Raw genomic sequence first — 57,671 nt, forward strand, 5'->3', positions numbered from 1 at the left:
CATCCGGTGGGCCAGCGCGACGGTCTTCGGAACGTCGGCGTCGCGCACCGGCCGGGTGGGGAGCATCCCGCGCACGAAGCACAGCTCGTTCACGTACTCGTTGCCGAGACCCGCGAGGTTGCGCTGGTCGAGCAGCGCGACGGCGATCGGCACGTCCGGATGCCGCGACACCCTGCGCACCGCCTCCCGTTCGTCCCAGTCGGGGCCGAGCAGATCGGGACCGAGATACCCGACGGCATCCGCCTCGCGCGCGGTCGGCAGCACCTCGAGGAGCCCGAGCTCGAAGCCCACGGCCTGCGCTGTCTCCGTGGCGAGCACGGCACGGGCCTGGAACGCCGGCCGGCGCCACGGCTCGCCCGGCGAGTACAGGCGCCACGTTCCCTCCATCTTGAGATGACTGTGGATGGTCTGCGTCCCGACCCTCATCAGAAGGTGCTTTCCCCTGCTCACCACGCTGTGCACCAGCTGCCCCGTGAGGTCGACCGTGGCGAAGGCAGGTACGCGCAGCTCGCAGCGGGTCAGCACACTCCCGGCGAGTGCCCGGTCGAGCATGAGCCCCTGCCGGTAGACGGTGTCGCCCTCAGGCATCCGCCGCCCCCGCCGCCGGCGCCGCCCCGGGCGCCGCCATCTCGCGAAAACAGGCGGAAAACCGCTCGACTCGCGAGAACAGGCAGGATTGGCCTGTTCTCGAGAGGTCTGCCTGTACTAGGAACGGGTGGGGCCGCATGCGTGGCCCGGCGGACTCCACGGCCACCGCTCGGGCCGAGCGCGCAGGATTGTTCACGAGCTGACCCTCCGTCCCGCTCACGAGCGGAGCCTCAGGCCGCGCGGCGTCGCTCCGAATCCGGCGGCGATGAGCGCCTCGCCGAACGGCGTGCCGAGCACGAACTCGCCGCCGACGGTCTCGATCGTCGTGAGGGTCGAGATGCGGCCGCGGCGGATGGCGTCGGCCAGCGCCCTCGCGGCAGGCAGCACGACCTCCTCGTCGCGGTCGAACAGCAGCGTGGTCTTTCCGCCGCGTTCGACGTAGAGCACGAGTGCGCCATCCACCAGCACGACGATGCCTCCGGCCTTGCGGCCCGGTCGGTGCCCTGTGGGGGTCACGCCGGCGGATGCCTGCGGCCACGGCAGCGCGGCGCCGTACGGATTCGCCGGGTCGGTCGCCGCCAGTGCAACGGCCTTGCGCGGCGGGTCGAGCGTCGAGTCGAGCGTGAACGTGCGGAGGCGGTCCACCGTGGCGCTCGTCGCGAACTGCGCGGCGCCCAGCGTCTCGACGAAGTATCCGCGGCGGGCGCGGCCGGACTCCTCGAATCCGCTGAGCACCCGGTAGGCAAGGGCGAAGCCGCCCGGCTGGTTCTCGGCCATCACGCTGCCCCGCGTGACGACGCCGTACCTGTCGAGCAGCGTCTCGGCGACGGCCTTTGCGCGCAGCGTGGCATCCGTCTCGGCCAAGGGCAGGATGGACCAGCGCCCGGCCGTCGTCGGCGGTCCCGATCGAACCGGAGCGGGACGGAAGGATGCCGCCGGTCGGCCGTACGCGCGCGGCAGGTGCGTCCGTCCACGGGGTGTGGCGCGTTGCGGCTTGTGCGCGCCCCGCCCGCCGGTGAGCGCGCGAAGCGGGGCGAACGTGTCGTTCGTGATGAGTCCGGCCCAGACCAGATCCCACAGTGCCGTCGTCAGAGCGCCGTCGTCGAGCGAGCCGACGGCATCCGACAGCTGACGGAAGAAGAAGGCACCGCCGGCACCGAGCGCCGAGAGCACCTCGCGCTGCAGCTCATCCGTAGCGTGCTCCGGCGGAGGCGACATGGTCAGCGGCGCGGTGTCGGCGAGGTGCAGGCTCACCCAGCCGTCATTGCCCGGCAGCGATCCCGAGCCGCTCCACAGCACCTCGCCGCTGGCCGTCAGCTCGTCGAGCATGGCCGGCTGATAGTCGGAGACGCGCGACGGCAGGATCAGGCTCTCCCACGCCGAGGCCGGCACCCGGGTTCCCGCGAGCTGCTCGATGACGGATGCCACGCCATCCACGCCGCGCAGCCCGCCGCCCACATGCTGCCAGTCGGGCAGGAACCGGGCGAACGCCTTCGGGTCGACCGGTTCCACCTCGTGCCGAAGAGCCGCGAGCGAAAGCCGCCGGATGCGCCGGAGCACCTCGGCATCGCACCATTCCGTGCCGCTCGCGTTCGGCCGGAACTCGCCCTCGGTGATGCGCCGGTCTTGCGAGAGCCGGCGAAGCGCGTCATGCGCGACCGCCGATCCGAGGCCGAAGCGCGATGCCACGTCGGCGACGGTGAACGGGCCGTGGGTGCGCGCATGACGGCCGACGAGGTCGCCGAGGGGGTCGGCGACGGGTTCGATGAACGCCATGGGAACGCCGATCGGCAGAGGCACGCCCAGCGCGTCGCGCAGTCGTGCCGCGTCTTCGATGGCCGCATAGCGCTCGTCCCCTGCGATGCTCACACGCAGCGCTCTCGTCGCGGCCACGAGCTCCTCCAGCGCGGCCCGCGCTGCAGCCGGCTCGGCAGGGGCCTCAGACGGCTCGCCGCCGCGCTCAGGGGACCAGCGCTCGCACACCTCGTCGACCGTGAGCGGGCCGAGCAGTCGGAGCAGGTCCGCGACCCCCTCGAGGCCGAACATCCTGCGCTCAGGCGTCAGCCGCTGCACCTCGCGCTCGACCCGTTCGATCACGGCGGGATCCAGCAGCTCGCGCAGCTCGGCGCGGCCCAGGAGCTCGGAGAGCAGTGAGGCGTCCACCGAGAGCGCGGCCGCGCGGCGCTCGGCAAGAGGGGAGTCGCCCTCGTACATGAAGGCCGCGACGTATCCGAACAGGAGCGATCTCGCGAACGGTGACGCCTCCTCGGTTCCCACCTCGACGATGCGGATGTCGCGCGCGGCGATCCGCGTGGCGATGCGGCGCAGGGCCGGCAGGTCGTAGACATCCTGGAGGCACTCCCGCATCGTCTCGAGGATGATCGGGAACTGCGGATGCTTGCGCGCGACATCCAGAAGCTGCGCCGCCTTCTGCCGCTGTTGCCACAGCGGGGACCGCTTGCCGGGGTTGTACTTCGGCAGCAGAAGCGCCCGGGCGGCGCACTCTCTGAAGCGCGACGCGAACAGGGCGGATCCGCCCACCTCGTCGGTGACGAGCTGCTCGAGCTCGTCGGCCTCGAAGACGAAGAGATCGGCGCCGGGAGGCTCCGATTCCGCGTCGGGGATGCGCACGATGATGCCGTCGTCGCTGGCGATGCACGATCCCTCGAGACCGAGTCGTTCCCGCACTCTCGCCGTGACCGCCAGGGCCCACGGCGCATGCACTTGCATGCCGTAAGGGGAATGCAACACGATTCGCCAGTCTCCGAGCTCATCCCTGAACCGCTCGGCGACGAGCGTCGCGTCGGTCGGCAGATGCCCCGTCGCCTTCTTCTGCTCCTGCAGGTAGGCGAGCAGGTTGCCCGTGGCGAGCTCGTCGAGGCCGGCGGCAGCGGCGCGCGCGCGGGCATCCTTCTCGGATGCCGACGACACCTCGCGCACGAACCCTCCGACCGCTTCGCCCAGTTCTGCCGGCCGGCCGATCCCGTCTCCTTTCCAGAACGGCAGCCGACCGGGCTCGCCGAATGCCGGACTCACGAGCACGCGATCGTGCGTGATCTCCTGGATGCGCCAACTCGTGGCGCCGAGCGCGAACACGTCGCCCACCCGGGACTCGTAGACCATCTCCTCGTCGAGCTCGCCGACCCGTCTGCCGCCCTTGGCCGGGTCGGTCTCGTCGCTCGTGCCGACCATGTACACGCCGAACAGCCCGCGGTCGGGGATGGTGCCGCCGCTCGTCACGGCCAGGCGTTGCGCACCGGGACGGGCGGTGAGCGTGCCGCGGTCCCTGTCCCAGACGACGCGAGGGCGCAGCTCAGCGAACTCGTCGCTCGGGTAGCGTCCGGCTATCAGGTCGAGAGTCGCGTCGAACGCGCTGCGGGGCAGGGTGGCGAAGGGTGCGCTGCGGCGCACGGTGTCGTACCAGCCGTCGACATCCACGGCATCCAGCGCCGTCGCGGCTATCGTCTGCTGGGCGAGGATGTCGAGCGGATTCGCCGGCACCCGCAGCTCCTCGATGAGGCCGGCGACCATGCGTTCGCTGGCGACGGCCGAGTTGATGAGGTCGGAGCGGTGCTTGGGGAACAGCACGCCCTTCGAGACCTCGCCGACCTGATGTCCGGCTCGCCCGACCCGCTGCAGACCGCTGGCGACGGACGGCGGCGCCTCCACCTGAACCACGAGGTCGACCTCGCCCATGTCGATTCCGAGCTCGAGGCTGCTCGTGGCGACGACGCAGCGCAGCCGGCCCGTCTTGAGATCGTCCTCGATGACGGCGCGTTGTTCCTTGCTCACCGAGCCGTGGTGCGCGCGAGCCAGGATGCCGGTCTCGGCGTCGGTCGTCGTTCCGCTGGTCCACTCCCTGGGCTGGCGGCGCTCCTCGACGATGGTGCCCGCCGATCCGGCACGGGCGGCGGATGCGGTCACCGCTCTGAGGGCTGCGGCACCGCGGCTTCCCTTCGTCTGTCCCGATCCGCCGATGAGCTCTGCTGGCGCCCGCCGCGGGCGCACTCTGCTGGCGGCTTCGTCGAGCGCCCGCCCGACGGCCACCGGTTCCGTCGACCGCCGGCTTTCGCGATCGTCGGCCAGCCGTTCCTCGTAGATCTCGTTCATGCGCGCGGTGAGGCGCTCGGCGAGACGGCGGGAGTTGGCGAACACGATGGAGGAGCGGTGCTCGAGCACTCGGTCGACGATGGCCTGCTCGACGTGCGGCCAGATCGACCCGCCCTGCGGCTCCTTGTCGTCTTCGTGGGCAGCGGGGCTCGGGTCGCTCATGTCCTCGACCGGCACGACGACCTTGAGGTCGAACCGCTTCCGCGACGGCGGGGCGACGATCGTCACCGGGTTGCGCCCGCCGAGGAACCGCGCGACCTCCTCGGGCGGGCGCACCGTGGCGGAGAGCCCGATGCGCTGTGCGGGATGCGGCAGCATCGCATCCAGTCGCTCGAGCGACAGCGCGAGGTGCGCGCCGCGCTTGGTCGCCGCCACGGCATGCACCTCGTCGACGATGACGGTCTGCACGCCGGCCAGGGTGTCGCGCGCCTGCGATGTGAGCATCAGGAACAGCGACTCGGGCGTGGTGATCAGGATGTCCGGCGGTTTCGACAGCAGCGCTCGCCGCTCGCTCGCCGGCGTGTCGCCGCTGCGCACTCCGACGGTGACGTGCGGCGGTTCCGCGCCGAGTCGCTTCGCGGTCTGCGTGATGCCGACGAGCGGCGACCTCAGGTTGCGTTCGACGTCGACGCCGAGCGCCTTCAGCGGCGAGATGTAGAGCACCCGGGTGCCACGTTTCGTGCCGGGCTTCTCGTCGACCTGGGGACCGTCCGCCGAGGTAGCGGGCGGCGCTGGCGTTGCGGCAGGGGCCGGCAATGGCCTCTGCTCCGAGCTCCAGTGCGCATGCATGAGCCGGTCGATCGCCCAGAGGAACGACGCGAGGGTCTTGCCGGAACCGGTCGGCGCGATGACGAGGGTGTGGTCCCCTCGGGAGATGGCATCCCACGCACCGAGCTGAGCCGCGGTCGGCGCGTCGAACGCCCCCTCGAACCACGCGCGCGTGGCGGGGGAGAACCGTTCGAGAACGTCGCCCATCACTGAATCTCAACACAGACGACCGACGCTCGCCTGGAGCGAACGTCGGAGGCATCCAGTAGCGTCGCGCCATGCACACGTTCCTCATCCCCGGACTCTGGCTCGACGCCTCCTCGTGGGATGCCATCACGCCGGCCGTCGAGGCGGCAGGCCACCACGCGCATCCGGTCACTCCACCCGGCCTTGAAGCCGACGACGCAGACCGCAGCGGGATCACGCTGGACACTCACATCGACAACATCGTCCGCCTCATCGACGAGGTTCCCGGCGACGAGAAGGTCGCGCTGGTCGCGCACAGCGGAGGGGCACTCGTCGCGTTCGGTGCCATCGACCGCCGGCCCGACCGGGTCGACCGTGTCGTGTACGTCGACAGCTGGCCGGGCGGCGAGGGGTCGATCGTGAACGACGAGGTGCCGCACGACGACGCCGACATGCCGTTCCCCGGCTGGGACGCATTCGACGAGGGCGACGTGCGCGACATCACGCCCGAGTTGGGGAAGGAGATCGCCGCACACACGCATCCGTCGCCCTCGCACGCCGCGATCGACCCGCTGCATCTGAGCGACGAGCGCCGCCTGGAGGTGCCGGCGACCATCATCATCTCGACCATGCCGGCCGAGCAGCTGGACGATCTCGTCGAGCAGGGCGTCGGCTGGCTCGGCGACACGCCTCGTCTGTCGTCACTGCACATCGCGGGTCTTCCCACCGGCCACTGGCCACAGTTCACGAAACCGCAGGAGCTGAGCGAGCTGATCGTGGACGCCTTGACCGAGTGAGGCCAGCCGTTATCCCGGGCCGCAGGTGTCACGCCGACCGCGTCGCGCGTGCGGTGCCCGGAAATTCGGCAAGCGCGTCGCGCCCGTGATCGGTGACCCGGATGCTCCGCGGCACCCGTCCGCGCCCGATCCACCCGGCTTCGAAGAACCTGGTAGCCAGCGCGGTGCCCAATGGGCCGGAGAGGTGGTGCGCCTGCTCCGTCCAGTCCACGCAGTACCTCAGCGGAGTGCTGGTGCCCAGCACCGCATCCGGGATGCCCCACTCCGCCAGGATCGACGCGCCGACGTCCGTGAGGCGATAACGGTCGCTGCGCCCAGGCGAGGAGAGCCGGTCGGTCGGGTCGTCGGCGTGATGCCGGCCGTCACCGCCCGCGACGCATCCGTTGTCGATGAGGCGGCGGAACAGGTCGACGCCGAACCCTCCGGCGAGGTGGTGGTAGCAGGTGCGCGCCGTGCGCAATGCCTCGCTGCGGGTGTGCTCGCGCAGTGAGGTGATGGGTGTCTTCGGTGCGATGCGCGCGAGCGCTTCGAGCACGCCCTCGACGTCGGGGTTCGCGAGGCGGTAGTAGCGGTGCCGGCCCTGCGGAACCACGACGACGAGCCCGAGGTCGAGCAGCAGCGCCAGGTGCGCGCTCACCGTGGATGTCGCGACTCCCGCCTCCTCGGCCAGTCGTCCGGCCGGCAACGCCCTCCCGTCGGTGAGTGCCATGAGCACCCGCGCCCTGCGGGGGTCGGCGAAGGCGGATGCCGCCCTCGCGAGATCCGGTGTGGCTGACATAGTCGCCAGGCTACGTGGCAATCATTTCGGCGCATCCCGAAACGTTCCTCGACCACGATGGATGAACGTGAGGCGTGAACGAACCAGCTCCTTTCTGACCGCCGGCCGGCCCCTGACCGCCGCGCTGTGCGGCGGCTACTTCCTCGTGCTACTGGACGTCACGGTCGTCAACGTGGCGCTGCCGAGCATCGGCGCCGGGTTCGGCGTGCACTCGCCGGGCCTCGTCTGGGTGGTGGATGCCTACACGGTGCCCCTCGCCGCACTTCTGCTTGCGGCGGGGGCGGTCGGGGACCGGCTCGGCCATCGCAGGATCGTGATCGCCGGGTTCCTCGGTTTCGGTCTGGCGTCGGTGGTGTGCGCGGTCGCCCCGTCGTGGCCGGTGCTCGTCGCGGGACGCGCACTGCAGGGCTTGTGCGCTGCCCTCGTACTGCCCGGCACTCTCGCACTGCTGGTCGACCGAACGAGTGACGGCTCAGCGCGGTCCCGTGTGGTGGGCGTGTGGGCGGCCATCGGCGGCGCTGCGCTGCCCGCGGGACCGCTCGTCGGCGGTCTTCTCGTCGGGACGGCGGGCTGGCGCGCAGTGTTCTGGCTGAATGTACCGGTCGTGGTCGCCGCGCTGGTGCCTGTGATCGACTCCCGTAACGCAGGGAAATCACGAGAGCCCGGGAGCGGACGCGTCGATTGGCTCGGCGCATTCGGGCTGACCGTCATGCTCGCGGCGCTGGTCACCGCGGTCGTACAGCTCGAGGATCCGGTGCTCGCCGACGCCGCAGTCGCACTCGTCGTGGTTGTCGCGTTGGCACTGTGGTGGGTCGAGCGGACGGCGGCGCATCCGTTGCTGCGGGTGCCGAAGACGGCGCGTCGCCCGCTCCTCGCGGCCTGCGGAGTCGCGGGCCTCATGAACTTCAGTGTGCTCGGCGCGCTGTTCGTGCTCACGCAGACCCTGCAAGACGTGCGCCACCTCCCGCCGTTGGCCGCAGGGCTGCTCCTGCTGCCCGGGATGCTGCCCCTTCCTCTGCTCGGCGCACCGGCCGGGCGGCTCGTTGCGCGGGTCGGGTACTGGCGCACCGCGGCCATCGGTCTTGCCGTCGCCGCGTTCGGATTCGCGGGACTTGCTGGAAGCATCCGCATCGTGGGGCCAGCGTGGCTCGTGGCGCTCGCCGTGTCGCTTGTGGTCTGGGGAGCCGGGATCGGCATCCTCACACCCGCCGTCGTCGCCGCGGCACTGGCGGCGCTGCCGGATGCCTCGGGTGCGGCATCCGGGGCCAGCAACACGGCGAGACAGGTTGGCGGCGCGCTCGGAGTGGCCGTCTTCGGAGTGCTCGCAGGCAACGCATCCGCCACAGCATTCGCCCCGCGAGTGAGCTGGATTTTCGCGGGCGCGGCGGTCGTCTTCGCGGCGGTCGCGGCACTATGCGTCGTCGTCTCCGGCGTGCGTCGACGAGTCGGTCACGGCGGAGAGACGAAGCCGGTCGAATAAAAAGGAGCGTAATGCTCTAAACTCATCGAGAGTTCGATGAACGGGAGGATCCGGTGAACGCTCCAGCGGCTGTCGAGCGCAGTGTCACGATCGCGAACGATGCGGAATCGCTGATCGACCTGCTGCGGCTGCGGACGGATGAGGTCGCGAGCAAGCGCATTCTCAAGGCTCCCGGGTTCGGAGTCGTGCGGCTCACGCTCGACAAGGGACAGACCATGTCCGAGCACGAGGCGGCCGTCCCCATTCTCATCCAGGTGCTTTCCGGCGTTGTCGACATCGAGGTCGACGGCGCGCCCGAGCGATTCGAAACCGGCGGCATCATCTACATCGCCGCACACGTGCGGCACGCCCTCCACGCGGTGGAGAGCGCGCACGTGCTTCTGGCTCTCGCCGACGCCGCAACGCGGGCGCCCTCGGACAGGGCAGGCGTCGGCGGGACCGAAGTGGGCAGAGCGGATGCCGCCGCCGAGCCCGAACAGGACCGCGACGGGGCGGACAGAGCGCACGCCCCGTCGCCCGAGCACCGCCCGCTCTGGAACAGAGCAATCGCGGGCGCACGGGCTCACTGAGCGCCGGGTCGGACTGTAGCTCAGCGCTCGGGCCCGAGATCGACGTGCCCGAAGTCGCCGGCTCGGTCGACGAGCGCCGGGAAGGGGATGACGGCACATGGCAGCGATGAGTCGTTCCAAGCGCGGGTTTCTCTCCGTGCTGAACAACAGCCTCAACCGCCTGACGCGCAGGCTCGCTCGCCGTGGGGTCGGGCCGTTCTCGCTGGTACGCAACGTCGGCCGCAAGAGCGGGACGGTGTACGAGACGCCGGTGATCCTGGGCCGCGCCACGGAGGGCTTCGTGGCGGAGCTCACCTACGGCCCCGAGGTGCAGTGGTACCGCAACATCGTCGTCGCTGGCCGGTGCGAGGTCGTCTTCCGCGGCAAGGACTACGTCGTGACCGCGATCGAGCCGTATCCCGTCGAGGCCGGACGCGCAGCATTCGGGTTTCCGGCCGCGGCGCTGCTCAGGATGTTGCGCCGCAAGGAGTTCCGCCTGCTGCGCTCGGATCTACAGCCCATCGACCGAGGTGCGACCAGCCGGTCGTGAGGTGCTGGGCCGACACAGACACGGGCATCCGTAAGATCGAGCCATGGCGGTGCGCACACCAGATCCCGACCCCGATGACGCCGTTCCGGGGGAGAACGGCGACGGCGTGCTCCCGGGCGTGGGCCCCGGCTGGCTGAGCGACATCGAGCTCGAGCAGTTGCGGCACAGGATCCCGATCCTCTACGTCGAGGCGGTCCCGGTGCGCGTCGACGGCCTGGGGCAGGTCACCGAGGTGGGACTGCTGCTGAGGGCGAACGCGGTCGGCGAGATCACGCGTACCCTCGTCTCCGGACGCGTCATGTACGGTGAGACGCTGCGCGACGCGCTGTTCCGGCACCTCGAGAAGGACCTCGGTCCCATGGCGTTCCCGCAGCTGCCTGCCAGTCCCGTGCCGTTCATGGTGGCCGAGTACTTTCCGATCCCCGGGGTGTCGGCCTACAACGACGACCGTCAGCACGCGGTCTCCCTTGCCTACGTCGTGCCCGTCACCGGAACGACGGAGCCGCGGCAGGATGCGCTCGAGCTCACCTGGATGTCGCCCGCCGAGGTATCCACCCCGCAGGTCGCCGCGGAGCTCGAAGGCGGGAGGGGCGCGCTGGTGCGGGCGGCGCTGGCATCCGTCGGCGTGCTGCCGTAGCTCACACCCCGCGAACCATCCGCACCTCGTGCGCTGGCTCGCCGCCGAACACGCCCACCTTGCTGGTGCCGTCGGGCGTGAATCCGTTCCTGCGATAGAACGCCTGGGCTCGCGGGTTGTCGCCGAGCACCCAGAGGAAGGCCGGCGAGTCGCCGAGTGCGGCATCCAGGAGCCGTTGTCCCGCGCCGGTTCCGTAGTGGTCGCGCAGCACGTAGATGCCCTGCAGCTCCAGCGGCACGGGTGCGTCGGGCTCGCGGCTCTGCCCTGCGGATGCCCACCCGACGATCCGCCCGTCCGTCTCGGCCACCCAGACCTCGGTGCCGCGGGCCAGGATTCGCGTCCACCTGTCCGCCCTGCCGCTCACGCTCAGCCCCTCGAGGAGGTAGGGCGAGAACACGTGCGCGTACGACTCGCGCCACGCCCGCACGTGCACGCGGGCGATGCCGCGGGCATCCGCCGTCGTGGCCCGGCGGATGCGCAGGGATGCCGTCTGCTCCTCGCCCATAACGAGGACGATAGCGACGTCACGCGGCTCCGGCCGTGCTGCGGCCACCGACGGTGCGCCGTCTCGCGCCGACTTCACGACGCCGTCCGCCGGCCGATGGGCGCCCGCGGGCGGCGAGCGGGGCGACCTTCTGCGCCGTCCGAGCCGTGCGGACTTCGCCGCCGACCGAACCGGTGCGGCATCGGGTCGAGGCCGTTATCCTGTTGCGGTTGCAGCGCCGACCGACGATCTGAAGCAGGGAGGGGAGCCGCGTGAAGCCGCTCACCGAGCAGGACATCCGTTCGTCGTTCGTGAACGCCACTCCGGAACAGCTGGCCAGACTGCCCATTCCCGGCATCCACGAGACGCTCTGGGACGAGCGTGAGTTTCTCGGCTGGCGCGACCCTCAGGCATCCCACCTCGGCTACATCGTGCACTGGATGAACGACCACCCCACCGGGATCGTGCTGCGCGCCGCCAGCGGCGGTCTGCGGCCTGGGATCGCCGCCATGTGCTCGTTCTGCCACTCGTCGCAGCCGGCCACGCAGGTGCGCATGTTCAGCGCGCCGCGAGCGGGGGAGTCCGGCCGCAACGGGAACACGATCGGCTCCTACATCTGCGACGATCTCGCCTGCTCGCTGCTCATCCGCATCACGCCGCCGCACGCACAATCGCCCGAGCACATCGCCGAGAGGGCGGATGCCTTGCTCAGCAGGGTGCAGAACTTCACGGCCACCGTCATGAAGACCGCCTGAGCGCCGCCCTCACTCGCAAACGCCGGTCTCCACTATCGCCGGTCGCACCACTCTCGGCTCAATCGCGGATATCGCGGCTGACGCGGCCCAGTGGCTCAATCGCCTCGGCCAAGCGAGCAAGCTCGCTCGGCTCTCGGCTCAATCGCCACTACCGTTGGGGGTGTGAATGCACCCGTCGACCCCACCACGACATCCGCCTGGGCAGAGCTCGAGGCGCACCGCGACGCTTTCTCCCCTGACCTGCGCGGCTGGTTCGCCGCCGACCCGGGCCGCGTCGAGCGATTGAGCTTCGAGCTCGCCGACCTGCACGTCGATCTCTCCAAGAATCTGGTGACCGACGACATCCTCGCCTCGCTCGTGCGCCTGGCCGAGCAGGTCGGCGTCGCCGATCGCTTCGCGCAGATGCTCGCCGGCGTGCACATCAACACCACAGAGGATCGCGCCGTGCTGCACACCGCGCTTCGCCGTCCGGCGGATGCCTCGCCCGAGCTGGTCGTCGACGGTCAGCACGTCGACCACGACGTGCACGAGGTGCTCGACCGCATCGCCGCGTTCGCCGCCCGGGTGCGTTCCGGACAGTTCACCGGCGTGACCGGCAAGAAGGTCGCCACGGTCGTCAACATCGGGATCGGCGGCTCCGACCTCGGCCCGGTCATGGTCTACGAGGCGCTGAAGCCGTATGCGGATGCCGGGATCGAGGCCCGCTTCATCTCCAACATCGACCCCACCGACCTGGCGCAGAAGACGGCGGACCTCGACCCCGAGACCACGCTCTTCATCGTCGCGTCCAAGACGTTCACCACGCTCGAGACGCTGACGAACGCGCGACTGGCGCGGGACTGGCTGTGGGAGGGGCTGCAGGCATCCGGGGCCATCGGCGACGACGAGCCGAGCAAGCAGGATGCCGTCGCCCACCACTTCATCGCCGTCTCGACCGCGCTCGACAAGGTCGCCGAGTTCGGCATCGACACCGACAACGCGTTCGGGTTCTGGGACTGGGTGGGCGGCCGGTACTCGGTCGACTCCGCGATCGGCACGTCGCTCGCGATCGTGCTCGGACCGCAGAACTTCACCGACTTCCTGGCCGGATTCCACGCGGTGGACGAGCATGTGGCATCCACCCCGCTCGAGCGGAACGTTCCGGTGCTCATGGGGCTGCTGAACGTGTGGTACTCGAATCTGCTGGGCGCGCAGTCGCACGCCGTGCTGCCGTACGCGCAGCTGCTGCACCGCTTCCCCGCCTACCTGCAGCAGCTCACCATGGAGTCGAACGGCAAGTCGGTGCGGTGGGACGGTTCCCCGGTCACGACGACGACAGGCGAGATCTTCTGGGGAGAGCCCGGCACCAACGGCCAGCACGCGTTCTACCAGCTGATCCACCAGGGCACCAGGCTCATCCCCGCCGACTTCATCGCGTTCGCCGACCCGGCGTATCCGCTCAAGGACGGCGACCGCGACGTGCACGGGCTGTTCCTGGCGAACTTCCTGGCGCAGACCAAGGCGCTCGCGTTCGGCAAGACGGCCGAGGAGGTCGAGGCGGAGGGCACAACGGGAGCGCTCGTCGCCGCCCGCACGTTCCCCGGCAACCGGCCGACGACATCCATCATCGGCCAGGCGCTCACGCCGAAGGTGCTCGGCGAGCTGATCGCGCTGTACGAGCACATCACGTTCACGCAGGGCGTGGTGTGGGGCATCAACTCGTTCGACCAGTGGGGTGTGGAGCTCGGCAAGCAGCTCGCGCTGCAGATCGCGCCGGCGATCGAGGGCGAAGACGCCGCGATCCAGGCGCAGGATGCCTCCACTCGCGCCCTGCTGGACTACTACCACCGGCACCGCTCGGGGCGGTAACACGGCGTCGCCGGGGCCGCATGGCCGTGGCGCCGGCTCTACGGTTGTCTGCATGGCAGAGGAGAACAACGGCAAGGTCTGGTTCATCACGGGTACGTCGCGCGGCTTCGGCCGTTCCTGGACGGAGGCGGCGCTGCAGCGCGGCGACCGGGTGGCGGCAACGGCGCGCGACACATCGTCGCTCGATGATCTGGTCGAGCGGTACGGCGACCGGATCTTCCCGATCCAACTGGATGTGACCGACCGAGAGGCCGACTTCGCGGCAGTGAACTCGGCGCACGAGCGGTTCGGCCGCCTGGATGTCGTCGTCAACAACGCCGGATACGGCCACTTCGGCTTCATCGAGGAGATCACGGAAGACGAGGCGCGGGCGCAACTGGAGACGAACGTCTTCGGCGCGCTGTGGATCACCCAGGCCGCGCTGCCGATCCTGCGCGCGCAGGGTGGGGGTCACATCATCCAGGTGTCGTCGATCGGCGGCATCACCGCTTTCCCGCTCGTCGGCATCTACAACGCCTCCAAGTGGGCGCTCGAGGGATTCAGCCAGGCGCTGGCGCAGGAGGTGGCGTCGTTCGGCATCCGCGTCACGCTCGTCGAACCGGCAGCCTTCGCCACCGACTGGGCTGGCGCATCCGCCAAGCGCTCCGAGCCGCTGCCCGACTATGCGCAGGTGCACGAGGAGGTTCAGGCCGCGCGAGCCAAGCGCAACGGACAGCCGGGCAGTGCGGATGCCTCCGCCGCCGCGATTCTCGAGGTCGTCGACTCGCCCGAGCCGCCCCTGCGCGTGTTCTTCGGAAGCTCACCGCTGACGATCGCGAAGGCCGACTACGACTCGAGGATCGCCGAGTGGGAGAAGTGGCAGCGCGTCGCGGAGCGCGCCCAGGGCTGACCGTTTGCCGTCGCCACGCCAGTCGAGGGCGAGCGCCGACAGATCCGGTTGGAGATCAACCAGGAAACGGCCGTCGCACCGTGGTGGTGCGGCGGCCGTCGCCTCGTGTGTGCTGGACCGCGTCAGCCCTGCGAGCGACGAGGGCCGCGTCCGCGCGAGGTTCCTGCGTTCGGCCTCACGACATCGCCGACCCTGATGGAACGACCGGCGCCGCCGCGCGCCGCCTGACCTCCGCGGTGCGACGCGGAGTCGGCGCTCGTGCGCTTGTTCGACCTGGCATTCGTTCCGCGCATGCCGTCCACGTTCGAGGAACGACGGTCGGAACCGCCGTCACGGCCGGCGCGGGTCTGCGACCCCCGCACTTGGCTGCCGCTGCGCTCCTCAGGGTTGCGGCTCGCATCCGCACGGCGGGAGCTGTCGCTCCTGCCGGATGCGTTCCGACCACGCGCATGGCCGGTCGAGCCTTCGGCGCGGCGACCGCTGCGGCCGCCAGCACCGTTGCCACGCCCGCCGCTCTGCGCGGTCTTCGGAGCAGGCGCGACGTACGGAGCGACCTCGCCCACGAGCTGCATGACCTCGGGAGACGTCGCCGTCACCGAGCGAGGCGTCGCCGCGATGGCGGCCTTGCGCAGAATCACCCGAAGGTCGTCCTTCTGCGAGGGCAGCGTGATGGTCACGACGTCGCCTGTGGCGCCGGCGCGCGCCGTGCGGCCCGAGCGGTGCAGGTAGGCCTTGTGCTCGGCCGGCGGGTCGACGTGCACCACGAGCTCGACGTCGTCGACGTGCACGCCGCGCGCCGCGACATCCGTCGCCACGAGCACGCGAACGCTGCCATCGCCGAACGCGGCGAGGTTGCGGTCACGCTGGGGCTGGGAGAGGTTGCCGTGCAGATCGACGGCCGGGATGCCCGATTCCGTCAGCTTCTTGGCCAGTCGCTTCGCATGGTGCTTCGTACGCATGAAGAGGATGCTGCGGCCCTTGCCCGACGCGAGCGCCTGCACCAGGTCGCTCTTGGACTCGAGCGTGTCCACCTCGAACACGTGGTGCGTCATGCGGTCCACATGGCTGGTCTCGTCGTCAACGGAGTGCAGCACGGGGGAGTGCAGGAATCGCTTGACGAGCTTGTCGACGCCGTTGTCCAGCGTCGCCGAGAACAGCAGCCGCTGACCCGAGTCGGGAGTCTTGCCGAGGATGCGCGTGACCACAGGCAGGAATCCGAGGTCGGCCATGTGGTCGGCCTCGTCGAGCACCGTGATCTCGACGGCGTCGAGCGAGACGAAGCCTTGCTGCATCAGGTCTTCCAAGCGCCCGGGGCAGGCGACGAGGATGTCGACGCCGGCACGCAGCGCATCCACCTGGCGCTTCTGGCTGACTCCGCCGAAGACGGTGGTCGTGGTGAGCCGGTACGCGGCAGCCAGCGGTTCGAGTGCCGTGGCGATCTGCGTCGCCAGCTCACGGGTCGGGGCAAGCACGAGGGCGAGAGGATGCCCTGCCCTGCGCTTGCCGCCGGAGAGCGAGGTGCCCAGACGGGCGGCGATCGGCAGGGCGAAGGCGATGGTCTTGCCAGAGCCGGTCTTGCCTCTGCCGAGCACGTCGCGGCCGGCGAGCGTGTCGGGCAGGGTGTCGGCCTGGATGGGGAACGCCTCGCGCTTGCCGTCGCGCTCGAGAGCGGCGACGAGCGGCGCGGGCACGCCGAGGTCGGAGAAGGAAGTCATGGGGGTGCCTTTCGGGCAGACGTCGTGCCAGGCACGACGGGAAGTGTGGCGAAGGCGCCGGTCGGCGCATCCGTTCGCCGTGAGAAGGAATCGAAGCGAGGGTGTCCGCTGAGATGATGCGGCGACGGCCTCGCGAGCTGATGCGCTCTGACGACGCAGGCATTCCCGGCATCGGGAACGCAAGAGCCACCAGCCTATCAGTTGCGGGCCATGCGCCCGGACCATGCGGTAACTCGACCCGCGGTAGCGGATACCGGCTGGTGCTTGGACCGCACCGCTCGGGGTGAGGACCCTAAAATAGACGGTCCGACGTAGAACCCGGGGGTACGTGTGCACGAATCGGAACTCGCTCGGGAACGCCGCGTCGTGGCTGACCTGTACGCCAGGCTCGACGCGCTGCGCGACGACACCGTGCAGCGGCTCGCCGCCGTTCGACGGCAGAGCGGCGGTGGCACGCATCAAGCGCGGGGCGAGCGGGATGCGTACGCCAGGCTCTACGAGGATCGCATCCTGCAGCTGCGCGATGTCGAGCCGCGACTGGTGTTCGGCCGCCTGCAGCTGGAGGGCGACGACACCGGGAGAGACGCGGACGACCCGTTGCGCGACCCCCGGCTTCGCTACGTCGGCCGCATCGGACTGCGCGACGACGACGAGCACACCGTGCTGCTGGACTGGCGCGCCCCTCAGGCGAGCGCGTTCTATCAGGCGACGGCGGCGAACCCGCTCGGCGTCGCCGCCCGGCGCAGGCTGACGATGCGCGACCGCCACGTGCTGAGGGTGGACGACGAGGTGTTCGACTCGCGCCTCCTGGAACAGCCAGGAACCCGCCCCGACGAGGTGTCTGGGGATGCAGCGCTGATGGCGGCGCTCATGGCGCAGCGCACCGGCCGCATGAACGACATCGTGGCCACGATCCAGGCGGAGCAGGACCGCATCATCCGTTCCGAGCTGCGCGACGCGCTCGTGGTGCAGGGCGGACCGGGCACGGGCAAGACGGCCGTCGCTCTGCACCGCGCCGCCTACCTGCTGTACGCGCATCGGCAGAAGCTGGAGTCATCCGGCGTGCTCGTGGTGGGCCCCACGCGCGCGTTTCTCACTTATATCGAGGAAGTGCTGCCGTCGCTGGGTGAGACGGGCGTGGTCATGCAGAGCCTGGGCGAGCTCTTTCCCGGCGTTTCGGCCGACACGGATGACCCGCCCGCCACGGCCCAGCTCAAGGGCTCCAAGCAGATGGTGAACCTGCTGCATCGCGCCGTCGAGGCCAGGCAGAAGGTGCCGGCCGAGGCCACCGTGATCGAGGTCGACAACGAGCGGATCGTGGTCGAGCCCGACCTCATCGCCGATGCGCTGCGGCGCGCGCAGCGTACGGGCAAGCCGCACAATGTGGCGCGCGTCACGTTCGTCAAGCACGCGCTCACCGCGCTGACGGCGCGGCTCGCCGAGCAGCTCCGCGCCAGGGGGCAGACGCTCGACGAGGAGGATCTCGCCGTGCTGCGCGAGGATGTGCGCACCAGCTACGACGCGCGCGTCCTGCTGAACACGGCGTGGCTGCCGCTCACACCGCAGAAGCTGCTCGCCGATCTGTACGCCAGACCGCAGTGGCTGGCCGAGCTCACACCGCGATGGAGCGAGGAGAAGCGGGCTCTGCTGCGCCGCAGTCGCGACTCCGCCTTCACGATCAGCGACATCCCGCTTCTCGACGAGGCTGCGGAGGTGCTGGGCGAGTCGGCGGACGTGCGCGACCAGGCCGAGCGGCAGGCATCCAAGGAGCAGCGCAAGCGCGACCTGCGCATGGCGCGCGCCGCGATCGCCGACGCCGGAGCCGAGTCGTTCGTCACAGCGGAGCAGCTGGTGGACCAGGCCGTTGCGCAGGGCGACGGGCTCACCACGGCCGAGCGGGCGGCATCCGACCGCACCTGGGCGTACGGGCACGTCGTGGTCGACGAGGCGCAGGAGCTGAGCCCCATGCAGTGGCGTCTTCTGGTGCGCAGGTGCCCCATGAAGTCGTTCACGATCGTGGGCGACATCGCGCAGTCGTCGTCGGCGAGCGGCGGCCGGTCGTGGGCGGATGCCGTCGGGCCGTTCTTCAGGAACCACTGGCGGCTCGAGCAGCTCACCGTGAACTACCGCACGCCGGCGCAGATCGCCCGCGAAGCCGAGTCGTTCGCACGCTCGAAGGGGTTGCCGATCACACCGGCGCGTGCCGTGCGCGAGGGCGACTGGCCCGTGCGAGAGGTGTTCGCCGGCGGAACGTCCGATGAGCTCGCCTCGGCGACGGTGGATGCTGTCGGGCACGATCGCGGCATCGACGACACCGGCTCGGTGGCCGTGATCGCGCCGGCTGCCGTCGTGGGCGTCGTGGCCGATGCGGTCGAGCGGTGCTACGGCACGGATGCCGGTCGCGGCGCCCCCGGTCTCGTCAAGCCCATCGTCGTGCTCACCGCACAGGATGCGAAGGGTCTCGAGTTTGATGCCGTCGTGATCGCCGACCCGGATGCTCTCGTGTCCGAGTCGCCGCGTGGCGCATCCGCCCTGTACGTGGCCATGACGAGGCCGACGCAGCGGCTGACGCTGGTGCGGACGCCGTCGGCATCCTGAGTTCGCGACCGGATCCGCGTCGATACCATGGCCGAGTGAAGATGCCGCTCAGCCCCGACCAGCCCACCCAGCAGCGCTACGAGGTGCGGTTCGACTGGGGTCGTGAGGGCCTGCGAAGCATCGCGCACGGAGCGGGAGTGATCGTCGTGATCGACGCGATCTCGTTCACCACCACGGTCGAAATGGGCGTGGCACTCGGCCTCGAGGTGCAGCCGTACGAGGGCCTGCGGCACGAAGCCGAGGTCGCGGCGGCGGCCGGTGAGTTCTCCGACGCCCGACTCGCGGGCCGGCGCGGCGACCCCGGCGTCTCCCTCTCGCCGTCGAGCATGACCGAGCAGAACGTTGCCGACTTCGGTGCGTCTCGAGCGGTCGTGCCGTCGTTGAACGGATCCCGGCTGACCGCGCTCGCCGCCACGCACGGCGTTCCCGTACTCGCGGCGAGCCTGCGCAACCGCACCGCCGTGGCCAGGTGGATCTTCGACTACCAGCAGCGCATCGGTCGTCGCGCGATGGTCGCCATCGTCGCGGCCGGTGAGACGCGCACCGACGAGACGGTCCGATTCGCCGTCGAGGACCTGCTGACAGCCGGTGCCGTGATCGACGCGCTCGGAAAGGTCGGCGTGGATGCCTGCTCGCCTGAGGCCGCCGCGGCGTGCGCCGCGTACACGGGGCTGGAACGCGGCATCCGGCACATGTTCACCGCGTCGGTGTCGGGCGGCGAACTGCTGAACGAGCGGCAGGGCGACGACATCGCGGTCGCCTATCAGACGGACGTCTCCACCACGGTTCCGGTTCTGGTCGACGGCGTCTACGTGGATGCCTCGGCGCACGAAGTTGCGGAGCGCGTCGCCGCCATGCGGTGACGCATCACCGACACCTGGCTCGGTCACGCGGCCCGGCGTCGGCACGCGCCCTGCATCCGCGGCGGTGCTGCACGCCCTGCGGAACCGCATGCCTGGCCGAACTGCATCCGCGGCGGGACTCAGGCCGACGCCTGTGCCGCCTTGCCCGACCAGTCGATCGACTGGAACGTCGCGGTGCCGTCCTTGCCGAATCCCGTGATCTCGCCTTCGACGTCCACTGGAACGGGCGCGTCGGAGTAGAGCGTTCCCGAGCTGCCGTCGTCGCCGGAGAAGTCGGCGAGGAACGTCGCGGCACCGGGAACGCTCGTGACCACGGGCCAGCCGCGGCCGTCCCATGGCCCGATCTCGAACTCCGGAGCCGCAGCAAGCGTCCACTTCTGGTTCGCCAGGTGCAGGTCCGGATAGTCGTCGGCGAGGCCGAAGCTGCACCCGTCGGGCTGGATGGTCGGCTGTGCGATGCAGCCGGCGACCCACGCGTTCACGGCATCGTTCGCCGCCTGCGTGCCGGCCTTCGTGAACCTGCGAGAGAGCGACACTGCGTCGGCGGGAACGCCGCCCGACGACTGCAGGCGGGTGACGGTCGCGCTACGGTCGTCGCCGGTCAGGCTCGCCGTCGCAGGCACGCTCACCTCGTAGCGTCCAGGCAGAGCCTGAAGCTCGGCCACGCCGTCGCGTGCCACCGCGACGGGCGATCCGTTCACGGTGACGTCCGCCGACGGGCCGCCGACCGCGATCCGCACCGTGGGCAGCGCCACCGGCTCGAGCCTCCAGCGGGTGAAGAAGAGCAGATCGGTGCCCGCCTTCTTCAGGCGCAGCACCTCGACATTGCGGTTCGCGCCCTGCACGTAGCGCACGGTCACGGTGGCCTCGTCTGCCGACGTGGTGCCCGGCCGGACCGAGTATCCCGTGATGCGATCTGTCGTCTTCGAGTAGACGCTCTGGGTGACCAGTGGGCTGCGAGTGTCGATGCCGCCGACCTTGACCGCCTTCGCCACATCGCCCTTCACGAGGGCGTCGAGATAGGGCTTCGCGGCCGCCTGCGGCGTGTGCGACGCTGTCTCGACCCACGCCAACACGGCACCGGCGACGATGAGAGCCACGAGCAGAGCGCCGCCACCGATCAGCCCTGCCACGAGCCCTTGGCGTGCGCGCCGCTTCGGCGCGACCTGCTCGTCCGGCGTGCCGGTTGCTGTCATCGAGGTCTCCGTCGTGCCGAGTGCGATTGATGCCGGGCTACGGATGCGCCCGGGGCGAGCACAGCCTATCGGCGACCGGGGCGCTGTCGACGTGTGGCGGTGGTGCGTCGCACGGTGGGTCGGGCGGCCCGCGTCGGCGACGGGGAATGGCATGCCGGCTGCGCGTGTTGCCTCGGGCGAGGGGACGGCCGGTGCGTGCGCATCCGCCCCGGACGAGCGCGCCGAAGACCGAGCCGCCGACATCCTCACATAGAAGAAGGGACACGTCGTGAAAGCCGTCGTGAACGAGACCGTGATCGCAGAGGCACCCGTCGAGGACCTCATCAAGATCGAGGGCAACTGGTACTTTCCACCGTCGAGCGTGAAGGCGGAACTGCTCGAGACGAGCCCGACGCCGTACACCTGCCCGTGGAAGGGCGAGTGCCAATACTTCACGATCAACGTGGACGGCCAGCGCCTGCAGGATCGCGCGTGGAGCTACCCGACCCCGTACCCGACGGCATTCGAGCGGGTCGGCAAGGACTTCAGCGACTACGTGGCGTTCTGGAAAGAGGTTCAGGTCGTCGAGTGACGACCGGTCAGCCGACCAGCCTGGTCACCTCGGCGACCTGCTCGAAGTAGCCGACGAGGTCGGGCTCCGTGCGAGGCGGCAGCAGCACGACGTGGTGCACACCCGCGTCCGCCAGTTGCCGCACGCCGTCGGCGACCTGCTCGACAGTGCCCGTGATGGCGCGCTGAGCGATGTCTGAGGGAACGTCGCCGTCCCATTGCGCCGCGACCCGGTCCAGGCCGTCCGGTCCGAAGGCGGCGGCAGCGTACGCGACGATGTCGGGCTCGCCTTCGAGCCCGGCCTCGTTCCGCCCGCTTCGGACGCGGGCGATGGCCGTCGCGAGCTCGGCGACGGTGTGCCTGCTGTCTAGCACGACGCCGTCGGCGACGGCACCTGCGGTGAACAGGGTCTTCGGGCCCTCGGCGGCCGCGTAGACGAGCGGGACATCCGAAGGCGGCCAGTCCAGCCGTACGGCATCGAGGCTCACGTATCTGCCCTCGACGGTGACCGATTCGCCCGTGAGCAGGGAACGCAGAGCCGGCACGTATTCGCGCATCAGGGTGAGGGGCGAGGCGACGCGGGCGCCGACCTGCGACATCCACGACTGCACTCCATGGCCGACGCCGGGCAGCGTCCTGCCGGGGAACATGCGCGCGAGCGTGGCGATCTCCATGGCCGTGGCCGCGACGTTGCGCAACGGCATGGGCGCGATTCCGATGCCCACCCGCAGCCGGGACGTGACGGCGAGCGCAGCGGAGACGGACGCGAACGCGGACTCGCGGAAGCAGTCCTCCCAGAGCCAGAGCTCGGACACCCCGGCGCGCTCGGCCGCCCGGGCCGCGTCGACGAGGTCCTCGGGTGGATACGGGTACGGGCTGAAGATCACGCCGACGCTCACCATGGTGCGACTCTGCCACGCGCCGCCGACGTCGGCCAGGTCAGGCGGTGTGCGACGCGCGTCGCGCGCGGTGAGCCCGCACCTTCGCGCGGTTGCCGCAGCGCTGCATCGAGCACCAGCGGCGGTTCCTGCTGCGCGACACATCCAGGTAGACCAGAGGGCAGTCCTCGGCACCGCACGAGCGGATGCGCTCCCGCACCTCGTCGGATCCGAACACCGCGACGGCGCCGCGCGCGATCGCCGACAGCGCCTGGGTGGCTCTCGGCCTCGTGCGTCCGGCCTGCATGCTGCCGCCGGCCAGCGCGGGAGGCAGATCGGGTGTCGACGCGTACAGATTCACCATGTCGACGTCACGGCGGGCGTACGGATGCCCGTTCAACGCCGCCGAGGCGAGCCCGGCGATCGCCTCCCGCAGCGTCAACGCGTCACGCAGCTCGTGGTCGGCGCACGCGGCATCGATCGCCGGGAAGCGGTCGTGCAGCCATTCGGTCAGGTCGGCAGGCGTGCGCAGCAGTTCCCACGGCTGGTTCGGGATGCGGTCGCCTTCGCCCGGCTCGGGCATTCCGCCCGTGTACGCGAAGTCGAGGCACAGGCATCCGGAGTCGAACCACCAGTCGACGCCCTCCGGTGTGTGGAACCACTGGCCCGTCTCGCCGAGTCTCGCCTGTGAGGTGGACGACGACGGGGAGGCCTGCGGGGTGGGGCTCTGCGAAGTGCGTGGCGTAACGAACGAGGACGCGTCGTCGTCCGCCGCCTGCGCATGCTGCGATGTCGTCAGTGTCATGTGTCGTGGTTCACCCGTTCCGCTTTCCGCAGCACCCATCATGTCGCGCCGCGCGGGTTCGCTTTGCATCGCGCCGCACTGCGCTCGCTAACGCCGAGCCCGCTGGACGCGCGCTGCTGCCGGCTCAGCGCACCGCTCGTCTCTCCCACACGATCAAGTACTCGCGTGAGAAGCGCCGGGAGCACTTGGCGCATGACATCGTCTTCGTCGGCTTGCGGTAGCGGTAGTGCAGGTGTCCCCGCAGGCACGAGCCGACCCACGGTGCGAGGTCTTGGGCCACGGGCTTGTCGAGCGTGCGCTCGCCCACGTACCCCAGCTCGCGGGCGATGCTGCGCCAGGTCGGACCGTGGCCGGCGGCAGGGCCGGCGATGGCATGCGCCACCTCGTGCAGCAGAACCTGATGGATCTCGTCGTCATCGAAACGCGACGCCAGGTGCCGAGAGACCGTGATGCGTTTCGTGGTGTGGTTGCACTGTCCGCCGCGGGTCTTGGCGTTGTCGAAGCCGAAGGTCCAGGCATCCGCGTCGAGGTGCATCACGATGAGCGCTTCTGCCCATCTGCGCACCCTCACCAAATCAGCCACGTATCGAGATTAACCAGCGGGACCGACGGATACCGGTGCACACGACGGTCCTGTGCATCCCGCTTCCGCGCGACCGCCGGAGGACGCAGGGCGCGGGCATCCGCACCGGCGCCTGTTCCCGAGCGATTCTCGACATTAGGGTGTGGCCATGTCGTGGTTCTACTCGGCGCCCTTGTACGTGAGCCTTCCGATCTTCCTGATCGGTTTCGTCGCGGGCTCCCTGGCGCTCGTGCTGGCGCTGCGGCCCTGGGTGCGCAGCGTGGCGACACAGCCCAAGGAATGGGACCGCGTGCTCGGATACTCGATCGGCACGTTCGGGGTGTTCTTCGGCATCTTCCTTGCGCTCGTCGCCGTCGCGGCGTACCAGAACTACGACGCCGTACACACCGATGTGCTGCAGGAGTCCTCAGCCCTGGGTGCGGTCTACCGCGATGTCTCGGGCTTCCCCGCCACCGACGCGGTGTCGCTGCAGGAGGCGCTGCGCGCGTACACCCGCGCCGTGATCACCGAGGACTGGCCGCTTCAGCATGCCGGGATCGCCCCGGCGGACAGCTCCGTCACCCTGCTGAACTTCCAGCACATGCTGCTGCACTATCGGCCGTCCGCGCAGACCTCGGGTCTGTACACCGCGACGGTGCAGCAGTACAACGAGTTCGTCACGGCGCGGCGCACCAGGATCAACGTGACGTCACTGGGCCTTCCCACGCTGCTGTGGGCGCTGATCTGGGTCGGTGCCGCGGTGAACGCGGTGCTGCTGGCCTGCGTCGACGTCAAGAGCCTGCGTATCCACCTGGTCATGGCGGGGATGCTCGCTGTGTTCATCGGGCTGGTCATCTTCGTCACGGCCGACATGGATCACCCGTACATGGGCGACATCAGCGTCGGGCCCGACGACTTCAGCAGGCTCCTCCACCAGGTCATGGGGTCCTGAGGACTCCCCAGCTTCTGACGTGTCGTGAGCTTTCAAGGCGGCAGGTGCCGTCGGGACCCGTTGGGACGGAGCGGGCGGACGTGGCATCGCGTCGCGCGCTCACGTGCCCCGTCACACGGCGGCGCGCTCCTCGACACGGGAGCCGAACGGGTACCGCGAATACGGTGCGGATGCCGCGGGCTCCACGGGCGTCCGCGACTTCGGCGGCAGGACGACTGTCGCCCGGTCCCGGGGTCGTCAGGAGACGGGGCCGATCCTCACCTGAAGGATGCGATCGTCGCCCGGCTTCGGCGACCCGCGCCCGTCCGTGTTGTTGGTCACGACCCACAGCGTGTCGCGCCCTGCGGCGACGACCAGCCGAAGGCGGCCGTATTCGCCGTCGTAGTACGCCTTCGTTTGCACGGCATGCCCGTCGGGCGAGGGATGGATCACCCAGAGCCGCTCGCCGCGCAGCGCGGCCATGAAGATGGTGTCGCCGACGATGGCGATTCCGCTCGGGCTCGCCTCGTCGGTGTGCCACTGCACGACCGGATCGACGAAGCGGTGATCGTGGGCGATGCCTTCGACGACCGGCCAGCCGTAGTCGGCGCCTGGGCGGATGATGTTCAGCTCGTCCCAGGTGTCCTGCCCGAACTCGCTCGCCCACAGCCTGCCCGTCGAATCCCAGGCGAGGCCCTGCGGATTGCGGTGGCCGTAGGAGTAGACGGGCGATCCCGGGAACGGGTTGTCCTTCGGCACGTCACCCGTCGGCGTCACCCGCAGGATCTTGCCGCCGAGTGACTTCAGGTTCTGCGCGTTCGACGTCTGCGTGCCGTCTCCGGTGGTGATGTACAGCATGCCGTCCGGTCCGAACGCGAGGCGGCCGCCGTTGTGGAAGACGCCCTTCGGGATGCCGGTGACGAGCGGCTGCGGCGCGCCGAGCGTCCTGTGTCCTGGCGCGCCGGACAGCGGCATCCGCACGACGCGGTTGTCCTTCGCTGCGGTCAGATACGCATACAGATAGTGGGGCGACTGCGCCGACTGCACCGCCAGTCCGAGCAGCCCGCCTTCACCGGAGTGCACGACGCCGGGAACGGCTCCCACCGGATGCGTCGCGCCGTCCCGTGTGCGCTCGATGACGCGGCCGCTGTCGCGGTCGTCGATCAGCGCGGAGCTGTCGGCCAGCAGCACGACGGACCACGGGGCGTGCAGGTGATCGAGCACGGTCTTCGGTGTCCCGGTGGGCGCGAGCGCAACGTCGCCGGCCGAGCCGGCCGAGGTCGACGGCGTGCCGGTTCCGGCGGTGTGAGTGGGGGCGGCCGGTCCCGGTGCGGTGGGCACTCCCGTGCATGCGGTAAGCGCGACGAGAAGGCAGAGGGCTATCGAGGTCGCTCTCGCGACCCGTGCCCGTCGCCTGCCGCGCATCGCCGGCCTCCCCACGTCCTTTCCACTCTGCGCACCCTCGGGCGAGGAGGCAAGAGCGGGGCGTGCATGCCGGCGGCGATCGTGGAGCTCGTGTCGCCCACTTGCAGTGTTGCCCACTTGCACAAGGAGGCGGGCACAATGAAAGGGATGCGCGCGATCGACCTCAACTGCGACCTCGGCGAGTCTTTCGGTGCCTGGACGATGGGCGACGACGAGGCCATGCTCGACATCGTCTCGAGCGCGAACGTGGCGTGCGGGTTCCACGGTGGCGACCCCGCGACCATGATCGCCACCTGCCGGGCGGCGCGCGACCGCGGAGTCACGATCGGCGCGCACGTCTCGTACCGCGACCTCGCCGGCTTCGGCCGCCGTTTCATCGATGTCGCACCTTCCGAGCTGCATGCAGACGTGCTCTACCAGCTGAGCGCGCTCGCCGGAGTCGCGGCATCCGTCGGCGCCGACGTGCGGTACGTCAAGCCGCACGGTGCGCTCTACAACCGCATCGCGACCGACGAACAGCAGGCGACAGCCGTGGCGGATGCCGTCGCATCCTTCCCCGCCGACCTGCCTGTGCTCGGCCTCCCGCACAGCGCCATCGAGCGGGCGTGCGCCGAACGGGGAGTGCGCTTCGTGCGCGAGGCGTTCATCGACAGGGCGTATCTCGCCGACGGCTCTCTCGTGCCCAGGGACCGGGCAGGAGCCGTGCTCGCCGCGGGCGACGAGATCGGCCGGCGGGCCGTCGGGATGGCATCGGACGGCGTCGTGCAGACCATCGACGGCGAGACGATCGAGCTCGACGCGGCATCGCTGTGCGTGCACGGGGACAGCGAGGATGCCGTCGCCATGGCCATCGCCGTGCGGGAGGCGCTCTCCGAGGAGGGCATCCGCATCGAGGCGTTCGCGTGAGCACTGCGGCCGCCGCAACGATCCACCGGCTGGGAGACAGGGCGCTGATTGTCGATGTGCCCGATCTCGAGTCGGCTCTCGCCCTGCATTCGGTACTGGAGTCGGAGCGCACCGAAGGAATCGACGACCTCGTTCCCGCCGCGCGCACGGTCGCGGTGTTGTTCGATCCCCCCAGAAAGTCGGCGGATGCCGCACGCACGTGGCTCGAGCGGGCGATGGAGCGCAGCGCATCCGCGCGGGGATCGGGGTCGGGGGACGAGCAGGACGCCGGGCCCCCTGGTCACCCTGCGAACGGCGCCGACGCCATCGCCATCGACGTGGTCTACGACGGTCCAGACCTCGACGGTGTGGCCGCGCTGGTGGGCGTGTCGACGGGGGAGCTCGTCTCACGCCATACGGCGGCGACGTGGCGGGTGGCGTTCAACGGCTTCGCACCCGGCTTCGGCTATCTCGTCACCGACGACGACTGGTTCGACGTGCCGAGAAGGTCCAGCCCCCGCACGGAGGTGCCCGCCGGCTCGGTCGGTCTGGCCGGCGCTTTCAGCGGCGCCTATCCGCGGCGCGGGCCGGGCGGCTGGCAGCTGATCGGACGAACGGATGCCCCGCTCTGGCGTCCCCGCGACTCGCGCCCCGCGCTGCTGACGCCGGGAGCCACCGTGCGCTTCCGTGCCGTTGACGCGCTGGCGACCGAACCGCGCACCGACTCCGCCGAGTCGCAGCCCGCCCAGGCGTCCTCCTCGGACGGACCCGGGTCCGCTGCCATCACCGTGCTGAAGTCCGGACCGCTTCTGCTCGTCGAAGACCTCGGCCGTCCGGGCGGGGCGTCGATCGGAGCGGGTAGGTCGGGCGTGCTGGACCGCGCGGCGTTGACGCTCGGCAACCGGCTGGTCGGAAACGACGAGGGGGCCGCGGGACTCGAAGTGCTCTTGCAGGCCGCGCTGCGCTTCGAGCAGGCCACCTGGTTCGCGGTGACCGGCGCGAGGGGCGCGCTGAGCCTGAACGGACATCCGATCGAACCGGATGTTGCGGTGCGAGCGTCCGCCGGAGACGTGCTGCGGTTGGGATACGCCGAGCGAGGCGTGCGCTACGTCGTGGCGCTGCGGGGCGGGGTCGCCGTTGCCAGGGAACTCGGATCGGCTTCGACGGACATCGGCGCGGGCATCGGGCGGCCGCCGCTGTCGGACGGCGACCCGATCGTGCTCGGCGGCGCGGCCTCGCGCGAGATACCCGCCGTGGATGCGCTCACCGTGTGGCCGCCGCCGCAGGACGAGGTGGACGTGCACGTCGTGGCCGGCCCGCGGCAGGACTGGTTCTCGCCGGCATCCATCGACCGGTTCTACGACACGGGCTGGGAGCTGACGCCGGAGTCGAACCGGGTCGGCGCCCGGTTGCGCTCTAGCGCGGGCGAGGCACTCGAGCGATCGGATGATCACGCGCTGCCCGCCGAGTTGCCGAGCGAGCCGATGGTGCCCGGCGCCATCCAGGTACCGCCATCCGGACAGCCCACCGTGCTGCTTGCCGACGCTCCCGTGACCGGTGGATACCCCGTCATCGCCGTCGTCGCGGATGCCGACCTCGACCTGTTCGCGCAGCTGCGGCCGGGCCAGCGCGTGCGCTTCCGACACGCCCGAGGCATCCCCGCCTGACCCGCACCGAGGGTTGAGCCTGTCGAAACCCGGCCCCTCCCGAGGGTTGAGCCTGTCGCAACCCGGCTCGGGGGTGGTTTCGACAAGCTCAACCTGCGGTGTCTGCCTCAACCGGCGGCGTCTGCAGTGGCGGCGCGGCTCAGCCGCGAAGCTGGAACACGCTGCGTCCCGGCAGTGGAGAGGCGACGGCCGTCGCATCCGTGACCACTGCGGCTCCCGCCACGAACTGGTCGAGCTCGGCGCCCGCTACGGCCTTGGCAGGATGCGGCCCGCTCGCCAGCAGCCGCGGCAGCCAGTCCAGCGGGAGCGCGGCGTTCGAACCGACGAGCACGATGTTGCCGAACCGCTTGCCCTTCAGCACCTGGGTCTCCGCGAGCGCGGCCACGTGCTCGACGACCGTCCCGAGCGTCGCGGCCTGGCCACGCGCGAACGACAGCGGCGGTCCGTCGGCCACGTTCACGAGCACGACGCCGTCGGGCTTGAGAACCGCCGCAGCTTCCCGGTAGAACTCCACGCTCGTGACGTGTGCAGGGGTGCGGGCTCCGCTGAAGATGTCGACGATGAGCAGGTCGACGGTTCCGCGAAGACCGGCGGGCAGTTTGCGCACGACCTCGCGGGCATCCCCGTGACGCACCCTGATCTGGGCGGATTTCGGCAGTGGCAGCTGGTCGCGCACGAGGTCGACGAGCTCGCTCTCCAGCTCGATGACCTGCTGCCTGGACCCCGGACGGGTGGCCGCGATGTACCGAGGCAGCGTCATGGCGCCGGCGCCCAGGTGCACGGCCGTGATGGGCTCGCCCGGCTCGCGGAGCAGGTCGATCACATTCCCCATGCGCTGCACGTACTCGAAGAACAGCCGGGTGGGGTCGTCCAGGTCGACGTGCGACTGGGGCGTGCCGTCGACGACGAGCTGATAGGAGCCCGGGACCCAGCGGTCGGGCTCGATCACGGCGCGCAGACCGCTGTTCTTGAGGACGACCGAGGGATGCTCCTGCACGCTTCCAGGATATTGACCCGCGTGCCCGCGTGAGCAGGGCCCTCGTGAGCAGGGCCCTCGTGAGCAGGGCCCCTAACGAGAAGGGGGTTGCGCCCCCCGATACCCGCGCGGCTCCCCGCCGAGACCCGTAGTCATCCCCGATGTGGTGGCTCCCGGCCGCTCGTACTTTGAAGCCAACAGTCACGACGTCGGGGCGGAAGGTCCCGGGATGGGGTCACTCTCATGGTTCTCAACTTCGACGACTCGCTCAACGCCAAGGCGCGCGACTCGTTCAACACGACCAACAACACGACGAACACCGCCAACATCCAGGCCGCGGTGAGCGACGTCGGCAACGACCACTCGGGCAACACGAGTGCGAACGCCTGGTTCTCCGGCAACACGGACAGCTCGACCGACAACTCGACCAACGGCTCGTACAACTCGCACGAGTTCACGTCCAACGTCGACTCGGGCAACACGCTCGACGTGACGCGCACCGACGACCATTCGGTCAACGTGGGCAACCGCTCGTACAACCTCGGCAGCGGCGACGGATCGGGTGCTGCGGCAGAGAGCGGCGCGGCGGCGGGATCGGCCACAGTGGTGGACCAGTCCGTGAACGCAGACGTGCACTCCTTCGGCCCGTCGTTCATCTACTCCAGCCCGGATGCGGTGGTCGCCTCCGGCGCGGGCTCCCTGGCGGCGGGCGACGACATCTCGATCCACGAGGACGTCGACGGGTCGGAGAACATTTCGGCGTGGGGCGGTGACGTGAACCTCGGCAACACGACGACGATCGACACGACCATCGGTTCCAACAACGACTACACCGACAACTCGCAGTACACGAACGACTCGACGCACCTGCACGTGGACGACTCGTTCAACCAGCTGTCCAGCTCGTTCGACGCGACCGACTCGTTCAACAGCGAGACGAACGACATCAGCCACACCGATGTCGATGCCGACGTGAACGTTGTCTCGGACAGCTTCCTCTCCGGGATCGCCGACATCCAGATGTGATCGTCCCGGTCCGCCCGCCCACGGCGGCGGGCGGGCCGCGGCCATCACGACGTCTTCAGAAAGGGACGGTGACTCATGGCTCTTGATTTCGACGACTCGCTCAACCGCACGGCGCGCGACTCGTTCAACCAGACGAACAACACCACCAACACGGCGAACCTCGCTGTCGACCTCGACAACGTGGGCAACAGCCACTCCGACAACACGAGCGCGACAGCGGTGGGTTCGTTCAACACGGATGACTCGACCGACAACTCGGTCAACCACTCGTACGACACGTCGACGACCGACCTGAACTACGACTCCAACAACATGGCGACGTTCGACTCGACGGACGATCACTCGGTGAACATCGGCAACCGTTCATACGACCTCGGCGGCGGGGCCGGCGGCGTCGGAACCAGCACTCGATAGCAACCGGCCAGGTCGACGCCGTGTCCCTCGTTAGGGGGTGATGAACGCTTCTCCCCAAAACGGGGGACGGCATCTCCACCCCCAGAGCCGGCCGGATCTCCACGCGTCGAGCCGGCCGGATCTCCACCCCCAGAGCGAGCCGGATCTCCACCCGCATCTCCACCCTGGGTCGGTGGGCGCGAACCGTGCGCGGCGGAAGAGTGGATGCATCGGATCGGGGTCGCGGATCGGCCCCAGCAGACAAGGAGCACCGTGTCCATCTCCCTCCAGCTCGTCATCAACGCGATCCTCATCGTCGCCTTGGTCGTCTGGGTCGGCTACCGCCAGATGACCTGGAGGGCAGTGGACCCCTCACGCATGTGGCGGATGCCGATCGTGCTCGCCATCGCGGGCGTCGCCACGATCGGCGGCACGACCAGCCTCAAGGCGCTGACCGGGATCGACGTCGGAGTGCTCCTGGGCGAGCTGGTCGTCTCGCTCGGGCTCGGCGTCGCGATGGGCGCGATCGCGACGCTGCGTCCGCTCACGTCCGACGGCATCCGCTTGTATCGCGAAGCACATGCCGACGACCGGCGTCCGAGCTCGTCGCTCGTCACGATCGAGACCCGCACCGGATGGCTCGGCATCGCACTGTGGATCGTGCTCATCGCCGTGCGGGTCGGCATGGATGCGCTCGCCGGCATGGCCGGATCCCACCTCGCCGCCTCGACCGGTGTGATCCTGCTCATGGTCGCCGCCAACCGCATGGCGCGCGTCGCCGTCATCGTGTACCGCGCATCCAAGGTCGCCGAGCCCGTGCGTGTCTGAAACAGCCCGCACCGGCCGCCTCATCGTCCGGACCACCGCACGGCTTCGCGGTGGTCCGGACATCCGCATGCGGGGCCGGTCCTCGGCACCCCGATGAATGCGGCGACGTGGTCGAGGTGCGCGACGCCCGCGGGCGCCGGACTCGTGCCCTCCCGCCGAGGCTGGGGGAGGATGGACCAGGCGGCTGCGCGTCATCCGCCCACCGGTCGACCTCGAGCAGCAGGCGACGCACGTCGGTCAGCGAACCGAAGCCAGCCCAGCAACGAGACCGGCCCACCATCCAGACCGGCCCCGCAGCGACACCAGCCCAGCAGTGGGAAAGGAGCAGACATGATCGAGACGGTTCACCAGACCGAGCTCAGGCGAACCCCTTTCGGCATGCTGCTCAACATCATCGGCCTGCTCGTCGTCATCGGTTACCTGATCCCGCAGATCGTCGGCGAATCGGTGTCGCCGCAGTGGACGACGCCGTTCGCCGTCGCATCCGTGCTGGCGTGGATCGCCAACGTGCTCGTCCCGGTCGGGTGGCGCCGTGTCTCGTGGGTCCTCTACTTCGTCATGGTCGCTGCCGGCGCGACCGCCGCATGGTCGACGAACGGGCTGCTCATCGTTCCGCTCATCTCGGCCATCGTGCAGATCGCGGCCGCAGAGAACCCGCCCTGGCTCACCTACCTCTATTCCCTGATCGGGGCGGGCATCGTGCTCGTGGTTCCGCTCACGGTGGCCATCGGCGGCGGCAAGGGCGTGACGGTCGAGGGCATCCTCTCGCTCGAGTTCGGTGTCGTCGTCGCCCTCCTCGCCGGGATCAACCGCAGACAGGCACGCGCGAGGCAGGCTGCGGCGGCGGAGCTGGTCGAGCGCACGGCGGTCATGCGGGAGGAACAGGCCAAGGCGTCGGCGCTCGCCGCGAGGCAGGCGCTGGCGCGCGACATGCACGACGTGCTGGCGCACAGCCTCGGTGGGCTGGTGATCCAGCTCGACGCGGTGGAGGCGCAGTTGGAGGCGGGCAAAACGGATGCCGCGCTGACGCGACTGCACGACGCCAGGTCGATGGCGGCATCCGGTCTGGCCGAGGCGCGGAGAGCGGTCGAGGCGCTGCGGTCGCAGACGGATGCGACGGCATCCGTCGCGTCAGCCGACCTCGCGGCGCAGCTCATCGACCTCGTCGACGCGCACGAGCGCCTCGACGGCAGGATCGACTTCGAACAGCTGGGCACTCCGGTCGACGTCACTCAGTCGGTCGCGACAGCACTGCGCAGGGCGTTGCAGGAGTCGCTGAGCAACGCGCGCAAGCACGCCCCAGGCGAGCCGGTGCGGGTGCGCATCTCGTGGCATCCGCATCTCGTGACGCTCGAGGTGAGCAACCCCGTCGGTGCTGACGCTTCCACTGCGCACTCGTCCGGACGAGGCGGCGTGCAGCTCGCGACGACCGGATCCGGCAGGGGACTCCGCGGCATGCGCGAGCGCTTCGCCGAGCTACCGGGCGGCCGAGTGGAGAGCGGAGTCGAGGACGGCCGGTTCGCGGTGCGCGCGCAGGCGGAAATGGTCGATGCGGAGGGGGTCGGATGAGCGAGAACGACCCGACGATCAGGGTCGTCGTGGCCGACGATCAGGCGATCGTGCGCGATGGCCTCGTGACCGTGCTCGATCTGCTTCCCGACATCGAGGTGGTCGGAGAGGCGGCGAACGGCGAGCAGGCGGTCGCACTCGTGGCGCGCGAGCGGCCGGACGTCGTGCTCATGGACCTGAGGATGCCGGTGCTCGACGGATCCGCCGCCGCCGCCCGCATCGTGGCGGAGCATCCGGGCACCGCCGTGCTGGTGCTCACCACGTTCGCGGACGACGCGTCGGTGATGGGTGCGCTCCGCGCCGGCGCGAGGGGATACCTCACGAAGGATGCGACAAGGGCAGAGGTCGCGGCGGCGGTGCGGTCCGTCGCGCGCGGCCAGACGACATTGTCGGCGGATGTCGGCGCCCGGCTCATCGGCGGGCTGACAGGTTCGGCCCACGGCGCGGGTCGGTTGCCTGATAGTTCGGGCAGAGGGCCGTCGTTCGTCAGTTCAGGCACAAGGCCGTCGTCCGACCGTGCAGAGTTGCCGGGCTCGCACGGGGCTGGCGATCCTTCTGCGCAACATGCTGCTACGCAGCACGGCTTCGCACCCGGCACGGCGGGAGCCGGGGAATCCCAGGAGGGCGCGCGCGGCCCGTCGCCCGAGCAGCTCCGGGCGAGGCATCCCCAGCTCACGGCACGCGAAGCCGAAGTCCTGGCGCTCGTCGCGCAGGGTCACAGCAACACGGAGATCGCGTCGGCCCTGTTCGTGAGCGTCGCCACGGTGAAGACGCACATCAACTCGTTGTTCTCCAAGTTGCAGGTGCGTGACAGGGCCCAGGTCATCGCCCTCGCCCGCTCCTGACAGCCGACGCCAGGGTGGTCGAGTACCGGCCCGATCGGCGCATCCGGAGGCCGACGGCCGGGCTGGGAACGGGGAATAAACCGGGCATCCGCCGCGCTTATACTGCTGAAACGACTATCGGTCAAGAAAAAACTGGACAGGGCGCGTCTTCTTGACATATAGTTGTTCTTTGCGCTCCCACACTCATGCCTTCATATTGCGGTCGGCTCTGCGTGTCCTCCGGTGTGTGCATGGGCTGGGCTCCTCTGGCGTTTCGATCGCAGAGATTCTGTTCGCGGAATCGCTGTCGTCGGAACGGGGGACCGGTCAGATACGAGCACAACGGCAGGGCACCACTGTAGCGGGAGTCTTCGTCCACACCACAACCTGACCGACAGTCACCCGTGGTCCCTCGCAGGGACCCCATGGAGGTTATTTCCTTGGCTGCTGCGCGCAACGCATCTTCCACCACTTACAAGAACGGACGAAACCACTCTCGTCTTTCGTTCGCCAAGATCACCGACACCCTCACCGTTCCCGATCTCCTCGCACTGCAGACGGAGAGCTTCGACTGGCTGGTAGGAAGCGACGCGTGGAAGGCTCGCGTCGCCGAAGCCGAAGCACAGGGTCGTCAGGATCTGCCCAGCAACAGCGGGCTGGAGGAGATCTTCGAAGAGATCTCCCCGATCGAGGACCTGAGCGAGACCATGCAGCTCTCGTTCACAAACCCCTTCCTCGAGGAGAAGAAGTACTCCATCGACGAGTGCAAGGAGAAGGGCAAGACCTACTCCGCGCCGCTGTACGTCGAAGCGGAGTTCATGAACCACATCACCGGTGAGATCAAGACTCAGACGGTGTTCATGGGCGACTTCCCGCTGATGACCGAGAAGGGCACGTTCATCATCAACGGCACCGAGCGTGTCGTCGTGTCGCAGCTCGTCCGCAGCCCTGGCGTGTACTTCGAGCGCACCCCGGAGAAGACGAGCGACAAGGACATCTACTCGGCTCGCATCATCCCGAGCCGCGGCGCATGGCTCGAGTTCGAGATCGACAAGCGCGACCAGGTGGGCGTGCGCATCGACCGCAAGCGCAAGCAGTCGGTGACCGTCTTCCTCAAGGCGCTCGGCCTCACGAGCGAGGAGATCCTCGAGGAGTTCAAGGGCTTCACGTCCATCGAGCTCACCCTGGAGAAGGACACCATCCTCACCAAGGAGGAGGCGCTCAAGGACATCTACCGCAAGCTGCGTCCTGGCGAGCAGGTCGCCGCGGAGGCCGCACGCGCGCTCCTCGACAACTACTACTTCAACCCGAAGCGCTACGACCTGGCGAAGGTCGGCCGGTACAAGATCAACCGCAAGCTCGGCCTCGAGGCCCCGCTGTCGGACTCCGTGCTGACCAACCAGGACATCATCAAGACGATCAAGTACCTGGTCGCCCTGCATGACCCGACGGCTCCCGGTGTGAAGCAGCTCGGCGAGAACGTGTACGCGATCGACGGCACCCGCGCCGGCAAGCCGGCCGACATCCGCCTGGATGTCGACGACATCGACCACTTCGGCAACCGTCGCATCCGTGCCGTCGGTGAGCTCATCCAGAACCAGGTTCGCACCGGCCTCAGCCGCATGGAGCGCGTGGTTCGCGAGCGCATGACCACGCAGGACATCGAGGCCATCACGCCGCAGACCCTGATCAACGTGCGCCCCGTCGTCGCCGCGATCAAGGAGTTCTTCGGAACGAGCCAGCTGTCGCAGTTCATGGACCAGAACAACCCGCTCGCGGGCCTGACCCACAAGCGCCGCCTCTCGGCGCTGGGTCCCGGTGGTCTGTCCCGCGACCGCGCCGGTGTCGAGGTGCGCGACGTTCACCCGTCGCACTACGGCCGCATGTGCCCGATCGAGACGCCTGAAGGCCCGAACATCGGCCTCATCGGCTCGCTGGCGTCCTTCGCCCGCATCAACTCGTTCGGGTTCATCGAGACGCCGTACCGCAAGGTCGTGAACGGCAAGGTGACCGACCAGATCGACTACCTCACCGCGTTCGAGGAGGACGACTTCATCGTCGCCCAGGCCAACGCGCCGCTCAAGGCGGACGGCCACTTCGCCGAGGACCGCGTTCTGGCCCGACAGAAGGGCGGCGAGGTCGACCTCGTTCCCGCCGACCAGATCGGTTACATGGATGTCTCGCCGCGCCAGATGGTGTCGGTGGGCACGTCGCTCATCCCGTTCCTCGAGCACGACGACGCGAACCGAGCCCTGATGGGTGCGAACATGCAGCGTCAGGCGGTTCCGCTGGTGCGCAGCGAGTCCCCGAACGTCGGTACCGGCATGGAGGGTTACGCGGCCATCGACGCAGGCGACGTGCTCACGGCGGAGAAGTCCGGCGTGGTCGCGGAGGTCTCGGCGGATGCCGTCACCATCCAGCTCGACGAGGGCGGAACGCAGACCTACTACCTGCGCAAGTTCGACCGCTCCAACCAGGGCACGAGCTACAACCACCGCGTGATCGTGAACGCGGGCGAGCGCATCGAGGCCGGAGAGGTCATCGCGGATGGCCCCGCCACCGAGAACGGCGAGCTCGCGCTCGGCAAGAACCTGCTCGTGGCGTTCATGCCGTGGGAGGGCTACAACTACGAGGACGCGATCATCCTCAGCCAGAACCTGGTGAAGGACGACACCCTCTCCTCGATCCACATCGAGGAGTACGAGGTGGATGCCCGCGACACCAAGCTGGGCAAGGAGGAGATCACGCGCGACCTGCCGAACGTCAGCCAGGAGCTTCTGGCCGACCTCGACGAGCGCGGCATCATCCGGATCGGCGCCGAGGTGCGCCCCGGCGACATCCTCGTCGGCAAGGTCACCCCGAAGGGCGAGACCGAGCTGTCGGCCGAGGAGCGCCTGCTGCGCGCCATCTTCAACGAGAAGAGCCGCGAGGTGCGCGACACCTCGCTGAAGGTTCCGCACGGTGAAGAGGGAACCGTCATCGGCGTCAAGGTGTTCGACGCGGTCGACGGCGACGACGAGCTCGGCTCCGGTGTGAACCAGCGCGTCGTGGTGTTCATCGCGCAGAAGCGCAAGATCACCGCGGGTGACAAGCTCGCCGGCCGCCACGGCAACAAGGGCGTCATCTCGCGCATCCTGCCCGTGGAGGACATGCCGTTCCTCGCGGACGGCACGCCGGTCGACGTCATCCTCAACCCGCTCGGTGTTCCCGGCCGCATGAACTTCGGCCAGGTGCTGGAGATCCACCTCGGCTGGGCAGCCAAGCAGGGCTGGAAGGTCGAGGGCAACGAGGAGTGGGCCGCACGCCTGCCCGAGGTTGCGCGCGAGGCCGCCCCGAACACCAAGGTGGCGACACCCGTGTTCGACGGCGCGCTGGAGGAGGAGATCGCTGGTCTGCTCGACTCCACGCTGCCGAACCGCGACGGCGAACGCCTGATCGACCACACCGGAAAGACGCAGCTCTTCGACGGCCGCTCCGGCGAGCCGTTCCCGGAGCCCATCTCGGTCGGCTACATGTACATCCTGAAGCTGCACCACCTGGTGGACGACAAGATCCACGCTCGCTCGACGGGCCCGTACTCGATGATCACCCAGCAGCCGCTCGGTGGTAAGGCGCAGTTCGGTGGCCAGCGTTTCGGCGAGATGGAGGTGTGGGCCCTCGAGGCCTATGGCGCCGCCTACGCGCTGCAGGAGCTGCTCACGGTGAAGTCCGACGACATCCTGGGCCGCGTGAAGGTGTACGAGGCCATCGTCAAGGGCGAGAACATCCAGGAGCCGGGCATCCCGGAGTCCTTCAAGGTTCTCATCAAGGAGATGCAGTCGCTGTGCCTGAACGTCGAGGTGCTCTCGGCCGACGGCACCCCGGTGAGCCTTCGCGACACGGATGACGAGGCCTACCGTGCGGCGGAGGAGCTCGGCATCAACCTGTCCAGCCACTTCGAGTCGTCGTCCATCGACGACATCTGAAGCCAGCCAGACCTTTACTGACGCCTTTTCTAGTAGGAGAGAAATTGCTCGACGCAACAACTTTTGACGAGCTTCGTATCGGCCTGGCCACGGCAGACGACATCCGTCGCTGGTCTCACGGTGAGGTCAAGAAGCCCGAGACGATCAACTACCGCACCCTGAAGCCGGAGAAGGACGGTCTGTTCGGTGAGCAGATCTTCGGACCCTCCCGCGACTGGGAGTGCGCGTGCGGCAAGTACAAGCGCGTGCGCTTCAAGGGCATCGTCTGCGAGCGCTGTGGCGTGGAGGTCACCAAGTCCTCCGTTCGTCGCGAGCGCATGGGCCACATCGAGCTCGCCGCTCCGGTGACGCACATCTGGTACTTCAAGGGTGTGCCCAGCCGTCTCGGCTACTTGCTCGACATGGCGCCGAAGGACCTCGAGAAGGTCATCTACTTCGCCGCCTACATGGTGATCGACGTCGACGAGCAGGCTCGCCACGACGACCTGCCCGGCCTCGAGAACGAGCTTCGTCTCGAGATCAAGACGCTGACCGACCAGCGCGACGCCCGCGTGGCCGACCGCCTCGCCAAGCTGGAGAGCGACCTCGCGGCTCTGGAGGAAGAGGGCGCGAAGGCCGACCAGAAGCGCCGCACGCGCGATGGCGCCGAGAAGGAGATGGCGCAGATCCGCAAGGGCTTCGACGAGGACATCGCCCGGCTCGAGCGCGTGTGGGAGGGTTTCCGCACGCTCAAGGTCGGCGACCTCAAGCCCGAGGATGCCGACTTCAACGAGCTCGTCGACCGTTACGGCCTGTACTTCACGGCCTACATGGGCGCTGAGGCGATCAAGCGCCGCCTGGAGGCGTTCGACCTGAACGCCGAGTCCGAGCTGCTGCGCGACCAGATCGCGAACGGCAAGGGACAGAAGAAGATCCGCGCGATCAAGCGACTGCGCGTCGTCTCCTCGTTCCTCGCCACGGGCAACTCGCCTGCCGCGATGGTGCTCGACGTGGTGCCGGTGATCCCGCCGGAGCTGCGCCCGATGGTGCAGCTCGACGGTGGCCGCTTCGCCACGAGCGACCTGAATGACCTGTACCGCCGCGTGATCAACCGCAACAACCGTCTCCGCCGCCTGCTCGACCTCGGTGCTCCCGAGATCATCGTGAACAACGAGAAGCGCATGCTGCAGGAGGCCGTCGACGCGCTGTTCGACAACGGCCGCCGCGGTCGTCCCGTCACAGGTACCGGCAACCGCGCCCTGAAGTCCCTGAGCGACATGCTCAAGGGAAAGCAGGGTCGTTTCCGCCAGAACCTGCTGGGCAAGCGCGTCGACTACTCCGGTCGTTCGGTCATCATCGTGGGTCCGCAGCTCAAGCTGCACCAGTGCGGTCTGCCGAAGGACATGGCGCTCGAGCTGTTCAAGCCGTTCGTCATCAAGCGACTGATCGACCTGCAGCACGCGCAGAACATCAAGGCCGCCAAGCGCATGGTGGAGCGCGCGAACCCGCAGGTGTGGGACGTGCTCGAGGAGATCATCCGCGAGCGCCCCGTTCTGCTGAACCGCGCCCCCACGCTGCACCGCCTGGGCATCCAGGCGTTCGAGCCGCAGCTCGTGGAGGGCAAGGCCATCCAGCTGCACCCGCTCGTGTGTGCCGCGTTCAACGCGGACTTCGACGGCGACCAGATGGCCGTGCACCTGCCGCTGTCGGTGGAGGCGCAGGCCGAGGCGCGCATCCTGATGCTCGCATCCAACAACATCCTGAAGCCGTCGGACGGCCGTCCGGTGACCCTGCCCGCGCAGGACATGATCATCGGCCTGCACCACCTGACGACCATCAAGGAGGGTGCGACGGGTGAGGGCCGTGCGTTCTCGTCGGTCTCCGAGGCGATCCTCGCCAAGGACCAGGGCTCGCTCGACCTCAACGCCAAGGTGCGGATCCGTCTGGAGAACCTGTACCTGGCCGAAGAGGACGCGCCCGAGGGCTTCGTGCAGGGCGGAACCGCCCTTCGCGAGACCACGCTGGGCCGTGCGATCTTCAATGAGACGCTGCCGGAGGACTACCCCTACGTGGAGGCGGTCGCCGACAAGGGGAAGCTGTCGTCGATCGTGAACGACCTGGCGGAGCGCTACCCGAAGGTGGAGGTCGCCGCGACGCTCGACCGCGTCAAGGATGCCGGCTTCTACTGGGCGGCCCGTTCCGGTGTGACCGTCGCGCTCAGCGACATCGTCACCCCGCCGGAGAAGAAGGACATCATCGCCTCCTACGAGAAGAAGGCGGCGAAGGTCCAGAGCGAGTACGAGAAGGGTCTGACGACCGAGGCGGAGCGCCGCCAGGAGCTCATCAAGATCTGGACGGATGCCACCGACGAGGTCGCCAAGGCCATGCGCGAGAACTTCCCGGAGCACAACACCATCAACCGCATGGTGTCCTCCGGTGCTCGTGGTAACTGGCTGCAGGTGCGCAACATCGCCGGTATGCGCGGACTCGTGAACAACCCGAAGGGTGAGATCATCCCGCGTCCGATCATCTCGAGCTACTCAGAGGGTCTCTCGGTGGCCGAGTACTTCATCGCGACGCACGGTGCCCGCAAGGGGCTGGCCGACACCGCTCTGCGCACGGCCGACTCCGGCTACCTCACCCGTCGTCTCGTCGACGTCTCCCAGGACGTCATCATCCGCGAAGACGACTGCGGCACGACCAAGGGTCTCGACCTGCCGATCGCTGCCCGCAACTCCGAGGGTGTGCTGGTGCGCGACGAGAACGTGGAGAACTCCTCGTTCGCCCGCACGCTGGCCACCGACGTGGTGGACGCGAACGGCACGGTCGTCGCCGAGGCCGGTCAGGATGTCGGTGACGTGCTCATCGACAAGCTGATCGCGGCGGGCATCGAGACCATCCGCGTGCGCTCCGTGCTCACCTGCGAGTCCGCCGTCGGCGTCTGCGCCCAGTGCTACGGCCGTTCGCTGGCCACGGGCAAGCTCGTGGACATCGGCGAGGCCGTCGGCATCATCGCCGCGCAGTCGATCGGTGAGCCGGGCACGCAGCTGACGATGCGTACCTTCCACACCGGTGGTTCGGCATCCGCCGACGACATCACGCAAGGTCTTCCCCGCGTGCAGGAGCTGTTCGAGGCGCGCACCCCGAAGGGTGCCTCCCCGATCGCCGAGGCCGCAGGCCGCGTGCGCATCGAGGACACCGAGAAGGCCCGCTATGTCGTGCTCACCCCCGACAACGGCGACGAGGAGCACCGCTACCAGGTGCTCAAGCGTTCGACGCTGCTCGTGGAGGACGGCGACCACGTCGAACTCGGTCAGCAGTTCATCGTCGGTACGGTCGACCCCAAGGAGGTGCTGCGCGTGCGTGGCATCCGCGCGGTGCAGGAGCACCTCGTGGGCGGCGTGCAGGGCGTGTACCGGTCGCAGGGCGTGCCGATCCACGACAAGCACATCGAGGTCATCGTGCGCCAGATGCTGCGCAAGGTGACCGTGGTCGACCACGGCGAGACCGAGCTTCTGCCCGGTGAGTTCGTCGATCGTGCGAAGTACAACGAGATCAACCGCGCCGCGCTCGCCGAGGGCAAGAAGACGGCATCCGCCCGCCAGGAGGTCATGGGTATCACCAAGGCCTCGCTCGCGACGGAGTCGTGGCTGTCGGCGGCGTCGTTCCAGGAGACCACACGTGTTCTCACGCAGGCCGCCATGGAGGGCAAGCGCGATCCGCTGATCGGTCTCAAGGAGAACGTGATCATCGGAAAGCTGATCCCGGCCGGTACCGGTCTGACTCGCTACCGCAACGTGACCGTCGAGGCCACGGAGGAGGCGAAGGCGGAGCGTTACCCGAACCGCATCTTCACCGACGACACGGTGTTCAACGAGAACGATCTGAGCTTCGTCGATTTCGACAGCTTCAGCTCGGATGACTACACCCCGGGTACCTACAACTGATTGAGGGAGGGGAAAGCGAGCTTGCTCGCTTTCCCCGACCGATTGAAGTTGTGAGCGGCGAAGCCGCGATATAACTGACCAAGGTGAGAACCGAGCGAGCTTGCTCGCTTGGCCGAACCGCGGGAAGTTATGAGCCGCGAAGCGGCGATACAACTGATTGAGGGTGACAAGCGAGTCCGCTCGCTTCCCACCAGGAGCCCCGCGCCACACCAGCGCGGGGCTCCTGTGCATTTCCGGCGCCTGTGCATTCGCGCGTGCTTCGACCCCCCACGGGCGTGGATGCCGCACGGTGAGCCTCGCGCCAGCGCCATCGGCCCCCTGCTACCGTGGCGAAAGCTGTCCTGTTGAGCGGCATAGCCGCGAGCACCGCGACAGGTGACTGAACCTGATGAGCGGCTAAGCCGCAGACTGTCCAGGGGGCACCATGAGCAACGACACACCGCAGGCTGCAGGTTCGAACGAGGAGTCGCGTCCGTCCGACGACGAGCTCACGGGCGACGAGGCGCGTCCTGAGCCGTCAGAGGCGAACGTCTCCACCGACGCGGGTGAGTCGATGGCGGAGGGCGACGCGGCCGACCCGTCTGATGGCGGCCCGGTCGATGACGCCCAGGCAGGTGCAGGCCGAGCCGACGACGATCTGCCGGCGGACACCCGGCCGGTCGGCACCAGGGTGCACGAGGGTGCCGGAGATGCGACCGAGCACGAGGTCCACGACGCCGGGCGCGAGGCCGCCGAACCCGTGACGCAGCGCGGCGCGGTCAGCGACGACACGGCCACGTCCGACGCGGTCGACGCCGGGAACGGTGAGACGGATGCTCGCGAGCCGCACGAGGCGATCATCCTGCCTCCCGAGCCGAGTCGTCCCGTCGACGATGAGCCCGAGACGGCGGCGACGGGGCCCGTCGCGTCGGCAGCAGCCGACCAGGATGCGAGCGACCCCCGCCAGGCCGCGGCCGCAGACGACGCGCGAGTGCCCGAGCCGGTGCCGTACGCGGCGACGGCGGCAGCGGCGACGCCGATGTACGTCACGGCTCCGACGCCGCCCAAGCGCAGGGGCAACCGGCTCATGGGCATCCTCATCGACGTCGTCGCGACCGTCGCGTACGCCGTCGTCTTCGCCGCCGTCGCACTGGGGCTGTTCGCCCTGCGTGAGCCGCGTACCGCGCTCGCTCTCTGGGAGCGCTACCTGCAGACGGCGGGGTTCTGGGTTCCCGTGGTCGTCTTCTTCCTCGCTTACGCGCTGCTCATCGCCATCGTGAACCGCGGGGGCTGGTGGGCGCACGTGGTTGGCTCGTTCTTCGTGGGCGCCGTCGTCTACTTCGGCTACCTCGGGGGAGCGCTGCTGACGGTGCAGGCCTGGACGATGAGCCTGAACGAGGCGAACCAGTTCGTCGGCACGCTGTGGACGAATCCGCTGACGATCGCCTCGGCCGTGGTCGCGCGCGAGGCCGCGCTGTGGTTCGGCGCCTGGATTGCGGCCCGCGGACGGCGCGTTCGCGCGGCCAACCTGGAGGCGCAACGCGACTACGAGCGTCGCGTCGCGGCGGGACCCACGGCGAGCCCAGCAGCCTCAGGCGCCTGATTCGAGCGCGCGGGAGGACCGCCGGCCCGACGCCTGAGCTGCCGGACTCCGCCGTCACCCGCGCCGCTCGCGCCGAGAACCAGCGGAACATGACCCGGGGTGCTTGGATCGGAGTCATCGCACGTGCGATGCGGCAGCGGATGGTCGCGGCCGCCTGACACCGCAGCAACCAGCACCCATCATGGAATTTCGTCGTTACGCAGCCACCCTCGCGTTCTTCGCGACGGCGCTCTATGCTGCCCTGCTCATCGCAACGCTCGGCGTGCTCAGCGTGCTGCTGGAGCGGGACGTGCTCGACGATCCGGATGCCGGGCCGCTGGCCGGCCCGATCGCCTGCCTGGTCGCCGCCGGCGTCGTGTTCACCGCGCTGCTGGTACGAGCGCTGAGAGTGCCACGGCACGCACACGACATCGCGGTGGGAGTTGCTCTTCTCACCGCTGTCGGCTCGTATCTCGGCTACGCCGTGGCTGCCGGTCTCGTGGTCGCGATCGCCGACCCGTACCGTTTCGTTCCGTTCGTGGTGGGGCAGCTGATCGGACCGTTCGCGGCCGCTGCGGGCATCCTGTCGCTGATCGTCGTGCTGCTCGACATGATCGTGCTGTCGTCGAGGATCGACGAGCGCGGCCGACCGCGCTGGCCATGGGAGAAGCGCGGCTAGCGCTGCCGCGCCGCGACTAGCACTGCCGCGCCGCGACTAGCACTGCTGCGCCGAGGCCGCCATCCGCCGGCCGAGGTCCCCATCCGCCGGCCGCGCTCCTCGTCCGGGCCGAGACCCGCCGAGATTCATGCTGTCGATCATTCTTGACAGCCGCAGTACTTGATCTGATATAGTACTGCACATGACACCGAACACCGACCCCGAAAGCGCAGCCGGGGCGGGCGAGCCGTCGCCGTCTCACGAGTCGACGACGGTCGCTCCGGCATCGGGCGACGCGTCGGAGGCGGCGTCGTCGTCCGCATTCGCGGCCGACCTGCTGCGCGGCCACACCGACACGATCGTGCTCGGCGTGCTGCGCGCCGGCGACAGCTACGGCTACGAGATCCACAAGGCCATCCGGGATGCCACCGGCGGCGACTACGAGATCAAGGAGGCCACGCTGTACGCCAGCTTCCGCCGGCTCACCAAGGACGGCCTGATCGAGCCGTACTGGGGAGACGAGACGCAGGGCGGGCGCCGCAAGTACTACCGCATCACCGACGCGGGACGCGCCGTGTACCGCAGGAACGTGGACGACTGGATCGCCACGCAAGCCATCATCAACACGCTTCTGAACCTGAAAGGGGACCGCTCATGAGTCGCCACGACAGCTCGGGACTCGACGACCACTCGGAACTCGACGCCCGCCTCGACGCCGCGTTCCGCGCGCTGCCCGACACCGACGACCTGCGCGACCTGAGAGACGAGCTGCGCGCGTCGCTCGCCGACCGCGTGAGCGAGCTGGAGGCATCCGGATTTGGGCCCGTCGGGGCCATCGATCGCGCGCTGGCCGAGCTCGGTGACATCGAGGCGCTCGCCGCCGAGGTGACTGGGCAGCCGGTGACCAGGGGCACGGTCGGAGCCGGAGGCTTGGAGGGCGGCGTGCGTGAGGCCGCTTCCCAACCGGATGCCGCTGCCCGGGCACGGGACCTCATCGAGCTCATGCGCCGGCACAGGGTGCGTCCGCGTCCGGCCTTCGTCGTGCGCACCGTCGTGCTCGCGGTCATCGCCGCGGTAGGACTGGCGCTCACCGTGCTCACGGCGTGCGGGATCCTCGCCTGGCCGCTGTGGGCATCCACCGTCACCGCGATCGTGCTGCTGGCGATTCCCGTCGGCGTGCTCGTCGGCGACGGCGCGCACCAGGAGACCACGACGAACTACCCGGTTCCCGCAGGTCGCGCCGCGTCATACGGCTCGGCGTCGTTCCTCGCCGTCGCCGGACTCGCGATGGCGGGCCAGTTCGTCGGGGAGCTCGATCAGGTGTGGCTGATCGCCGTCGGCGCACCACTCGTGGTCGTCGCGGTCGCGTGGTTCAGCTACCTCGGTGCCACCCAGACGAACCGCAAGAAGCCCTGGGCGAGACAGCTGGCCAGCCGCTATCAGGGCACGGACCGGTTCAGCCAGGACGAGGCGGCCGCCGCCAGGTTCGGCATCTACACCGCCGTGATCTTCGTGGTCGCGATCGCCGTGTTCCTGGTGCTGAGCTTCACAGTCGGATTCGTGTGGTCGTGGCTCGCGCTCGTCGCCGGATTCGTCGTCTTCTTCCTCATGCTCGCCCGCATGCTCTTCCCCTCCGACTCGGTCAAGAACCGCAGATAGCGCACTTCACCTCACCCTCTCTCTTCGAACGGAGAAGCCATGAACACCACCAACCAGGGCGCGTCCGGCCTCGCGGTCGACGTCGCCGACCTGACGAAGACCTACCGCGGCGCGCACCGCACCCCGGTTCACGCGCTCGGTGGCCTCACCTTCCAGGTGCCGGCCGGGATCGTGTTCGCCATGCTCGGACCCAACGGGGCGGGCAAGTCGACGACCACGAAGATCCTCACGACGTTGAGCCGTCCGAGCGGCGGATCCGCCTGCATCGACGGCATCGACGTCGTGAAGCGCCCCGCCGAGGTGCGGCAGCACATCGGCTACGTCTCACAGGGCGCCAGCACCGACCCGCTCCTCACCGGGACGGAGAACCTGGTGCTCGCCGGCCGTCTCCGCGGCATGGCGGCTGCCGATGCCAAGGCAAGGGCATCCGCCTTGCTCGACGAGTTCGGGCTCGGCGACACCGCAGGCCGCCCGGTCGGCAAGTTCTCCGGCGGCATGCGCAGACGTCTGGATGTCGCCGCTGCGCTCGTGCACGCACCCCGCGTGCTCTTCCTCGACGAGCCGACCACCGGACTCGACCCGGAGGCGCGTGCCGCGATGTGGAGCGAGATCCGTCGGCTCTCGGCCGAGCGTGCGATCACCGTCATCCTCACCACGCACTACCTGGAGGAAGCGGACCGCCTCGCCGACGATGTGATGATCATCGACCACGGAACCAGGGTCGTCGGCGGGAGCCCTGACGAGCTCAAGGCGTCGCTGAACGGCGACACGCTCCGGGTCACGCTCGTCGAGCCCGACGTCGAGCGCGTGCGGCGCGCGGCGGCATCCGTGTTCGGGCTGCGCGACATCGTCGTCGAGTCGGAGGGCACGAGCGGGCAGCTCGTCGCCCGAACCGACGACGCTTCGGCCGCTGTCGCGCCCACCATCGCGGCACTCGAAGCGGCCGGCGTCGCCTTCGGGGCGGTGTCGGCATCCCGGCCCAGCCTCGACGACGTCTACCTGCATTACGCCGGCCGCTCGTTCGAGCGAGCGGATGCGCCGTCCCACGGCGCCCCGGCATCCGACCAGGACCAGACCGGTCCCGCCCAGAAGGGAGAAGCAGCATGACCGCAGCATTCGTCGAGACCGTTCCCGCTCACCGGGTGCGCTCCGGATGGCTCACTCAGACCGCCCAGATCACCGGCCGCTGGTTGATCAACGTTCGCCGCCAGGCATGGGGCGCCGCGTTCTCGCTCGTGCAGCCCATCGTGTGGATCCTGCTGTTCGGCCAGGTGTTCTCCTCGCTCGGCAAGCTACCGGGATTCGGCGGCATCGACTACGTCACGTTCCTCGTGCCGGGCGTGCTCATGATGACCGTGCTGTACAGCGGAGCATGGGCGGGCAGCGGCTACATCGACGACATGAAGTCGGGCGTGATGGACCAGCTGCTCACCGCCCCGGTCGCCCGCACGGCCATCATCACCGGCCAGCTCGTGCAGCAGCTCATCATCTGCCTGGCGCAGTCGATCGTCGTGCTGGTCATCGGCTGGCTCGGCGGAGCGACCTATCCCGGCGGCGCAGGGGGGATGGTGCTCGCACTGCTCGCCGCGCTGCTGCTCGGCACGATCTTCTGCTCGCTGTCCACGGCCGCCGCGCTTACGGCCCGCAACCAGGTCGCACTCATCGGCATCTCGCAGATCGTGGTGCTGCCCGTGACGTTCCTGTCCACCACGATGATGTCGGCATCCCTCATGCCGGACTGGGTGCAGAACGTGTCCACCTACAACCCGATGACCTGGGCCGTCGACCTGGCGCGCAACACGCTCGCCGGAACCGTCGACAGCTCGGCCGGCTGGCACGTCGGCGGCCTCGTCCTGCTGGCCGTGCTCACCTTCGTCTGGTCGGTTCGCGCGCTGCGCGGATACCAGCGCAGCCTTTAGGGCTCAAGCTCCGCTGTCGCTTCGTGTGGAATGCCAATGCAGCACCCGACACGAAGCGACAGCGGAGTGCGTACCCGCGAAGCTCCCGATGTTCGGCTGTCCCTTGGCGTCGCGTTTGCGCACCGCACCCCATGTGAAGGGACAGCCGAACCTGTGCCGCGTGGACCGCACACTCGCGGCGCTCGCCTGTCCAGTTGGGTCGCCTACGAATGTCGCACCTCACGTGACCGGACCGCGGAACACCGGACGATCCGGTCAGCCAGTCACGGCGCCCAGCCTGGGGCCTCACCCGAGCGGTGGATAACGGCCGACGCGACATCCCAAACCACGTCACGCTGTCCCTCATGCGTCCACGCCCGCTTCCGCCCCGTCTAGGTGAGTCGTTCTCCGTCGCCGACGCGACGGCATCCGGCGTCACTGCTGGGCGGATGCGCGCCTCCGATCTCGAGATCCCGTTCCGAGGGGTGCGGCGTCGTATCACCGGCGAGGGCCGCACGGATTCCGAGAACGACGGTCGCTCCACCAACACGAGCCCCAACGGCGGGAGGTCCGTCGCCGTGAGTCCCAACCCCGGGGGTGCCGACACGACGCGCCCCAACACGGCGACCTCCGGCACCGGCCGAACCACCGCGGCCGGCTCCATCGCAGGCGGCTCGGACACCGGCGGTTCGCACAGGAGCGGCTCCGCGGGGAGGCCGCCGGCATCCACCGCGCCGCGCATCGCGGAGGCGCGCATCCTTGCGGACGCCAGAGCGTATGCCCAATGCATGACGGAGCACGAGTTCTTCAGTCACGTCACCGCCGCGATCATCTGGGGGCTTCCGTTGCCTTACGCCGCCATTCGCGACACACGCGTCCACGTGAGCGTCATGGCACCGCATCGCGCCTCCAAGCGGGCCGCCGTCGCCGCGCATCAGGCTCGACCACGGCTCGTGACCGTGCGAAGGCATCCGGAAACGGGGTTGCGTGTTTCGAGCCCGGCGTCCACGTGGGCGGGTCTCGCCACGGTCCTGAGACATCCGTATGACCTCGTGGCTGTGGCGGATGCCATCGTGCACGTGCCGCGCATGCCCGGCGGGTTCGCCCTACCGGCCGGAGAGCGGGAAGAACCGCTCGCCACGATCGACGACCTCGCGGCCCACGTCGGCGCGGGGCGCCGAGCCGGGATTGGTGCGTTGCGCGCGGTGCTGCCCCGGGTGCGGACGGGCGCGGCGTCCCGCCCCGAGACGTGGACGCGGCTGACGATCGTCGACGGCGGGTTGCCGGAGCCAATCCTCGACTACGACGTCTTCGACGAGCACGGATCCTTCGTGGCCTGCGTCGATCTCGCGTATCCGCAGCTGCGAGTCGCCATCGAGTACGACGGCGGCCAGCACCGCACCGATGCCCGGCAGTGGGCGCGGGATATCGACAGGCTCGAAGCTCTCGCCGCGCTCGGGTGGTACGTCATCCGTGTGGATCGGCGGCTCCTCTTCGAGAGACCCGCCGAACTGGTGCGCCGGGTCGCCGCGGTCCGCGCCCGCCGAGCCGCCTAGGCACAGGCCGCGGACCGCACTCGGCTGTCCGGTGTTGTCGTATTCGCGCGGTGCACCCGACGCGAAGGGACAGCGGGACGCTGCGGGATGGTGGCGTGCAGCGCGGGTGCCGCGCAGGCCCCCGCCCTCTTCGGCTGTCCCTTGGCGTCGCGTTTGCGCACTGCACCCGACGTGAAGGGACAGCCGAAGGTCGAGTGGGGAGGAGGGGTACGCGGGGCCACGGCCGCGAGTACGCGGTGCCGGAGCGGGAGGGCCGACCAGGGCGTCCCAGCGTGCATGAGACGGACGCGCGCCGAGCCGGCCATGGAGGAACGTGTACCGCGCTGTCTGGTCGGCGTGGGTCCCCGGTAGGGTGGACGGGTCGCGGTGGACGTCTTCTGCGACACCGGTCCCGACCTCGCGGGCACCGCCCCGGTTCCCCTGGAGACCCAGCCATGCGCCTCAAGCTGACGCTCAATCGGCCTTCCGGCCAGCCGGCCGACATCGTCGTCACCACGGATGCCGCCGCCAGCATCTCCGAGGTCGCCGCGGCCATCGCGCGCCTCGACCCGGCGGCCGGCGGCGATCCGCAAGCACACGGATCCCTCACACTGCACGCAGCGTTGCCTGGCCAGACCGAGTGGGTGCTGCTGCCGCCGGAAGCGCCGGTCGGTGAAGCCTGGATCGCGAGCGGCGCCGTGGTGCAGCTCGCCGAAGCGGGCACGCACTACTCGCCGAGAGGCCTGGGACGCGGGGCCCAGGTGGCGACGCTGCGGGTCGTCAAGGGCCCGGATGCCGGCAGCGAGTTCCCCATCGCGCTCGGAACGACGGTGCTGGGGCGCGATCCCGACTGCGACATCGTGCTCCACGACGACCTCGTGTCGAAACGGCACGTGCGTTTCGAGGCATCCGACGCCGTCGAGGTGATCGACCTCGGCAGCGCCAACGGAATCGTGGTGGACGGCGGAATCGTGCCGCGACTGCGCGTGACCCGCGAGGAGACGCTGCTCATCGGCGACTCCGAGGTGGTGCTGACGATCACGGACCGGCAGGCGCTCGCGGGCGTCGTCCCCAAGGCCGGCCCGGTCTTCTTCAACCGTTCACCCAAGGTCGAAGCACGCTATGCGGGTGAGGAGTTCGCCGCCCCCGACGTTCCCGCACGCAAGGAGCCGCAGCCGTTCCCGCTGCTGGCGATGATCGCGCCGCTCCTCATGGGTGGCGTGATGTTCGCGATCTCGAAGCAGCCCACCTCGTTGCTGTTCGTGGCGATGTCGCCGCTCATGATGGTCGGGAACGCCGTGACGGCCAAGTCGCGTGAGAAGCGACGCCTGAAGAAGTCCATAGGGGAATTCGACGAGCGCCTTGCCACTCTCACCGAGCAGCTCGAGGCAGAACGCGTGACGGAGCATCGCACTCGCACCGAAGAGTCGCCCTCGACCGAAGACTGCTTCTCGCAGGCGGCGGTGCGAGGTCCGCTGCTGTGGACCAGGCGTCCCGAGCACTGGTCGTTTCTCAACGTGCGGCTCGGAGTAGGACGCATGCTGAGCCGAAACGCGGTGCGGACGGCCGGCCGCGGCGAGATCCTGAAGCCGTATCAGGAGCGTCTCGACGAGGTTCTCGCGAAGCATAGGCATGTCGACGACGTGCCGATCATCGACAACCTCTATGACTCGGGCGCGCTCGGCGTGACGGGGTCGCCCGAGCAGGCGACGGGCAACCTCAACTCGATACTCGTCCAGCTGACCGCCTTGCATTCACCCGCAGAGCTGGCGGTGGCGGCCATCGTCTCGCCGCGCTGGTCGCGCGAGCTCGAGTGGCTCAAGTGGATGCCGCACACCTCGTCACCACAGTCGCCGATCGAGACGGTGCACCTTGCGGACAGCGCGGCCAGTGGTTCGAACCTGCTGTCCGCCCTCGAGGGTCTCGTCGACGCGCGGCTGGCCGAGAACCGGGCGAAGCAGCGACGCGGGGCCATGCAGAGCGACTCCGCTGCGCTCGAGCGCGGGGCGGGTGTCGGCAAGGATGGCGGTGCAGACGGCACGCCGTCTCCCATCCCCGCCATGGTCGTGCTCATCTCCGACGACGCCGACGTGGACAGGGCTCGACTCGTGCAACTGGCAGAGCGAGCCGCGGATGCCGGTGTGTACCCCATCTGGATCGCCGGCGACGTGCGGTCCCTCCCCGCCGTCTGCCGCACCTATCTGGAGCTCGGCGACCAGCGTGGTCGCGGCCGCGTGGGCTTCGTGCGACTCGGGGAGATCATCGAGGATGTCGCCACCGAGTCCGTCGACGGGGCGCGCGCCCTCGAGTTCGCGCGTCGCATGGCCGCCGTGGTCGATGCTGGAGCGCTCCTCGCCGACTCCTCCGACCTGCCGCGCAGCATCTCGATGGTCGCGCTGCTCGGGCACGAGCTCGCCGAGTCGAGCGATGCCGTCGTCGACCGCTGGCGGCAGAACAACTCCATCCACGATCGCAGTGGGGAGGCGCCGACGCCTCGTCGTGCCGGCACCCTTCGGGCGACGGTCGGCTCCGGAGGCGTCGATCCGATGCACCTCGACCTTCGCACGCAGGGGCCGCACGCTCTCGTCGGCGGCACAACCGGTGCCGGCAAATCGGAGTTCCTGCAGGCCTGGGTGCTCGGGATGGCTGCCGAGTACAGTCCCGACCGCGTGACCTTCCTGTTCGTCGACTACAAGGGCGGTTCCGCGTTCGCGGACTGCGTCAACCTGCCGCACTGCGTCGGGCTCGTGACCGACCTGAGCCCACACCTGGTGCGCCGCGCGCTCACCAGCCTGCGCGCCGAGCTGCGCTACCGCGAGCACCTGCTGAACCGCAAGAAGGCCAAGGATCTGCTCGAACTGGAGAAACGCGGAGATCCGGACAGCCCTCCCGCGCTCGTGCTCGTGATCGACGAGTTCGCGGCGCTCGTCGGCGAGGTGCCCGAATTCGTCGACGGCGTCGTCGACATCGCGCAGCGGGGACGATCGCTGGGCATCCACCTAATCATGGCGACCCAGCGACCCGCCGGCGTCATCAAGGACAACCTCCGTGCGAACACCAACCTGCGTGTCGCACTCCGCATGGCCGACGAGTCGGATTCGGACGACGTCGTGGGCACCAAGGAGGCCGCACACTTCGACCCTGGCATCCCGGGGCGCGGTGTCGCGAAGACCGGACCCGGCCGGCTGACGATGTTCCAGTCCGCCTATGCGGGCGGCTGGACGAGTCGTGAGCCGGAGCGTGCGGGCATCGAGGTCGCGGAACTCCGGTTCGGCGGCGAGATCCGCTGGGAGGAGCCGGGCGGCCGGGATGCGGATGTCGACCTCAGGCGCGACCCCGGCCCGACGGACCAGCAGCGACTGGTGGCGACGATGGTGGGTGCGCGGGAGGTCGCCCGCATCCCGCACCCGCGTCGTCCCTGGCTCGACGAGCTGGCTCCGGCGTACGACCTCAGCGTTCTGCGGCAGCGGACGGATGCGGAGCTGCTGCTCGGCGTCGCCGACGTGCCTGAGCGCCAGGAGCAGGTGCCGGTGTACTTCGAGCCCGACGTGGACGGCAACATCGCGATCTACGGAACGGGTGGCTCGGGCAAGTCCACGGTGCTGCGCACCCTGGCGTGTTCGGCCGCCATCACGCCGCGCGGGGGGCCCGTGCAGGTGTACGCGCTCGACTTCGGCGCGGGCAGCCTGAGGATGCTGCAGCAGCTTCCGCACGTCGGCGCCGTGATCAGAGGAGACGACGTCGAGCGCGTCGTGCGCCTGTTCCGCATGCTGCGGGCGCAGCTGGACGAGCGAGCCCCGCGCTTCGCGGCAGCGAATGCGTCGAACATCACGGAGTACCGGCAGTTGGCCGCACGACCGGATGAGCCGCGCATTCTGCTCCTGCTCGACGGCTTCCCGAGCTTCCGGGAGGACTTCGAGGTTCATGCGAACCGGGCGCAGTGGTACGAGGTGTTCCGTGACGTGCTCACCGACGGGCGGCAGCTCGGAATGCACGTCGCGTTCACGGCAGACCGCGCGGGGGCCGTTCCTGGGTCGGTCGGCTCGAGCGTGCAGCGCAAGGTCGTGCTCAGGCTCGCCGACGACAGCTACTCGCTGCTGGATGCCCCGGGCGACGTTCTTTCGGCATCCTCGCCCCCCGGCCGCGCGGTCGTGGACGGCAAGGAGACGCAGATCGCCGTCCTCGGCGGCACGCCGAGCGTCTCGGAGCAGTCGGTGAGGGTGGGAAAGCTCGCGGAGGCCATGGAGCGCGCGGGCGTGAAGCCGGCGCCGGCGATCGGCGCTATGCCGACCGAATACCGGCAGGCGTCCCTTCCCGACCGGGTCGGCGATCTTCCCGTGCTCGGCATCGGCGAGACCGATCTTCAGCCGATCGGGTTCCAGCCGACGGGCACCATGGTGCTGGCCGGTCCTCCGGCCAGCGGCAAGACCTCGGCGTTCCTCGCTGTCGCTGAATCCCTTCGGCGGTTCGACCCGGCGTTCCAGCTCTATTACCTGGGGAATGCGCGTTCGCCTCTCGTCCGGGCTTACCCGTGGACCGAGACCGCGACGACGGTCGAAGAAGTGGCAGGCATCGCCAAAGACCTCCTTGCCGCTGTCACCGATCCGGCGGCCGTGGAACGCCATGCCGTCTTCGTCGAGTCGATCGGCGACTTCCTGCAGTCCGCGGCGGATGCCCCGCTCGTCGAGCTGATCAAGGCGGTGCGGCGCAGCGACCACTTCCTGCTCGCCGAGGGCGAGACCAGCAGCTGGGGTTCCAGCTGGGGGCTCCTGGCCGAGGTCAAGAACGGACGACGCGGTCTCCTGCTCCAGCCGGAGAGCATGGAAGGAGACCTGCTGCTGAAGACTCCGCTGCCGCGCTTCGCGCGCAGCGAGTTCCCGCCAGGACGCGGCATGTTCATCGCCAAAGGCACCTTCGATCGCGTGCAGCTGCCGCTGCCTCAGTAGAGGCGATGGGGAGTGCTCCCCATGGCTCCGTCGTTTGCGTGGCCGATACGATTCCCATGCGCTTCCGGTGACACAGGTTCCGGAACCGCCACAGAGGAAGAGGAGTTGATGTGAGCGATCTGAAGATCACCGACGGCATCCTCGACGAGCTGCAGTCCGGACTGAAGTCGATCGTCGACCAGCTTCGGGACTCCACCAAGTTCTCGAGCGAGATCGGCGGCCTCGTGGGGCACGATGGCCTGTCGGGGCATGTGCACGACTTCGCGAGCGACTGGTCGGTGCACCGCGGCAAGATGATCGACGGAACCACCGGCATCCACGACCACGTCGCCGTCATCAACTCCGGCTTCACCCAGGCGGATGCGGACCTGTCGAAGGCGTTCGACCAGCCGGCGGCCCCGCAGAAGGAAGGCAGGGGCCATGGCGGCGAGTGAACTGGCGCCGCTGCCCGGTGACCCCACCGCGCTGAAGTCGAAGGCGGACGGCCTCGCATCGGCGGCGGAGCAGATCCAGCAGGCAATCGATCATCTGCGCAAGCTGGCAGACCGCGACGACACGGTCAGCCTCGCGATCGACTCGGTCCGTGGCAACGCGAGCGATGTCGCCGACAACATCACCAAGGCGCAGGTTCGCTATGCAGGCACCGCGCGGGCGCTGCAGGACTACGCGCCCAAGCTGGAGAGCGCGCAGCAGCGCGCGTTGCGCGCGATCGCCGCATACAACAGCGCACAGCAGCAGGTGAACTCGGCCCAGTCGCATCTTCACCAGCAGCAGGAGCAGTACAAGCAGGACCAGGCGAGCGCACCCACGCCGCCACCGGGTGCCGAGCCGGCCAAGCCGTTCGCGCAGACCCCGGAGGGCAGCAGAGCGAATCAGGCCCTCAGCGACGCGAACGGCGCCGTCTCGGATGCCCTGAACGAGTACAACGCCGCCATCGCCGAAATCGACGAGGCCGCGAAGACGGCGATCTCGCAGATCAAGAAGGCGATCAGCGACAGCGGGTTGAACGACGGCTTCTGGGACAAGCTCGGGCATGCGCTGGAGAGCGCGTGGAACGATGCCGTCGCCTGGGCGAAGAAGTACCTCGCTCCCGTTCTCGACGTGATCCAGAGGGTGGCCGCTGCCATCGTGGACATCGGCGGCTACATCTCCATGGCGCTGAACATCCTCGCGGTGTTCATCCCTGTGCTCGCCCCGATCGCCGCGGCCGTGGACATCATCGTGCTCGCCGCCGCCGCCGTTTCGTTCCTCACCACGCTGGCGCTCGTCGGGCTGGGCGATCGATCGCTGGGAGACCTCCTCAACACGGGCATCACGCTGGTGGTCTCGGCGCTGCCGATCAAGGGCGATGCCGCAGCGCTCACCAAGGCCGGCAAGTTGACGGGCGTCGCCGAGAAGCTGACGACCGGCAAGCTCGGCGCGGTGATCGACGTCGCCGACAAGCTCAACGGACCCCTGGACAAGTTCGCGAAGTTCGTCGGCAAGGGTGGGGCCGCACTCGGCGAGAAGGCGGGATCGAAGTATCTGGGCTTTCTCGGTGCCAACCGAGCGGCGGACTATGCGGCGGCCGCATTCCACGGAAGCCTCGAACACGGCACGTCGCTCGACCGGGCCGGGGAGAACGCCATCTCCCAGTACCGGCACGGCATGACCGAGGCAATCAGGGATGCGACGGGTGGGGCGGCGCAGAAGGTGACGACGGCGGTATCCAACACGCTCATCACCTCGGCGACCAACAACGCGGGCACGGCTGTCGACAATTTCTGGAATGGCAACAACATGCCAGGTCACGACTACTTCGAGACGCACAGCGCCCTCGAGATCCAGCCGCTCATTCCGAACATCCAGGTCGTGCCGGGCTCGGCGCCGTCGACACTCGGCGGCCTCAACCCGCTCAACATCGTCGATGCGGGCAGGAGCCTGACCGTGGATGCTCCGCAGGCGCTGGCGCACGCCGTGACGGGTACGGCTACGCTCAAGTGACGTCTGAGAGGAGTTCCGTGGCGCTGCAGTACACCTGTCTGATCCAGGCGCAGTGGTTCGAGGCGCCCAGAACGCCCGACAAGCTCGTCGAGCTCTCGGCGGAACTCGACCGCCTGGTAGACACACCGGAGGCCAGGGCAATCCTCGGACATGCGGCAGAACGACTCGTGCAGCAGGTCGCGAGGGACGAGCATCCCGATCGACACACTTGGGGTGGAGTCGGTGACCGCGCACTCGGCGACATTTCGGCGGTGATGACCATCGAGCCTGTCAAAGCACGCGGAGTGGATCTCGATCAGTTCCTCACGGCCTGGACGCAGGCGGATCCCGGTGAGGGCCTCGATGTCTGGCTGCGCGACTTCGAGAAGAAGGAGATCGCAGGTCGTCGCGCCGTATCAGGGCACGAGATCCTCCAGAGTGCAGAGGGGGAGAGCGGAGAGCGGATACTGACGGAAACCTACCGCGCCGCCGTCACCGCTCCCGGCCTCGCCACGTTCATGCTCGTGACGATCACGACCGATGACCTTTCGATCTTTGACGACATCGTCGGCTACGGCGACACGGTGGTCGAGACATTCGAGTTCGAGACCGCCAGGGGAGTGGTATGAGCGGGCCGGCGAAGTCTCCGGGCGTTCAGATCGTGCTTCCGGGCAGCTGGTGGAAGATCCCGGTGGGTGATGAGGAAGCCGCGACTCGCGCGATCCACGCCCTGGCGAACAAGGTGACGAATCGCATGGATGCGTTCGCCCGCCTGCGTGGCGACCTGCGCAAGCAGTTGACCGAACTCGCCGAAACGGCACGAGCCGGCGGCGCAGAGCAGGTGTTCCTGGCGCTGGAGATCGTTCCCGGCACCACGTTGCCGATGTCGCTCGCCCTCTTCTGGCCTGACATCGACGTCCTCGGATCGACGCCATCCAAGCCTCAGACGGTAATAGCACTGGTGCGGGAGGCGCTCGAGGCGCTGCCCGATGCCGCGGAGTACTCCGACCAGGAAGAGGCGGTGCTCGGTGGCACGCAGACCTGGCGAAGAAGCAGGACCATCGTGCATCCTGCCGACGGTGACGTCGGCGAGTACGAAACCTTCGTCGTGGACTACTGGGTGGCTGTTCCGGGATCCCAGCGGGTTGCGCTGCTGACCTTCTCGACGACCATTCCCGGAGATCGCGAGCTCCTGCTCCAGTTGTTCCGCGTTATGGTCGAGTCGATGCGATGGGATGAAGACGCGAGCGACGACTCGTGACTCAGAAGAAGACGGCACAGCAGCGCAAGAAGAAGGCCGGGCCTGGCTACATCTCCACGGCAGTCGTGCTGGCACTGGGCGCGGTGTTCTTCGTCGGCGGGCTGATTCCCCTGGTCGGCCAGATCGTTCTGGCGTCGCACTCGTCGACCGCGTCGGCCGTCGTCGTGGGCTACCGCACCCATCCCTCCGGCG

At 69.0% G+C, this 57,671-nt stretch carries 45 protein-coding genes (1 of these 45 running past the window's edge); 34 read left to right on the forward strand and 11 right to left on the reverse strand.

Going from position 1 to position 57,671, the window contains the following annotated elements:
* On the reverse strand, positions 1 to 588 hold a 588-nt coding region (locus tag VHB92_RS04985), incomplete at its 3' end, for a DNA-formamidopyrimidine glycosylase family protein (protein WP_325452014.1).
* Between the two features lie 216 nt (positions 589 to 804).
* The gene (locus VHB92_RS04990; RefSeq protein WP_325452016.1) at positions 805 to 5,673 is read right to left on the reverse strand and encodes an Lhr family ATP-dependent helicase; all 4,869 of its coding nucleotides are present in this window, start codon (positions 5,671 to 5,673) and stop codon (positions 805 to 807) included.
* 71 nt (positions 5,674 to 5,744) lie between these two features.
* Here VHB92_RS04990 and VHB92_RS04995 point away from each other — a divergent pair, with 71 nt between their 5' ends.
* Complete coding sequence (locus tag VHB92_RS04995) at positions 5,745 to 6,449, forward strand: alpha/beta hydrolase (RefSeq protein ID WP_325452017.1); 705 nt, start codon at positions 5,745 to 5,747, stop codon at positions 6,447 to 6,449.
* 28 nt (positions 6,450 to 6,477) lie between these two features.
* On the opposite strand, the gene VHB92_RS05000 is transcribed toward VHB92_RS04995, so the two are convergent.
* Positions 6,478 to 7,227, reverse strand: a complete 750-nt coding sequence (locus tag VHB92_RS05000) for a helix-turn-helix transcriptional regulator (RefSeq protein WP_325452019.1) — start codon at positions 7,225 to 7,227, stop codon at positions 6,478 to 6,480.
* Between the two features lie 67 nt (positions 7,228 to 7,294).
* On the opposite strand from VHB92_RS05000, the gene VHB92_RS05005 reads away from it, so the two are divergent.
* The 4 genes from VHB92_RS05005 (at position 7,295) to VHB92_RS05020 (ending at position 10,442) form a co-directional block, all read left to right on the forward strand.
* The gene (locus VHB92_RS05005; RefSeq protein ID WP_325452021.1) at positions 7,295 to 8,707 is read left to right on the forward strand and encodes an MFS transporter; all 1,413 of its coding nucleotides are present in this window, start codon (positions 7,295 to 7,297) and stop codon (positions 8,705 to 8,707) included.
* Positions 8,708 to 8,760: 53 nt separating this feature from the next.
* Positions 8,761 to 9,276 (forward strand): cupin domain-containing protein, encoded by a 516-nt coding sequence (locus VHB92_RS05010; protein ID WP_325452023.1) that lies wholly within the window; start codon positions 8,761 to 8,763, stop codon positions 9,274 to 9,276.
* Between the two features lie 97 nt (positions 9,277 to 9,373).
* Positions 9,374 to 9,805 carry a nitroreductase family deazaflavin-dependent oxidoreductase gene (locus VHB92_RS05015; RefSeq protein WP_325452025.1) on the forward strand — a complete coding sequence of 144 codons (432 nt, stop codon included), beginning with the start codon at positions 9,374 to 9,376 and terminating at the stop codon, positions 9,803 to 9,805.
* 43 nt (positions 9,806 to 9,848) lie between these two features.
* Positions 9,849 to 10,442: an NUDIX hydrolase family protein gene (locus VHB92_RS05020; RefSeq protein ID WP_325452027.1), complete on the forward strand. Its 594-nt coding sequence runs from the start codon at positions 9,849 to 9,851 to the stop codon at positions 10,440 to 10,442.
* A 1-nt stretch (position 10,443) separates the two neighbouring features.
* Here the strand turns inward: VHB92_RS05020 and VHB92_RS05025 are convergent, their stop codons facing one another.
* Positions 10,444 to 10,947 carry a GNAT family N-acetyltransferase gene (locus tag VHB92_RS05025; protein WP_325452029.1) on the reverse strand — a complete coding sequence of 168 codons (504 nt, stop codon included), beginning with the start codon at positions 10,945 to 10,947 and terminating at the stop codon, positions 10,444 to 10,446.
* 251 nt (positions 10,948 to 11,198) lie between these two features.
* Between VHB92_RS05025 and VHB92_RS05030 the strand changes: the two genes are divergently transcribed.
* The 3 genes from VHB92_RS05030 (at position 11,199) to VHB92_RS05040 (ending at position 14,418) form a co-directional block, all read left to right on the forward strand.
* Positions 11,199 to 11,681 (forward strand): FBP domain-containing protein, encoded by a 483-nt coding sequence (locus tag VHB92_RS05030; RefSeq protein WP_325452031.1) that lies wholly within the window; start codon positions 11,199 to 11,201, stop codon positions 11,679 to 11,681.
* 162 nt (positions 11,682 to 11,843) lie between these two features.
* Positions 11,844 to 13,529 carry a glucose-6-phosphate isomerase gene (gene pgi / locus VHB92_RS05035; protein ID WP_325452033.1) on the forward strand — a complete coding sequence of 562 codons (1,686 nt, stop codon included), beginning with the start codon at positions 11,844 to 11,846 and terminating at the stop codon, positions 13,527 to 13,529.
* 52 nt (positions 13,530 to 13,581) lie between these two features.
* On the forward strand, positions 13,582 to 14,418 hold the full coding sequence (locus VHB92_RS05040) for an SDR family oxidoreductase (RefSeq protein ID WP_325452035.1): 837 nt from the start codon (positions 13,582 to 13,584) through the stop codon (positions 14,416 to 14,418).
* A gap of 122 nt (positions 14,419 to 14,540) precedes the next feature.
* Here the strand turns inward: VHB92_RS05040 and VHB92_RS05045 are convergent, their stop codons facing one another.
* Positions 14,541 to 16,133 (reverse strand): DEAD/DEAH box helicase, encoded by a 1,593-nt coding sequence (locus VHB92_RS05045; RefSeq protein WP_325452037.1) that lies wholly within the window; start codon positions 16,131 to 16,133, stop codon positions 14,541 to 14,543.
* Between the two features lie 366 nt (positions 16,134 to 16,499).
* On the opposite strand from VHB92_RS05045, the gene VHB92_RS05050 reads away from it, so the two are divergent.
* The gene (locus VHB92_RS05050) at positions 16,500 to 18,731 is read left to right on the forward strand and encodes a HelD family protein (protein ID WP_325452039.1); all 2,232 of its coding nucleotides are present in this window, start codon (positions 16,500 to 16,502) and stop codon (positions 18,729 to 18,731) included.
* Positions 18,732 to 18,772: 41 nt separating this feature from the next.
* On the forward strand, positions 18,773 to 19,594 hold the full coding sequence (locus tag VHB92_RS05055) for a 2-phosphosulfolactate phosphatase (RefSeq protein ID WP_325452109.1): 822 nt from the start codon (positions 18,773 to 18,775) through the stop codon (positions 19,592 to 19,594).
* 119 nt (positions 19,595 to 19,713) lie between these two features.
* On the opposite strand, the gene VHB92_RS05060 is transcribed toward VHB92_RS05055, so the two are convergent.
* Complete coding sequence (locus tag VHB92_RS05060) at positions 19,714 to 20,790, reverse strand: hypothetical protein (RefSeq protein WP_325452041.1); 1,077 nt, start codon at positions 20,788 to 20,790, stop codon at positions 19,714 to 19,716.
* Between the two features lie 268 nt (positions 20,791 to 21,058).
* Here VHB92_RS05060 and VHB92_RS05065 point away from each other — a divergent pair, with 268 nt between their 5' ends.
* Positions 21,059 to 21,361, forward strand: coding sequence for a DUF427 domain-containing protein (locus tag VHB92_RS05065; RefSeq protein WP_325452043.1), 303 nt, complete (start codon positions 21,059 to 21,061; stop codon positions 21,359 to 21,361).
* A gap of 7 nt (positions 21,362 to 21,368) precedes the next feature.
* Here VHB92_RS05065 and VHB92_RS05070 read toward each other — a convergent pair whose 3' ends face one another.
* The 3 genes from VHB92_RS05070 to VHB92_RS05080 form a co-directional block, all read right to left on the reverse strand.
* The gene (locus VHB92_RS05070; protein WP_325452047.1) at positions 21,369 to 22,241 is read right to left on the reverse strand and encodes an LLM class flavin-dependent oxidoreductase; all 873 of its coding nucleotides are present in this window, start codon (positions 22,239 to 22,241) and stop codon (positions 21,369 to 21,371) included.
* Positions 22,242 to 22,278: 37 nt separating this feature from the next.
* On the reverse strand, positions 22,279 to 23,022 hold the full coding sequence (locus tag VHB92_RS05075; RefSeq protein WP_325452050.1) for a CGNR zinc finger domain-containing protein: 744 nt from the start codon (positions 23,020 to 23,022) through the stop codon (positions 22,279 to 22,281).
* Between the two features lie 124 nt (positions 23,023 to 23,146).
* A complete protein-coding gene (locus tag VHB92_RS05080) occupies positions 23,147 to 23,605 on the reverse strand; it encodes a SprT-like domain-containing protein (RefSeq protein WP_325452052.1) in 459 nt (152 codons plus the stop codon).
* 148 nt (positions 23,606 to 23,753) lie between these two features.
* On the opposite strand from VHB92_RS05080, the gene VHB92_RS05085 reads away from it, so the two are divergent.
* Positions 23,754 to 24,536, forward strand: coding sequence for a hypothetical protein (locus VHB92_RS05085; RefSeq protein ID WP_325452054.1), 783 nt, complete (start codon positions 23,754 to 23,756; stop codon positions 24,534 to 24,536).
* A 237-nt stretch (positions 24,537 to 24,773) separates the two neighbouring features.
* Here the strand turns inward: VHB92_RS05085 and VHB92_RS05090 are convergent, their stop codons facing one another.
* Positions 24,774 to 25,856, reverse strand: a complete 1,083-nt coding sequence (locus VHB92_RS05090) for a PQQ-dependent sugar dehydrogenase (protein ID WP_325452056.1) — start codon at positions 25,854 to 25,856, stop codon at positions 24,774 to 24,776.
* A 231-nt stretch (positions 25,857 to 26,087) separates the two neighbouring features.
* Here VHB92_RS05090 and VHB92_RS05095 point away from each other — a divergent pair, with 231 nt between their 5' ends.
* Together VHB92_RS05095 and VHB92_RS05100 are read left to right on the forward strand one after the other, a co-directional pair.
* The gene (locus VHB92_RS05095) at positions 26,088 to 26,846 is read left to right on the forward strand and encodes a 5-oxoprolinase subunit PxpA (protein ID WP_325452058.1); all 759 of its coding nucleotides are present in this window, start codon (positions 26,088 to 26,090) and stop codon (positions 26,844 to 26,846) included.
* Positions 26,843 to 28,492: a 5-oxoprolinase/urea amidolyase family protein gene (locus tag VHB92_RS05100; RefSeq protein WP_325452060.1), complete on the forward strand. Its 1,650-nt coding sequence runs from the start codon at positions 26,843 to 26,845 to the stop codon at positions 28,490 to 28,492. The genes VHB92_RS05095 and VHB92_RS05100 overlap by 4 nt, the downstream gene beginning before the upstream one ends.
* A gap of 139 nt (positions 28,493 to 28,631) precedes the next feature.
* On the opposite strand, the gene VHB92_RS05105 is transcribed toward VHB92_RS05100, so the two are convergent.
* Positions 28,632 to 29,489 carry a fused MFS/spermidine synthase gene (locus VHB92_RS05105; protein ID WP_325452062.1) on the reverse strand — a complete coding sequence of 286 codons (858 nt, stop codon included), beginning with the start codon at positions 29,487 to 29,489 and terminating at the stop codon, positions 28,632 to 28,634.
* Positions 29,490 to 29,711: 222 nt separating this feature from the next.
* On the opposite strand from VHB92_RS05105, the gene VHB92_RS05110 reads away from it, so the two are divergent.
* The 20 genes from VHB92_RS05110 to VHB92_RS05205 form a co-directional block, all read left to right on the forward strand.
* Positions 29,712 to 30,494: a hypothetical protein gene (locus tag VHB92_RS05110; protein ID WP_325452064.1), complete on the forward strand. Its 783-nt coding sequence runs from the start codon at positions 29,712 to 29,714 to the stop codon at positions 30,492 to 30,494.
* Positions 30,495 to 30,569: 75 nt separating this feature from the next.
* Complete coding sequence (locus VHB92_RS05115; RefSeq protein WP_325452066.1) at positions 30,570 to 30,908, forward strand: hypothetical protein; 339 nt, start codon at positions 30,570 to 30,572, stop codon at positions 30,906 to 30,908.
* Positions 30,909 to 31,160: 252 nt separating this feature from the next.
* The gene (locus tag VHB92_RS05120) at positions 31,161 to 31,715 is read left to right on the forward strand and encodes a hypothetical protein (protein ID WP_325452068.1); all 555 of its coding nucleotides are present in this window, start codon (positions 31,161 to 31,163) and stop codon (positions 31,713 to 31,715) included.
* 330 nt (positions 31,716 to 32,045) lie between these two features.
* Positions 32,046 to 33,284 carry a sensor histidine kinase gene (locus VHB92_RS05125; RefSeq protein ID WP_325452070.1) on the forward strand — a complete coding sequence of 413 codons (1,239 nt, stop codon included), beginning with the start codon at positions 32,046 to 32,048 and terminating at the stop codon, positions 33,282 to 33,284.
* Positions 33,281 to 34,129 carry a response regulator transcription factor gene (locus tag VHB92_RS05130; protein WP_325452072.1) on the forward strand — a complete coding sequence of 283 codons (849 nt, stop codon included), beginning with the start codon at positions 33,281 to 33,283 and terminating at the stop codon, positions 34,127 to 34,129. The genes VHB92_RS05125 and VHB92_RS05130 overlap by 4 nt, the downstream gene beginning before the upstream one ends.
* Before the next feature lie 419 nt (positions 34,130 to 34,548).
* Positions 34,549 to 38,073 carry a DNA-directed RNA polymerase subunit beta gene (gene rpoB / locus VHB92_RS05135; protein WP_325452073.1) on the forward strand — a complete coding sequence of 1,175 codons (3,525 nt, stop codon included), beginning with the start codon at positions 34,549 to 34,551 and terminating at the stop codon, positions 38,071 to 38,073.
* A gap of 44 nt (positions 38,074 to 38,117) precedes the next feature.
* Positions 38,118 to 41,999: a DNA-directed RNA polymerase subunit beta' gene (locus VHB92_RS05140; RefSeq protein WP_325452075.1), complete on the forward strand. Its 3,882-nt coding sequence runs from the start codon at positions 38,118 to 38,120 to the stop codon at positions 41,997 to 41,999.
* A 424-nt stretch (positions 42,000 to 42,423) separates the two neighbouring features.
* Positions 42,424 to 43,581, forward strand: a complete 1,158-nt coding sequence (locus VHB92_RS05145) for a hypothetical protein (protein WP_325452077.1) — start codon at positions 42,424 to 42,426, stop codon at positions 43,579 to 43,581.
* Positions 43,582 to 43,762: 181 nt separating this feature from the next.
* Positions 43,763 to 44,239, forward strand: a complete 477-nt coding sequence (locus tag VHB92_RS05150) for a DUF6121 family protein (protein WP_325452079.1) — start codon at positions 43,763 to 43,765, stop codon at positions 44,237 to 44,239.
* Positions 44,240 to 44,420: 181 nt separating this feature from the next.
* The gene (locus VHB92_RS05155) at positions 44,421 to 44,876 is read left to right on the forward strand and encodes a PadR family transcriptional regulator (protein ID WP_325452081.1); all 456 of its coding nucleotides are present in this window, start codon (positions 44,421 to 44,423) and stop codon (positions 44,874 to 44,876) included.
* Entirely contained in the window at positions 44,873 to 45,877 is a 1,005-nt protein-coding gene (locus VHB92_RS05160) for a permease prefix domain 1-containing protein (RefSeq protein WP_325452083.1), read from the forward strand. The genes VHB92_RS05155 and VHB92_RS05160 overlap by 4 nt, the downstream gene beginning before the upstream one ends.
* A 39-nt stretch (positions 45,878 to 45,916) precedes the next feature.
* The gene (locus tag VHB92_RS05165) at positions 45,917 to 46,984 is read left to right on the forward strand and encodes an ABC transporter ATP-binding protein (RefSeq protein WP_325452085.1); all 1,068 of its coding nucleotides are present in this window, start codon (positions 45,917 to 45,919) and stop codon (positions 46,982 to 46,984) included.
* A complete protein-coding gene (locus VHB92_RS05170) occupies positions 46,981 to 47,796 on the forward strand; it encodes an ABC transporter permease (protein WP_325452087.1) in 816 nt (271 codons plus the stop codon). The genes VHB92_RS05165 and VHB92_RS05170 overlap by 4 nt, the downstream gene beginning before the upstream one ends.
* A 344-nt stretch (positions 47,797 to 48,140) precedes the next feature.
* Positions 48,141 to 49,331, forward strand: coding sequence for an endonuclease domain-containing protein (locus VHB92_RS05175; protein WP_325452089.1), 1,191 nt, complete (start codon positions 48,141 to 48,143; stop codon positions 49,329 to 49,331).
* 434 nt (positions 49,332 to 49,765) lie between these two features.
* The gene (locus VHB92_RS05180) at positions 49,766 to 54,256 is read left to right on the forward strand and encodes an FtsK/SpoIIIE domain-containing protein (RefSeq protein ID WP_325452091.1); all 4,491 of its coding nucleotides are present in this window, start codon (positions 49,766 to 49,768) and stop codon (positions 54,254 to 54,256) included.
* A 110-nt stretch (positions 54,257 to 54,366) separates the two neighbouring features.
* The gene (locus tag VHB92_RS05185) at positions 54,367 to 54,690 is read left to right on the forward strand and encodes a hypothetical protein (RefSeq protein WP_325452093.1); all 324 of its coding nucleotides are present in this window, start codon (positions 54,367 to 54,369) and stop codon (positions 54,688 to 54,690) included.
* Positions 54,677 to 56,239, forward strand: coding sequence for a putative T7SS-secreted protein (locus VHB92_RS05190; protein ID WP_325452095.1), 1,563 nt, complete (start codon positions 54,677 to 54,679; stop codon positions 56,237 to 56,239). Before VHB92_RS05185 ends, VHB92_RS05190 begins: the two co-directional genes overlap by 14 nt.
* 17 nt (positions 56,240 to 56,256) lie before the next feature.
* Positions 56,257 to 56,847, forward strand: a complete 591-nt coding sequence (locus VHB92_RS05195; protein WP_325452097.1) for a hypothetical protein — start codon at positions 56,257 to 56,259, stop codon at positions 56,845 to 56,847.
* On the forward strand, positions 56,844 to 57,479 hold the full coding sequence (locus VHB92_RS05200; RefSeq protein WP_325452099.1) for a hypothetical protein: 636 nt from the start codon (positions 56,844 to 56,846) through the stop codon (positions 57,477 to 57,479). The genes VHB92_RS05195 and VHB92_RS05200 overlap by 4 nt, the downstream gene beginning before the upstream one ends.
* Positions 57,476 to 57,671: the 5' end (the start) of a DUF3592 domain-containing protein gene (locus tag VHB92_RS05205; RefSeq protein WP_325452101.1), read on the forward strand. It continues 491 nt past the right edge of the window; 196 of the gene's 687 nt are visible here — the first part of the coding sequence; the start codon lies at positions 57,476 to 57,478; its stop codon lies off the right edge, out of view. The genes VHB92_RS05200 and VHB92_RS05205 overlap by 4 nt, the downstream gene beginning before the upstream one ends.

It is taken from the genome of Humibacter sp. (assembly GCF_035547335.1).
Taxonomy (GTDB): domain Bacteria; phylum Actinomycetota; class Actinomycetes; order Actinomycetales; family Microbacteriaceae; genus Humibacter.

Bases quoted from the DNA above. Each gene is read 5' to 3' on its own strand.
- VHB92_RS04990 (WP_325452016.1), bottom strand. From the start codon at position 5,673: ATGGGCGACGTTCTCGAACGGTTCTCCCCCGCCACGCGCGCGTGGTTC.
- VHB92_RS04995 (WP_325452017.1), top strand. From the start codon at position 5,745: ATGCACACGTTCCTCATCCCCGGACTCTGGCTCGACGCCTCCTCGTGG.
- VHB92_RS05000 (WP_325452019.1), bottom strand. From the start codon at position 7,227: ATGTCAGCCACACCGGATCTCGCGAGGGCGGCATCCGCCTTCGCCGAC.
- VHB92_RS05015 (WP_325452025.1), top strand. From the start codon at position 9,374: ATGGCAGCGATGAGTCGTTCCAAGCGCGGGTTTCTCTCCGTGCTGAAC.
- VHB92_RS05020 (WP_325452027.1), top strand. From the start codon at position 9,849: ATGGCGGTGCGCACACCAGATCCCGACCCCGATGACGCCGTTCCGGGG.
- VHB92_RS05025 (WP_325452029.1), bottom strand. From the start codon at position 10,947: ATGGGCGAGGAGCAGACGGCATCCCTGCGCATCCGCCGGGCCACGACG.
- VHB92_RS05040 (WP_325452035.1), top strand. From the start codon at position 13,582: ATGGCAGAGGAGAACAACGGCAAGGTCTGGTTCATCACGGGTACGTCG.
- VHB92_RS05045 (WP_325452037.1), bottom strand. From the start codon at position 16,133: ATGACTTCCTTCTCCGACCTCGGCGTGCCCGCGCCGCTCGTCGCCGCT.
- VHB92_RS05055 (WP_325452109.1), top strand. From the start codon at position 18,773: ATGCCGCTCAGCCCCGACCAGCCCACCCAGCAGCGCTACGAGGTGCGG.
- VHB92_RS05060 (WP_325452041.1), bottom strand. From the start codon at position 20,790: ATGACAGCAACCGGCACGCCGGACGAGCAGGTCGCGCCGAAGCGGCGC.
- VHB92_RS05070 (WP_325452047.1), bottom strand. From the start codon at position 22,241: ATGGTGAGCGTCGGCGTGATCTTCAGCCCGTACCCGTATCCACCCGAG.
- VHB92_RS05075 (WP_325452050.1), bottom strand. From the start codon at position 23,022: ATGACACTGACGACATCGCAGCATGCGCAGGCGGCGGACGACGACGCG.
- VHB92_RS05085 (WP_325452054.1), top strand. From the start codon at position 23,754: ATGTCGTGGTTCTACTCGGCGCCCTTGTACGTGAGCCTTCCGATCTTC.
- VHB92_RS05095 (WP_325452058.1), top strand. From the start codon at position 26,088: ATGCGCGCGATCGACCTCAACTGCGACCTCGGCGAGTCTTTCGGTGCC.
- VHB92_RS05110 (WP_325452064.1), top strand. From the start codon at position 29,712: ATGGTTCTCAACTTCGACGACTCGCTCAACGCCAAGGCGCGCGACTCG.
- VHB92_RS05115 (WP_325452066.1), top strand. From the start codon at position 30,570: ATGGCTCTTGATTTCGACGACTCGCTCAACCGCACGGCGCGCGACTCG.
- VHB92_RS05125 (WP_325452070.1), top strand. From the start codon at position 32,046: ATGATCGAGACGGTTCACCAGACCGAGCTCAGGCGAACCCCTTTCGGC.
- VHB92_RS05130 (WP_325452072.1), top strand. From the start codon at position 33,281: ATGAGCGAGAACGACCCGACGATCAGGGTCGTCGTGGCCGACGATCAG.
- VHB92_RS05145 (WP_325452077.1), top strand. From the start codon at position 42,424: ATGAGCAACGACACACCGCAGGCTGCAGGTTCGAACGAGGAGTCGCGT.
- VHB92_RS05150 (WP_325452079.1), top strand. From the start codon at position 43,763: ATGGAATTTCGTCGTTACGCAGCCACCCTCGCGTTCTTCGCGACGGCG.
- VHB92_RS05155 (WP_325452081.1), top strand. From the start codon at position 44,421: ATGACACCGAACACCGACCCCGAAAGCGCAGCCGGGGCGGGCGAGCCG.
- VHB92_RS05160 (WP_325452083.1), top strand. From the start codon at position 44,873: ATGAGTCGCCACGACAGCTCGGGACTCGACGACCACTCGGAACTCGAC.
- VHB92_RS05165 (WP_325452085.1), top strand. From the start codon at position 45,917: ATGAACACCACCAACCAGGGCGCGTCCGGCCTCGCGGTCGACGTCGCC.
- VHB92_RS05170 (WP_325452087.1), top strand. From the start codon at position 46,981: ATGACCGCAGCATTCGTCGAGACCGTTCCCGCTCACCGGGTGCGCTCC.
- VHB92_RS05175 (WP_325452089.1), top strand. From the start codon at position 48,141: ATGCGTCCACGCCCGCTTCCGCCCCGTCTAGGTGAGTCGTTCTCCGTC.
- VHB92_RS05180 (WP_325452091.1), top strand. From the start codon at position 49,766: ATGCGCCTCAAGCTGACGCTCAATCGGCCTTCCGGCCAGCCGGCCGAC.
- VHB92_RS05190 (WP_325452095.1), top strand. From the start codon at position 54,677: ATGGCGGCGAGTGAACTGGCGCCGCTGCCCGGTGACCCCACCGCGCTG.
- VHB92_RS05200 (WP_325452099.1), top strand. From the start codon at position 56,844: ATGAGCGGGCCGGCGAAGTCTCCGGGCGTTCAGATCGTGCTTCCGGGC.